This window comes from Xanthobacter cornucopiae (genome assembly GCF_043195065.2).
In the GTDB taxonomy this organism is placed as follows: domain Bacteria; phylum Pseudomonadota; class Alphaproteobacteria; order Rhizobiales; family Xanthobacteraceae; genus Xanthobacter.
Window position 1 is genome coordinate 1,943,289 of the sequence record NZ_CM195531.1, and the last position, 55,822, is coordinate 1,999,110.

Here is a 55,822-nt window from a genome sequence, read left to right on the forward strand (position 1 = left end):
CAGGTCCGGAAATGATGCGCAGGTGGTCAACGCCCCGGGCCCGATACGCCGGCTGCGCCGATGCGTCGGGGAGCGCGCCGGTGCCGTTTTCCCGCCTCCGGCGGCTCGGCCTGCCCTCGACATCCCGCCTTCGCGGCACCCTGGCCGCCCCGCTGCTGGCCGGCGCTGTCTTGCTCGCCGCCGCGGCGGAACCGCCCGCCGCGCGGGCCGCGGATACAGCGGCATCGCCCGGGAATCCGCTGCGCACCTTGCCCGTCGAGACGCTGCGGGCCACCCGGGACCGCCCGCTTTTTTCCCCTTCCCGCCGGCCGGCCGCGCCCCCCACCCCCCTTGCCGCGGCACCCGAGCAGCCGGAGCCGGAGCCGGCGCCGGCTTCCGCGCCAGCGCCCCCTCGCCTGCGCCTGGCGGGCACCATGACCGGCACCGCCGGCGGTTATGCCATTTTCGTCGACCTGGACACCCAGGCGCCGGTCAGCCTCGCCGCCGGCCAGGCCCGCGGCGGCTGGGTGCTGCAGGCGGTCACCGCCCGCGACGCGACCCTCGGCCGCGGCGACGATACCGTGGTGATCGAATTGCCCGCCCTCCCCTCCGCCGGCCCGGCACCGACCCGGCGCCCCGCCCCCGAGGCGCCGCCCGCATCGAGCCGCCCGCCAGCGCCGGCGCCAACCCGCGCGGCCCACGTGGTTGTGCCCCGGCGGCCGGCGCACACGCCGCTGGACGACTATCGGGACCATTGAACGCGCCGGGGACGGCGTCATTCAGCGGTCATGGACCGTGGGGAAAGTGCGGCCGCCGTCCCTTGAACCTTCGACCGCGCGGGCGCCATCGTGAGCCAGATCATCGGTTTGTTTCCCACGCCGATCATGCGCGTGGAGCAGCTTCTCACCCCCACCGAGGCGGACGCCCTGGCGATGGAGATGGGAGACGAGGCGGGGCTGGCCAATGCCTATTCGGACCGGCTCTCCCACACGCCGGTGGCCACCGTGGCCGCGCGCGAAAGCTTCGCCCGGCTCGGCACGCGGGTGGGCCCCAAGGTGAGGGAATTCGGCGAAGTCCTGTTCGGCGAGGCGCTCACCTGGCAGATCAAGGAAATCTGGGTGAACGTGCTGGAACAGGGCGGCCACCAGGCCATCCATACCCATGCCAACAGCTTCATTTCCGGCGTGGTCTACCTGACGCCGGCGCACCCGTCCGCCAACCTCGTGTTTCACAAGGCCATCGGCGGCTCGGGCTTCATCTTCGGCAACAGCAATTCGAACGCCCGCGTCAACGCCTTCAACGGCGGCAAATGGGCGATGCCGCAGACCAATGCCGGCGATCTCGTGCTGTTCCCGAGCTACCTGCTGCACGAAGTGCCGCGGAACCAGGGTGAGCGGCGCATCTCCATCGCCTTCAACGCCATTCCCGAGCGGCTCGACAATTTCGGCTACGCCATCCGCTTTTCCTGACCCGCGGTCCCCAGCCGGGCGCGGGCCGCCGCGCGATGGAAGGAACAAGAGCCATGTCCACCCCCCTCCGTCTTCCCGCCGTGGCGCTGGGCCTGCTGGCGCTTTCGGCCGGTGGTGCGCAAGCGCAGTGCGCCTTCGACCAGTCGTCGCCCAATGCCAACGATCAGCTCCGGGTCGCCGAGCCGGCGGTCAGCATCGACTTCATGCTGGAATTCGACCTCCAGCAGGTGCGGGTCGTGGATGCCCAGGCGGTGGAGTGGCCCACCGACTGGACACCGGCCGCCAAGGAGGTGCGCCGCACCCGCTTCCGCATCACCAAGCCGCTTCCGCCCGGCAAGTATCTGATAGAATGGAACGGCTATCTGAAGCGCCACCAGCATGCCGATGGCGGTTCCATTCCGTTCACGGTGCTGGCTCAGGACGGGGCGCCGCCCGCGGGACCGGCGCCAGAGCCGCGCGCAGATCTCGTGCCTCGCTCCGGCCCGGATTCGCCCTATCGAGCGCTTCTAGGAGCCGGCGCGCCGCCAGCGGATCGCTGACCGCAAGGTGCCGCGCCATGGCCAGCACCGGCTGGTAGGCGGCTTCGAAATCGGGGCTCACCCGCACCAGCTCCACCAGGCGCGGCGCCAGGGTGCCGATGACATCGCGCGGCCCGCGGGCCGCGAGCGCCTCAACCCCTGTCGCCAGATAGCCGTCGCGCGCCCGCCAATAGGCCGCGAGGCGCGCGCGCGCCGCCGCATCGGTGGCGGCGAGCACGTCGGCAGGGTCGGGATGCAGGGCGCTCACCAGCGCCAGCAGGCGCTCGGCCGGCGTATCGGCCATGGCATAGGCGGTGCGCGGCGCCTCGGCGGTGACGAACGGGCGGTCGTCGGTGTTGAGCGGGCCGGGCCCGGCGAAGCGGCGCAGGTCGCCGGCGCCGGCCAGGTACAGGCCGAACAGGGCGAGCGTGTCCTTCAGGTCGAGGGCGGCGAGGCGGCGGGCCAGGACCCGATCCGTGACCCGCCGCGCCAGCCAGTCCGCGGGATAGGGATCGGGCGCCAGCCGGCCCACCAGCGCCACCAGAGGCGTTTCGACGCTGAACTGGGCGAGATAGGCGCTCGCGTCGGGAAACACATCGAGAAAGGTGCGCACGATCACCTTCAGTGTGTCGAGATCGAGCTGGTGCAGAGGCAGCCACTGGCAGAACACACCACCGGCGGCCAGACGGGCGCGGATGGCGGCGAAATGCTCGCGCGCATAAAGGGCGCCGGAGCCGTCCACCGAGGGATGGTACAAATCGGCGACGATCACGTCGTAACGCGCGCCGGCCGCGCGCACGAAGCGCCGGGCGTCCGCCACATGGACCCTCGGCCCGCCGGCGCCCTCGGGGCGTGACGATGGCGCGAACAGGGGGAAGGTCTCCACCACCTCCGGCACCAGCTCCACCCCGTCCACCTCCAGCCCGGGATGATCGCCGGCCGCCGCGAGCGTGGCGCCAGTGCCGAGGCCGAGGAACAGCGCCCGCCGCGGGTCCGGATGCAGCAGCAGCGGAATATGCGCCTGGCGATGGTCCGAGCGCTGGGACGCGGTGCCGCCCATGCGGAAATGCGCGTTCACCTGAAGATGCAGGTCGCCGCCACTGTTGCGCACCACGCTCACCGCCGCCATCACCCCGTCGCGATGCCACGCCAGCTCGCCACCGGGCGGCACCCGCGCGAACCGCAGCGAGGCCGGCGCCGCCACCAGCGCCACCGCGCCGAGCGCCACCCCCACCGCCGCCAGCCGCGCCGGCCGGCGGAGGTCGGGCAGCGCCAGGAGATAGCCCAGCACCAGCACCGCGAAGGCAAGCTTGGCGCCCACCAGGGGCAGCAGCAGCGGTCCGAACAGGGCCGGCGCCAGCGCCGCGCCCAGGGTATTGGCCGCCAGTGCCCCGGCCACCCCGCCGGTGCGATCGCTCGCGCGCTGGGCGAGCTCCGTGAACAACGCCCCCATGGCCAGGGTGGGGGGCAGGAAGGCGACCAGGGCGACGCCCAATTCCGCGCCCATCCGCCCCGCCACGCTCGCCGGCAGCAGCCCGCGCAGCTGCACCAGCAGGCCATCGGCGAAGCCCAGCAGCCCGGCGCCGGCGGCGCAGGCCAGCGCCGTGACCGCCACCAGCGCGCTCGCCCGCCCGGGCTGGCGCCCTGGTCCCGGCGCCCAGCGCGTCCATGCGGCCGCCCCCAGCGCCGTGCCGGTGAGATAGGCCGCCAGCAGCAGCGCGAAGGTGTAGATGGTGTTTTCCAGGATCTGGCTCAGCACCCGGATGGTGAGCACCTCATAGCCGATGCCGAGCAGGCCGGTGGCGAACAGCGGCACCGACAGGCGCCAGACCACCGCCCGCCCCGGCGCGGCAGGCCGCGCCCGCGGTGTCGCCAGCACCGCCATCAGCCCGGCGCAGGCCAGGTTCACTGCGGCGCAGACCACCAGGGTGCGCGACAGGCCGAAAGCGGGGATGATGAGGAAGGCGGTCGCCAGCGTGCCGGCCACGGCGCCGGCCGTGTTCGCGGCATAGACCGCCCCCACCGCCCGCCCTTCCGCCAGATGCGGCGCCAGCACGGCTTCAAGGGCCGGAAGGGTCGCCCCCATGGCGAGGGTCGCCGGCAGCAGCACCAGGAGCGGCAGCGCAAAGGCCACCAGCCATTGCCAGCCGGCGGAGGCATCCACCGGCACCAGCGCCGGCACCGCCGCGCCCACCAGCGGCGCGAGCCCGATCAACGCCAGCGCCCACAGGCCGATGACCAGTTCCAGGCCCGCATACCACAGCGCCGGCCGCCGGCTCGCTGCGGTGGCGCGGCCCAGCAGCAGGCTGCCCAGCGCCAGGCCCGCGAACACGGCGCAGACCACGCCGAGCACCGCGACAATCTCATGGCCCAGCGACACCGCCAGCATCCGCGCCCAGACGATCTCATAGCCCAGCCCGGCGAACCCCGACAGGGCGGCCACCGCGGTGAGGGCGGCGATGCGGCGCCCGCTGGCGACGGACGAGGGGGCGCGGGGCGCGACGGCATCGGACATGGCAGGACCTTGGCAGCGCGCGACACCGCGAGGCGCCGGACGGCGGATGAAACGCAGCGCGCGGCGCCATGACGGCGCCGCGCGCATCAGCTCGCGCAGGGCGAGGAAGGGGACCGGCGCGATCCGGCGCCGGCCGCTGCCATCACTTGTTCTTCAGGGCCACCGCCATGGCGCCGTTGGTCTCCACGAGGAGCTTCGGCTGGTCGGCGACGCGGATGAAGATGGGGTTGGTGTAGAACCACAGGTCCGACCACGCGGCCACGTCGTAGCTGGAGATCTTCTGGCCGTCGCGCACCACCATGTGCGCGGGGCAGGCCGCTTCCTTGCAGGGCACGAACGGGCCCTTCTGCGCGGCGTTTTCCGGGTCCCAGTCGTTCAGCGGGTTGCCGCGGGCGTCGGTCTCGGCCGGCGTGGAGGGCGGCAGGTTGCTGCCGCGCACGCGCACGTACATGTTCTTCTGCACGTTCGGGATGGTGACGACCATGGTGCGCTTCTGGCCGTTCGCCTTCCAGGTGGTGGGGCTGAACGACGCCAGGATGCCAGCCGTGCTGTTGGTGGCGCTGGTATATTTGGCGCTGGTCGGGGCCACCACGCCGCTCACCTCGCCGCGGATGAAGTCCACATGGCGCAGGGTCGGCTTGTTCAGGGGCTCCTTGACGCCGATCTGCAGCAGCGAGGGATTGTTGAACCGGTAGGGCGAGTTGTTGGCGTCGGTGGGCTGGGTGACCTCCAGGGTGAGGCGCACCGAGCGGCCGCGCGGCACCACCAAGGTCTGGCCCATCTTGGCGCTGCCCGACGCGGTGGAGCCGATCACCTCGGCCTTGTAGCTCAGCTCGCCGGCGATGAGATCGCCCATCACCGAGAAGGTGTTGCCGGCGCGCACCGCATCGACCACCACCTGCGGGCGCAGCGCGGCGCTGCGCGAGGGGCGCGGAATATAGAGCTTCTGGAACTCGCCCGGATAGAAGTCGTTGGTGGTGCTGCGCTCATAGATGGAGAAGGCGCCGCGGTTGTGCCAATCCGAGCTGCCGAAGAAGAACCAGTTGCGGCCCTCGCCCAGCAGCGCGTCCCACAGGCCGCCGATCTTGGCGGCGTAGATGCCGGTCCCACCGAAGGTGGTCACGCCCACCGAATCGCAGCCCTCGCCGCAGAAGTCGGCGCGATACTCGCCGCGATTGTTGCTGGCCTGGTGACCGGGCTGGCTCTCGAAGCCCACCGCGACCGTCGGGCCGGCATTGTTGAAATTGCGGAAGTGCTCGATATTGAAGCCGCGGTTGTTGTCGGCGTTGAACACGCCGGCGCGTTCCACGTGGGCCGGCACGTAATAGCTGTCGAGCGGATAGTACTTCTGCAGCCACTGGACGCTGGGGACGGCCTTCTGCTGGTGGTTGATGATGCTGGAGCCGGGGCCGGAGACGGTCGCCACCTTGTCGGTCCAGTTGTGCCGCGGCGCGCCGCCGGAGGTGTCGGCGTCGGAGCGGTCGAAGCGATACTCGAACTCGGCCACGGCGCTGGCGTCGCCGGTGTTGCCGCCGAAGTTCTGCGGCTTCTGGTTGCCGATGACGGTCATGGAGGTGTGCTCGTGGCCCGGCACGTTGGTCTCGATGCCGGCATAGAGCATGGGCTTGTTGAGCTGCTTGGCGAGGCGCGTCAGCTCGGGATAGATGATCTCCTCCGCGCTCTGCCAGCGCCACATGGCGCGGTGGCCCTGGGCGGTGACCACGTCGCCCTTCACGGCGGTGACGGGCTTCTCGTCCCAGAACTTGCCCTTGCCGGTCACCGAGCCGTCGCCCTCGGGATCGTCGATGCGGCAGTCGCGCGGGCTGGAGCCGCCGTGGTCGGCGGCGCCGAGCCACTCGAGCCCGAAATTCTGCACCGACTTCTTGACCATGGTTTCCACCGACGAGCGCCCGTCGGAGCACGGCGTGTGATTGTGGAAGTCGCCCGCCATGTAGCTGTCGGCGAACGCCGGCGCCGAAGGCACCACGGCCACGCCGCCGGCCACCACGAGGGCCGAGGCGCCGGCGATCAGATGATGCGTGAGCATCCCGCTCTTCATATTCCAACCCCTGTCTAGAACTACGGATGGAAGGACTCCGCTGGCGGCTCTCCTAGCGTCGTTCTGTGACCCCCTCCTGAAGCTTCCATGACGGAGGAGAAGGTAAGCCGCGCAACCATCTCCGCGCCGCGCGGGCGGGGCCGCCGCGGGCCCGGAGGGGTGGATGCGAGGGCCGGCTGTCATCATCGCGACACCGGCCGCCCGGTAGGTGATGCGCTTCGCGCCGCCACAGGGAGCGCCCGCCGGCGGTCCTGCGACTTCGGAGTGGGGAATCAACGTGACGTCATCGACGCCGGAACCGGCCGCGCCTGCGGTCGTCGGGGACGGGCAGCCCGCCGGCGGTGGACCGCGTGGCCCTGCGCCACGGCGCTGGTCCGCCGGGCTGCGGCGCCTGCTGCGGGAGCCGCTGCTTCAGTTCATGGCCATGGGCGGGCTCATCTTCGCCGCCCATGCGGCGGTGACGCCGGCGGTGCCAAAGGAACGGCTCATCGAACTGACGCCGCAGGTGCGCGGCACCATCGTCGACACCTTCAAGGCCGCCCACGAGGGCCGCGAGCCGAGCACCGACGAGCTCAACAAGCTCATCGACGTGTGGCTGCTCAACGAAATCACCTTCCGCGAAGCCCTGGCCCAGGGCCTCGACAAGGGCGACGAGATGATCCGCGACCGCGTCACCCACAAGATGCGCCTGCTCATCTTCAGCGGCGTCGAGGTGAACGAGCCCACCGCCGCCGACCTCGCCGCCTGGTACGAGAAGCGCCGCGCCGACTACGACATCCCCGACCTCGTCAGCTTCATCGACGTGGCCTTTTCCGGCCCCGATGCGGAAGCCGAGAGCCGTGCCGTGCTGGAGCAGATTCGCGCCGGCACCGAGCCGGAAGAGGTGCAGATGCGCGCCAACATCTTCGCACAGCGGCCCCGCCCCTCCCTGGAGCCGTCCTTCGGCACCGATTTCGTCACCCAGCTGGTGGCCCTGAAGCCGGATGAATGGCGGGTGCTGCAGGCCACGGACGGCTGGCATGTGGTGCGCCTCGACACGTTCGAGCCCGGCCACGCCGTTCCCCTCGACGAGGTGGGCGCGCAGGTGGCCCAGGCCTGGAAGGACGAGCGCCGCCGCATCCTGGCCATCGCCGCCACCCGCGACCTGGGCAAGGCCTATGTGATCCGGCGCGACGCGCCGCCCGCCGCGCCATGAGCCGGCCAACCACCCCGACGACGACGCGGCGCACCCGCCCCGCCGGCGGCGCCATCGCGCTCCGCCTGCTGGCGGCGGTGCTGGCGCTGCTGGGCGCGGTGCTGGCAGGCGCCGGGGCAGCGCGCGCCCATGAGGCCACCATGGCCGTCATCACCCTGCGGGAGATCGGCGCCGGCCGCTATATCGGCCAATGGACCATGCCGCCGGCCGACCCCCGCCTGCAGCCCATTTTCCCGCCCCATTGCCGCTGGACCCCGCCGGAGCTCGACTGTAGCGCGCGCGGCCTGGTCGGCCAGCTCAGCTTCATGGGCCTCGGCAGCAAGCAGTCGGTCGCCACCATCCGCGTCGTGCCGCGCGAGGGGCCGCTGGAAGCCTATACGGTGAGCGTAGCCAACCCCACCGCCACTGCCGCGCGCGACCCCGGCACCGACCTTGCGGTGTGGCGCGAGCTGGCTGAAACCTATGTCAACCTCGGCATCGACCACATCCTGCGCGGCATCGACCACCTGCTGTTCGTGCTCGGCCTCATCTGGCTGGTGAAGGGCGGCTGGCGGCTGGTGAAGACCATCACCGCCTTCACCGTCGGCCACTCGCTCTCCCTCGCCGCCGCGACGTTCGGCTGGGTGGGCGTGCCGGAACGGCCGCTCAACGCGGCCATTGCCCTGTCCATCGTCTTCCTCGGCGTCGAGATCGTGAAGCTGCAGCGCGGCGAGCCGGGCCTCACCGCACGCTATCCCTGGAGCGTGGCATTCGCGTTCGGCCTGCTGCACGGGCTCGGCTTTGCCACCGCGCTCACCGCCCTCGGCATTCCGCAGGCCACCCTGCCCATTGCCCTGCTGTTCTTCAACGTGGGCGTGGAGATCGGCCAGCTGGCCTTCGTGATGCTGGTGCTGGCCCTGCTGTGGGCCCATCGCCAGGCGCAGGCGATGTTGCCGCGCTGGGGCGCGGCGGTGCCCGCCTATGCCATCGGCGGCCTTGCTTCCTATTGGTTCCTGCTTCGCATCTGACCTCACCCCGATCGCCTGGGATTGATCCTGCCATGACCCGCTCCCACCGCGCCTCCACCCTGCTCCTGGCGGCACTGTTCGCCAGCCTGCCGCTGGCCCCCGCCCTCGCCCATACCGGCAGCGGCGTGGCGGTGGGCCTTGTCAGCGGCTTCCTGCATCCCCTCACGGGGCCAGACCATCTCATCGCCATGGTCGCGGTGGGCCTGTGGGGCGCGCAACTCGGCGCTCCCGCCATCTGGGTGCTGCCGGTGACGTTTCCGCTGGTGATGGCGGTGGGCGGGGTGCTGGGGCTGATGGGCGTGGACATTCCGTATGTCGAGCCCATCATCGCCTTCTCGGGCCTCGCGCTTGGCGCCATGGTGGCGCTGGCGGCCCGCCCGCCGCTGTGGGTGGCGGCACTGCTGGTGGGCCTGTTCGCGGTGTTCCACGGCTACGCCCACGGCCGCGAGCTGCCGGACGCAGCGGACGCGGTGGCCTTCGCCCTGGGCTTCGTGGTGGCCACCGGCCTGCTGCATCTCACCGGCATCCTGCTCGGCGTGCTGGTGCGCTGGGAATCGGGAGCGCGGGCGGTGCGGGCCTGCGGCGCCGCCATCGGCTGCCTCGGCCTCTATTTCCTGCTCAGCTCGGTCGGCATCGTGGAATGACGAATCGCCTTCGCCCTGCCAGCCGGCTGGCGACCGCCGCGATCGCGGTCGTCGCCAGCCCGCCCCTGGCGCACGCCCACCTGGTGACGACCCGGCTGGGCGACTTCTACGGCGGCGCCCTGCATCCGCTCACCGACCTGCAGCAGCTGCTGCCCTGGATCGCCCTCGCCGCGCTCGCGGCGTTCCAAGGCGCACGGTACGCGCGCTGGGTCATCCTGGTGTTCCCGCTGGCGCTGGCGGTGGGCGGCGCGGCATCGCTGCTCATCCCTCCGCCGCTGCCGTTCGCATCGGTGCTGGGGCTGGCGCTGGTGGCGGGAACGGGGCTGGGGGTGGCCGCCGCCGCGCGGCTGCCGCTGCCGGCGCTGCTGAGCCTCGCCACCGTGACCGGCCTGCTACATGGCTACGAGAACGGAGCGGCCATGGCCGCGAGCACAGACCCGATGCTGTTTCTCACCGGCATCCTGGCCACCGGATACGTGGCCGTCACCCTGATGACGGGCGCCGCGCTGGCATTCCTCAGCGGCGTTGGCGGCTGGCGGCCCATCGCCCTGCGGGCCGGCGGCAGCTGGGTGGCGGCGGTTGGCATCATGGTGCTCGGCCTGCATCTGGTGGCGCCCGGCGCCAGCTGAGTCGCCGCCCCGGCCCACCGGCCGGCTCTTCGCCCGCCGCCCTCGCCCGCCGCCCTCTCCCGTCCGCGGCCCGCGCCCCGGCTCGCCCGGCGGCGGGCGGCGTTGTGCCCCCGCGGCATCGGGTGCGCGGCGGGCGTGGCTGCAGGCAAAAAACAACCCCGGACCAGCCGGGGTTGGTGAAGTTGGCACTCGCGTAAAGCCGGTGGCTGCGCGAGTCGGCGCTTCTCAAAAGCGATAGTTGATGCCGACCTTGAGCAACTGCAGGCTCTGGTCCACGGTGGCGACATAAGGATTGATGAAAGTGGCGGGCGCGAAGTTGAAGCGCGCTTCGTTGCTGCCCAGATCGACGTAATTGTACTCGATCTTCGCCGACCAGTTGTTGGTGACGGCGTATTCGACGCCCGCGCCCACGGTCCAGCCCCAGCGGGTGGAATTGGCATCGGCCGCATAATTGAAGGCCGGCGCGAGCAGGTCGGTGTTGCCGGCGCTGTGGGAGACGCTGGCCCAGGCGGCGCCGCCCTTGCCATAAACGAGCACGCGGTCGAAGGCGACGCCCAGGCGGCCGGTGATGGTGCCCAGCGCGTCGATCTTGGAGTGGCAGGCGTCGTTGCTCTGGATGCAGCTGTTAGCCACGCCGTTGAAATAGGCGCCGGAGCCGGAGATGTCGGCCCACGCCGCGTCGGCTTCCACACCGATAACGATGGAATTGATCTGATAATTGTAGCCGATCTGGCCACCGACCAGGGCGCCGTCAAGGCTATACTCGGCATCGACCGCGCTGATGGTGGTCGGGTTCAGGGGATCGCGGGAATTGCTGAAGTCATTCTTGGCCCAGCCATAGCCGGCCTGGGCGCCGATGTAGAAGCCGGTCCAGCTGAAGGCGGGCGCGGCGACGGGCGCCTTGGTGACGGTCTTGGCGGCAAGATCGGCCGCCTGTGCGGCGGTCCCGGCCAGCGTGGCGGCGAGTAGACTCGTCAGAAGCAGAGAACGGCGCATGAAATCCCCCGGCCCGATGGATGCATCGATACCGGCTACATAGCCTATCCTTCCGTCATGAACTGTCTCTCATCGGCCACAGATTGGACCACCAATACTGTCACAATACATTCAATATCGCGCACTCGCCTGTGAAGAGCAATGTTATGCGGCTATTCAAGCGACACCCCGACCCGGGCGGTCGATTCCGGCGGCACGGCGCTGACCGCACCGCCGGACCGAACCCCGCCGTCGCCCGGGAGCGGGCCGGCTCGCGACGCGAGTATTTGGGATCGGGGTGAACCTCGTGTAGGTATGTACCCCGGCACCAGGGAAGGGCAACGCGAATGGCGGGATTTCAGGTGAGCTGGCGCGGTTTACGATTCGACCTCGACTGGGGGCAGGTGGCCTCGGAAACCGAGAACGAGCTGCGCATCCTCCAGCCGGACGGCGGTGCCTGGATCATCAAGGACGTGCCCGGCCACGGCCTGCGCGTGGTCTATCACGCCGCCCCCTTCGACCCGCTGATGGGCCTGGCCCCTGAACCCTGGCGCCCCTCCCGCCGCCCCGCGCCGGACGACACCCCGGACCCATCGCAGGCCTAGAGCGTTTTCGAGCGAAGCGGATACCGGTTCGCGTGAAGAAAACGCGTCAATACAGACTTCTGGAGCGATTTCCGTGAGCCAAGGCGAGCGGAAATCGCTCCAGAGCCCATGTCAAGAGCCACGCCACAAAACCAGCACTGTATTATTGTCTATCCTGCAGAACAGAAGGATGGATTGAACTAAAATATGGAATATCTATTTATTATTTGCCTGGACTGGATGGGAATATCCCCCTTTCAAGCAGTACCGGCATCAAGTGGCTTTTTTTGAGAAAAACATAGACTGGATGGCGCATGTCTGAACATGGCGTAGGAATCTGTGTGCAAAGCACTTTGTGCATCACGCCTCTCAAGCCTTTCATCACGGGCAAGGCGGTCACCCCGAACACCCTCACCGGACAGCTCATCGCAAATGAGATGTACCAGTGGATCCGAGATACGGTAGACATTCCTGGCGCGACCTCGGCAACGTATGACCTGACGAGCGAGGATATCGGACACCTGATCCGAGTTCGCATGCACTTTACAGATGCGGACAATAATTTTCACACGGTGACATCCAAACCCGTCGGGCCGATCCAGGGGGGTGGAGCAACGTTTGTCAATTCCGGAGCTTTCGCGGTCAATGCGGGAGGCGCGGCGCTGGATGTGCCCATGCCGTCCAGCATCACTCCCGGCAATCTGCTGTTTGTCTGGATGAGCGCCAACGCGACACGAACCGCGAATCCAGTCGCGGGCTGGACCTTTCTCAACGCTTCGACAATCCCGGACAACATCATTGCATACCGCATCGCCGACGGAAGTGAAGGCGCATCGGTAACCTTCACCTACTCTGGCAACAGCGGCCTGTTCGGCCAGGCGATTCAGTTCTCCGGTGTAAATACGACGACGCCGCTGGGCGCGCACAACACCGTTACCGGAACCGGGACCACCGCCTCCAATAGCGGTCTTACGACGAGCAGTGCGCGCGGTCTCGTGCTGGGCCTCACCATCACAAACAGCGACCAAGTCATCCCCGCCGCGTCTGGATGGACGCCAATCGAAGGTGGGGTCACCAATGGGTCGACGCCGTATGGACATGGCGCGAGAACGGTAACGAAATTCGTATCGCCTGCAGGAGCAACGGGTCCGCTTTCCGTTCCAATCTCCTCCATCTCCTGGCGCGTGAGTCTGTACGAGATTATCTCGCGCACGGATTGATGCGTAGCGGAGCAAATGGGCTGGCCGCGCCCGACTCCAGGGTCCTCGGCCCCTCGCCATTCATGCTCTTGCCGTCGCCCCGGTCGCTGACCGATGCCAGGCGGATCGCTCAGGTCCCGCGCAGGCTTGACCACGGGCCCATGAGCCTGGCTCATGGGCCCGTGGCATCTGCCGTTCGCCGCGAAGTCACGGTCCAGAAGCCAAGACCTCCCCGGGGCCACCACGTGCACAGGCCTGCGGCTGAAGAAAAGTCCGGCGGCGCGACTGGAGGAAAGGCGTGGGCCCCCGCCCGGCCCCCGCGTGCGTTCCCTCTCCCGGGCACGCGCCAGGCGCGGTCCCCCGGAGAGACGCTCGGAACGCGCTTCCTGCGACAGCCGCGCCGCCGGCACCGGGACCGGCGGTAAGCCCGCCGGCCCGCGTGCTCGCGTGCCCGTCAGCCCACCATGCTGAGGCCGCCGGAAACCGACAGCACCTGCCCGGTCACATAGGCCGCCGCATCGGAGGCGAAGAAGGTGATGGCGCCGGGCAGGTCCTCCGGCTCGCCGATGCGGCCGAGGGGAATGGACCGGCGAAAGGCCTCGGTGAGCTTCTCGGCATTGCCGGCGCCCTTCTTGTAATCCTCGAACAGGGCGGTCTGGGTGGGGCCCGGGCACACCACGTTGAAGGTGATGCCATCGCGGGCATGCTCGCGCGCCAGGGTCTTGGTGAGCGCCACCAGCCCGGCCTTGCAGGCAGCATAAACGGCTTCGCCGCTGGAGCCCACCCGCGCGGCGTCTGAGGCGATGTTCACCACCCGCCCGGCCTTGCGCGCCACCATCAGCGGCAGCACCACATGGTGCATGTGCAGGGCGCCGACGAGATTGATGTCGATGAGGCGCTGCCAATCCTCGGGCGCGGTCTTCAGGAACGGCTTGAACACGTCCCACCCGGCATTGTTCACCAACACGTCGATGGGGCCGAGCTCGGCCTCGGCGGCACTCACCGCCTGTTCCACGCCGGGGCGGTCGGTGATATCGCAGGCATAGGCGCGCGCCGCGCCGGCGGCGGCGATCTCCTCCACCGTGCGTGCGGCGGCGGCCAGATCGCGGTCGAACACCGCCACCCGGCCGCCCAGCGCCGCGAACCGGCGGGCGGTGGCGCCGCCGATGCCGCCGCCGCCGCCGGTGACGATGATGGTCTTGCCGGTGAAGGTCTTGCCGGTGAAGGTCTTGTCTGGGAAGTCGGTCACGTCGCAGTCTCGCTGATCAGGGATGGAAGGAACCTTCCGCCGCCGGGAGGGGGCGCAAGGAGGTCATTGATTATATCAATATATTGATATATTTAGAGTCGAAGCGCCTCGACCGGCAGGAGAAGTCCCCCCATGTCCCCGCCCGCATCATCGTCCGGCGGTTCCGTCCGACGCGAGCCCTCTTCCGAGGCCGAGCGCTTCGAGGTGGCGAACCGCCTGTTCTTTCGCCTCTACCAGTGCTCGAACCTCCTGCATAAGAACGGCACGCGCCACATGGGCGATTTCGGCGCCACCACTCAGCAATGGGCGGTGCTGGGGGCCCTGGCGCGGCCGCTGGTGCAGGCCAAGGGCATGAGCGTGAAGGACCTCATCGAGTTTCTCCTGCTCAGCCGGCAGAACCTCACCGCCGTGCTCGACCGCCTGGAGGCGCGGGCCTGGGTGGAGCGGGTGAAGGACCCCGACGACGGCCGCAGCCGCCTCATCCGCCTGACCGCCGAAGGCACCCGCACCTGGGAGGCCATGCGCGACCCCATCGAGGCCTTCTACAATCAGGCCCTCTCCCCCCTCACCGAGGCCGAGCAGGTGCTGATGGTGCAATTGCTGGACCGGCTGAAGGGCGGGCTCAACGGGGTGTGACCGGGCGGCGCTCCCCGTCGTCGCCGCCCGGTCCCGCCGTGTGAACCTTTCGGCTTCACGGCAAGGGGCGGCGGTTTCAGCCTTTCGGCTTCAGGGTGTGCCGCCGGAAATCGGGCTTGCGCTTCTCGCGGAAGGCGACGCCCCCTTCCTTGGATTCATCGGTATCGTAATAGAGGCTGAGCGCCGCCATCCCGAGCGAGGAGATGCCGCGAATGCTCTCGGTATCGGCATTGAACGAGCGCTTGGCCAAGGCGATGGCGGTGGGGCTGCGCTCCAGCAGCTCGGCGCACCAGCGGTCCACCTCGGCGTCCAGCTCCGCGTGCGGCACCACCGCGTTCACAAGCCCCATGGCCAGCGCTTCGTCCGCCGTGTAGCGCTTGTTGAGATACCAGATCTCGCGCGCCTTCTTCTCGCCGACGATGCGGGCGAGATAAGCCGTGCCGAAGCCGGGGTCCACCGAGCCCACCTTCGGCCCCACCTGGCCGAGCTGCGCTTTATCGGAGGCGATGGTGAGGTCGCAGATGGTGGCGAGCACGTTGCCGCCGCCGATGGCGAAGCCGTTCACCCGGGCGATCACCGGCTTAGGCACGTCGCGGATGAGGCTCTGCAGTTCGTCGATGGGCAGGCCGATGGTGCCGCGCCCGTCGTACTGGCCGTCGTGGGCGCTCTGGTCGCCACCGGTGCAGAAGGCCTTGTCGCCGGCGCCGGTGAGCACGATCACGCCGATGGACCGGTCCCAGCCCGCCGTCTGGAAGGCGTGGATGAGCTCCTCCACGGTCTGGCCGCGGAACGCATTGTACTTGTCGGCGCGGTTGATGGTGATGCGGGCCACGCCCGCCGGGCGCACCTCATAGAGAATGTCTTCGTACGTCATCGCGTTTCTCCCGGAATTTTCAAGACGACTGGCGTCATGGCCGGCCCACCGGGCCATGCAGGCGCCAACCGCGCCTTCATTCACCGCTCCGCGCCATCTCGCGCAGGCGGAATTTCTGGATCTTGCCGGATGGCGTCTGCGGCAGCGCGTCCACCACCTGGAGCCGCTCGGGAATATACTGCATGGCCATCTTCTGCGACTTCAGATAGGCCACCATGTCCTCGAAGGTCAGGCTCTGCCCCTGGCGCGGCATCACGAAGGCGCAGGCGCGCTCGCCAAGGCGCGGGTCCGGGTAGCCGACGATGGCCACCGCCGCCACGGCGGGGTGCTTGAACAGGATGTTCTCCACCTCCACCACCGGGATGTTCTCGCCGCCGCGGATGATGATGTCCTTGGAGCGCCCGGCGATGCGGATGTAGCCGTCGCCGTCCATGCGGGCGATGTCGCCGGTGTCGAACCAGCCGCCCTCGTCCACGTGGGCGAGGCCCGGCCGCTTCAGGTAGCCCACGAAGTTCGAGCAGCCGCGCACCTGCAGCATGCCTTCCTCGCCCGCCGCGAGCACGTTGCCGGAGAGGTCCACCACGCGCACCTCCATGCCGGGCAGCGGACACCCGTCGGTGCCGGTCACCTTCTCCTCGGGGTCCTCCACGCGGGCGGTGGTGACGGCGCCATTCTCGGACATGCCCCAGGCGGAGATGATGGCGGCGCCGAGCGCCTCGCGCGCCTTCGCCACCAGCGGTCGCGGAATGGGCGCGCCGGCGGAGACGAAGATCCTGAGGGAGGGGGTCCTGGTGCCGGTGGCGAGGCAATGATCGGCGAGATCGTTGAGGAACGGCGTCGCGCCCATGGTGAAGGTGGCGCCCTCCCCGGTAATCTGCCGCGCCATGACCTCGGCGGCGAAGATGTCCTGCAGCACCGCCGTGGCGCCCAGCAGCAACGGCAGCACCAGGCCGTACATGAAGCCCAGCTGGTGGGCCATGGGCGAGGGCATGTGGATGACGTCGCCCGCCCCCAGATGCAGCCGCCGGGCGAACGGCACCAGGTTCGACAGCATGGTGTTGGAGGTGTGGGTGACCCCCTTGGGCTCGCCGGTGGTGCCGGAGGTGTAGAGCAGCTCGATCACCGCATCGGGCGACAGGCGACGCGCCGCCAGATCGGCACGCTCCGCCTCGGTGATGTCCGAGGCGAGCAGCGTGTCGAAGGCCTCGGGGCCGCCCCCATCCACCACCGCCACGTGGGCGAGGCGCGGCAGGTCCGGCCGCACGGCGGCGGCGAGCGCCGCGTGATCCACGTTGCGAAAGCGCGCGGGGACCACGAACACCTTGGTCTCGGCGAGACCCAGCATGAAGGCGAGCTCCCGCTCGCGGAAGATCACCATCAGCGGATTGGAAATGGCGCCCAGCTTCAGGCAGGCGAGGTGCAGCGCCGTGAACTGCCACCAATTGGGCAATTGGAACGACACCACGTCCCCCTCCCCCACTCCGCGGCGGGCAAGGCCCACGGCGAGGCGGTCGGAGAGCGCGTCCAGCGCGCCATAGGTCAGGCGCACGGTGTCGCCGGCCTCGGCGCGGGTGGCGACCAGGGCCGGCTTGTCCGGCGTTGCCGCCACATGGCGGCGGAAATGGTCGAGCAGCGTCTCGTCGCGCCACAGGCCGGCCGCGGTCATGGCGGCCCGGCGCGTCGCCGGCAACAGATCGAAGCTCATGGCAGCGTCCTCATGGCAACGTCCTCATGGCAGCTTCCTTCCGGGTTGATTTGCTCGAACGCGGCTTGACGCCGTCTGGTCCTCAGGCCGCGACCGACTTGAGCGCCTCGCGGGCGATGATGAGCTTCATGATCTGCGCCGTGCCGTCGCCAATCTGCAGGCCGAGCACGTCGCGCAGGCGCTGCTCAAACGGCAGCTCGGTGGAATAGCCGGCATGGCCATGCAGCAGCAGGCAGGTCTGCACCACCTCGAAGGCGAGCTTGGGCGCCCACCATTTGCACATGGCGGCCTCCTTGGTGTGGAGCACGCCGGCATCCTTGGCCGCCAGGGTCCGGTAGCAGAGCAGCCGCGCCGCCTCCACCATGGTCTCGGCCTCGGCCAGCGGGAAGGTCACGCCCTGGTTGTCGGCCAGCGGCCGGCCGAAAGCCTTGCGCCCGCTGACATAGGCCCAGGTCTCGGCCAGCGAGATCCGGGCCACGGCGAGGCATTGCAGGCCGATGAGGGCGCGGGAGAAGTCGAACCCCTGCATCACCTGCACGAAGCCGGAGCCCTCGCCCCCCAGCCGGTGGGAGGCCGGCACCCGCACGCGGTCGAAGAAGATGGAGCCGCGGCCGATGGCATGCTCGCCGAGATCGTTGAAACGGGTGCGGCTGATGCCGGGCAGGCCCATGTCCACCAGGAAGGCGGAAACGCCGTGGGCGCGCTGCGCGGCGGTGCCGGTGCGGGCGAACACCACCGCCAGGTCGGCCTGATCGGCCATGGAGATGGAGGTCTTCTCGCCATCGAGCACATAGTCGTCGCCATCGCGCGATGCCTTCAGCGCCAGCGCCGCCGCGTCCGATCCCCCCTGCGGCTCGGTGAGGGCCAGGGCGATGAGCGACTCCCCGGCCACCACCCGCGGCAGCACCACCCGCGCGATGTCCGGCGCCGCGTGGCGGGCGACGATCGCGCCGCACAAGGACGACAGAAGCTGGATGTAGCCGACGTTGAAATCGCCCTCGGAGATGGCCTCCAGCACCACCCCCGCCGTCACGTGGTCGGCGCCAAGCCCGCCGTATTCGGCGGGAAACTCGACCCCGATGAGGCCGAGCGCACCCATCTGCCGGCGCAGCTCCAGCGGCACGCTGGCCGCCTTTTCGCGCTCCCGGTAGCCGGGCGCCAGGGCGGCGGCGGCGAACCGGCGCGTGGTTTCGCGAAAGCTGGCTTGATCGGCGGTCAGGCCGAAGGCTTCCGACAGGGCCGAATCCGATGTGGTCATGCGTCTCCCCGCGCTTCCGCTCGCCGCTCCGGCCCGGAGGCTTCCGGCGGGCGGCATATATAGCAATTCATTGCCATTAATTGGACGCTACTGCGCTCCCAAATTAATGTCAATACATTGCCATATAAGATACACCGTCTGCCCTGCATGGCGGATGGCGGCGCGCGATGGCACCGACCTTGTGACAGGCGGCATTATAGGATACCCCCCTACCCCATGGCACATACCCGCGACCCCAAGGACAACGCCGCCCTGCTGATGCGCGTGAAGCGCATCGCCGGGCAGATCGAGGCGATCGAGCGCGCCCTCTCCGCCGGCAGCGACTGCACCGACCTGCTGCACCAGGTGGCCGGCGTGCGCGGCGCCGTGAACGGGCTGATGGACGAGATCTTCGAGGCGCATCTCCAGGCGCACGTGGCGCGCCCGGGCCTCTCCGACGCGGAGCGGGCGCAGGGGGCGGACGAGCTCGCCACCGTGCTGCGCCGCTACGGCAAATAGCGGGCATCCCCCACCCATCGCGACGATCGAGGAACAGGCCATGTCCGAGGACACATCGATCCCAGCCCCGTCTCCGGCCGATGCCGGCCTTGTCGACGCGGGGGCGCACAGTCACGTCTTTCTCGGCGCGAACCACGAGCGGAACACGCGCCGCACCCTGTGGGTGGTCGTCCTCACCGGCGTGATGATGGCGGGCGAGATCGTCGCCGGCACCCTCACCGGGTCCATGGCGCTGCTCGCCGATGGATTCCACATGGCCACCCATGCCGGCGCCCTCGGGGTGACCGCCCTCGCCTATGTCTACGCCCGCCGTCACGCGGCCGATCCGCGCTTCTCCTTCGGCACCGGCAAGGTGGGCGACCTCGCCGGCTTCGCGTCGGCGCTGGTGCTGGGCCTGGTGGCGCTGGGCATCGCGCTGGAATCGATGGCGCGGCTGCTGGCCCCGGTGGAGGTGGCATTCGGCGATGCCATCGCGGTGGCGGTGCTCGGCCTCGGCGTCAATATCCTGAGCGCGCTGCTGCTGAGCGGCGGACATGCCCACGGGCACGGCGATCACGGGCACGGCCATCATGGACACGGCCATCATGGACACGGCCATCATGGACACGATCATCACGGGCACCACGGGCACCACGGGCACGACCATCGCCACGCGCACGGCACCGCCGGCCACGACGAGGACAACAACCTGCGCTCGGCCTATGTCCATGTGCTGGCGGATGCCCTGACCTCGGTGCTGGCGATCGTGGCGTTGATGGCGGGGCGCTATCTCGGCTGGGTCTGGTGCGATCCGCTCATGGGCATCGTCGGCGGCGTGGTGATCGCCCGCTGGTCGTGGAGCCTGCTGCGCGACACGGCATCCGTGCTGCTCGACACCACCGACACCCATGTGGCGCAGGACGTGCGCGAGGCGGTGGAAGGGCCCGGCGACGCCGTCATCCGCGACCTTCACGTCTGGCGCGTGGGACCGCAGGCGCGGGCCGCCATCATCAGCGTGAGCGGCTCGGCGGGCGATCCGGTGGACGCCGCCACCATCCGTCGCCGCCTCGCCCCGGTGGACGAGGTCGTGCACCTGACCGTGGAATGCCGCTGAACCACGGCCGGCGATCCGACGGAGCGCCCGAGACCAGGGCTACCCGCCCGCTTCCGCGCCACCCCCACCCCAAGGAATCGCCGCCGTGACGGGTGGACCAACGGTGGCAGGCGGCGCAGGGGGCCGCCGGCCACTTTCACTTTTCATCAATGTCGATTAATCTTATTCACATGACCCTTGACGTGTTCTGTTAACAGAACGATATTGCCTGTAAATCCAGGCTGCCTTGGCGCGGCCGAGCCGTGGGGCCAGCCGTGTCGATGTGTCGCCCAATCCCGTGATCCGCCTGTCAGCCGCAGCGCTCGATGCGGGGTTGACCTCCATCGCGCGCCGGCGGGCCTCCCCTTCCAGACCTGTGGCCGCACGTCATGTCGAGCTCCCATCCCCATCGAACACCATTCGATCTGACGAACGCGCCGAGCCTCCCACCCTGGAGCCTCCCGTGAACGCCCCCGTTTCCGTCGACCCCTCGGTTCCGACCGCCGCGTCGGCGCCGGTCATCGTCTTCGACAAGGTGGAGAAGACCTATGCCGCCCGGCGCGGCCAGGCCCCCGTCACCGCCCTCTCCGACATCTCGCTCGCGGTGCCGGAAGGGGTCATCGTCGGCGTCATCGGCCGCTCGGGCGCCGGCAAGTCCACCCTGATCCGCCTGGTCAACGGGCTGGAGAAGCCCTCCTCGGGCCGGGTGGTGGTGGACGGCACCGATGTCGCCGCATTGCCGGAACAGGCGCTGCGCGCCGAGCGCCGCTCCATCGGCATGATCTTCCAGCATTTCAACCTGCTGGCCCGCCGCACCGCCTATGACAACGTGGCCCTGCCGCTGGAGATCGCCGGCCTTGGCAAGGGCCAGATCAAGGCCCGGGTGGAGCCGCTGCTGGAGCTGGTGGGCCTCGCCGACAAGCGCGACCGCTATCCGGCCGAGCTGTCCGGCGGGCAGAAGCAGCGTGTGGGCATCGCCCGCGCGCTCGCCACCAATCCACGCGTGCTGCTTTCCGACGAAGCCACCTCCGCCCTCGACCCGGAGACCACCAACCAGATCCTCGCCCTGCTGCGCAAGGTGAATGCCGAGCTGAAGCTGACCGTGCTGCTCATCACCCACGAGATGGCGGTCATCAAGGCGGTGGCCGACCGGGTGGCGGTCATCGACGGCGGCCGCATCGTCGAGGAGGGCACCACCTACGACGTGTTCGCCCAGCCCCGCCATCCCACCACCCGCGCCTTCCTCGCCGCCCTCACCGGCGCCAGCCTGCCGCCCTATGTGGCCGACCGGCTGAAGCCCGCGCCCGGCCCCGGCCGCGACGCACTCATCCGCATCGTCTTCACCGGCAGCCATGCGACCGACCCGGTGTTGTCGCAGGTGGCGCGCCAGCTCGGCGTCGATATCAACATCATCCAGGCCCAGGTGGACGAGATCGCCGGCCAGCCGTTCGGCGTCATCGTCATCTCGGTGCCGGGCGACGGCGCCACCATCGCCGCCGTCGCCGACACGGTGAAGCGGCTGAAGCTCAGCTGCGAGGTGCTCGGCTATGTTTGATTTCACCTTCGGCCTGCTGTCGCCCGCCATTGTCGACCTCATCATCGACGCCACCTACCAGACCCTCTACATGGTGGCCGCCTCCGGCCTGCTGGGCACGGCCATCGGCCTGCCGCTGGGCGTGTTCCTGGCCACCAGCCGCGCCGGCGAGCTGTTCGCCGCGCCGTGGGCGAACCACATCCTGGGCCTGGTGGTGAATGCCGCGCGGTCCACCCCCTTCATCATCCTGGTGGTGGCCATCATCCCGTTCACGCGGCTGGTGGCCGGCACCTCCATCGGCACCAACGCCGCCATCGTGCCGCTGACCGTGGCGGCGGCCCCGTTCATCGCCCGGCTCATCGAGGCCTCCATCCGCGAGGTGGACCAGGGCCTGGTGGAAGCCGCCCGCGCCATGGGCGCCAGCCCGCTGCAGATCGTCGCCAAGGTGCTGTTGCCGGAGGCGCTGCCCTCCATCACCCTCGCCCTCACCCTCGCGGTAGTGTCGCTGCTCGGCTATTCGGCCATGGTGGGCGCGGTGGGCGGGGGCGGCCTCGGCGACCTCGGCATCCGCTTCGGCTACCAGCGCTTCATGCCGGAGGTGATGGCCACCGTGGTGATCGTGCTGATCGTGCTGGTGCAGGGCGTGCAGACCCTGGGCGACGGCCTCGCCCGCCGGCTCGACAAGCGCCACCGGGGCTGACGAGCGCCCCTCCCCTCTCGCCCCCGCCGTGCGCGGGTGCGCCAGACATCGGCTCCGGCCGCCCCTCACCGTGATGGAAAGACACCCATGACGCTCACCTCCACTTTCGCCTCCCTCAGCCTTGCCGCGGCACTGACGCTGACGGGCCTTGCCACCGGCGCCGCCCGTGCCGAGGCGGTCAAGGTCGCCGTCACCCCCGGCCCCCATGCGCAGATCCTGGAGGCGGTGAAGCCCATCGCCGCCAAGAAGGGGCTCGACATCTCAATTGTCGAATTCTCCGACTATGTGGTGCCGAACGCCGCGCTGGCCTCCGGTGAAATCCAGGCCAACTCGTTCCAGCACAAGCCCTATCTCGACGCCCAGATCGCCGATCGCGGCTACAAGATCAGCCCGGTGGGCTTTACCGTGAACTTCCCCATCGGCGTCTATTCCAAGAAGTACAAGAGCTTCGACGACATCCCCGCCGGCGCCTCCATCGCCATTCCCAACGATCCCACCAACGGCGGCCGGGTGCTGCTGCTGCTCGCCGACAAGGGCTTCATCAAGCTGCGTCCGGACGCCGGCGTGAAGGCCTCGGTGGTGGACATCGTGGAGAACCCGAAGAAGTTCAAGTTCGTGGAGATCGACGCCGCCCAGCTGCCGCGCTCCCTGCCGGACGTGGACGCCGCCGGCATCAACACCAATTATGCCAAGGAAGCCGGTCTCGACCCGGTGAAGGACCCGATCCTGCGCGAGGAGCCCAAGGGCCCCTACGTGAATGTCATCGCCGTGCGCACCGAGGACAAGGACAAGCCCTGGGTGAAGACCCTGGTGGAAAGCTACCAGTCGCCGGAGGTGAAGACCTTCATCCTCGAAACCTTCAAGGGCGCCGTTCTCCCGAGCTGGTGAGCCCGCGCGCCCGCCGGGTGCCTCCCGTTCCTCCCGGTGTCCCGGCCCTGGCCGGGGCGGCGGACCCCACTGGGCGCGGACCTTCGCGGGTCCCGCGCCCTTTTTCTTGGGCCCTCCGCCACGCGCGGCCGGGCCCCGCCGCATCGGGACAAGGCGTGGATCGCGCCCGGGCACATCGCCTCTCCCCGCGGACCGCATGCGGCGGCACGCGGCTCCGATCCAGGCTCGCCCCGAAAGCGCCGCCACAGATCGGCCGGCCCCTCCTAGCCGCGCCGCTGCGCGACGATGAACAGGCGCGGGAAGGCGAGCAGCACCCTGCCGTCGACCTGCTCCGGATAGGGGGCCAGCAGCCGCTGGCGGTATTCCTCCAGGAACTGCGCCTTCTCGTCCCCCTCCAGCGGGTCGATGAAGGGCCGCAGCCCGGTTCCCTTCACCCACTCCACGATGGCCGGCGCCCCGTCGAGGGCGTGGTTGTAGATGGTGTGCCAAATGTCCACCCGCGCCGCGCCCGGAATCAGCAGATCATAATAGCGCCCAGGCGGCGGCAGCACCGTGCGCGCGCCCACCGCGCCCGCCAGCTTCTCCGCCCACGGCCCGGTCATGGCCGTCTCGCGCATGGCGACGTGTGAGGGCTCGTCCAGGTTGTCCGGCATCTGCACCGCCAGCACCCCGCCGGGCGCGAGCAGAGACAGCAGGCGCGGAAACAGCGCCGCATGGTCCGGCACCCATTGCAGCACCGCATTGGCGAAGATGAGATCGGCCGGACGGGGCAAGGTGAAAGTCGCGGCGTCCGCCAGCTCGAACCGCGCCTGGGGCAAGCGCTTGCGCGCGGCGTCCAGCATGGCCGGCGAGCTGTCGAGGCCCAGCAGCTCGGCCTGCGGGAAGCGCGCCGCAATGAGTTCCGTGGAGTTGCCCGGCCCACAGCCCAGATCCACCGCCAGGGCGGCGCGATCAAGGGGAACCTGAGCCAGCAGATCGCGGGCCGGACGGGTGCGCTCGTCCTCGAACTTCAGATATTGGCGGGCGTTCCAATCGGCCATCCCCGAACCTCCTTGAGCGGGCAGCCCGATACAATAGCACCAGCCGGCAAAGAAACGCGCGCGCCCTTGCTTGGCCCGCTGGCAAAGAAACGCCGGGCCCGTTGCCAAGACCCGCCGGCGGGAGTAGAGACGACCCTACATCAAGAGTTGGGGCGACGCCCAACACCAACCTGCCGATCCGGGCAAGGTGGTACTCTCCGACCAGAGAGGATGTGGCCGAGCCGGCAACCGAACGGATCAAGCCACGCGCGTCGTTCCCGATAAGCCGAGGACGACGCCATGCCCATCAAGATCCCCGATCTGCTGCCCGCCCGCCGCACGCTGGAAGCGGAAGGGGTGATGGTGATGAGCGAAGGCGATGCCATTCGCCAGGACATCCGCCCCCTGCGCATCGGCCTCCTGAACCTGATGCCCGACAAGATCACCACCGAGGTGCAGATCGCCCGCCTGCTGGGCACCACGCCGCTGCAGGTGGAATTGACCCTGGTGCGCATCACCGACCACGTCTCGCGCAACACGCCCGAGGACCACATGGCGGCCTTCTACCGGCCGTGGGCCGAGGTGCGGCACGAGCGCTTCGACGGCTTCGTCATCACCGGCGCGCCGGTGGAACACCTGCCATTCCAACAGGTCAGCTATTGGGACGAACTGGCGCAGGTGCTGGACTGGACGCAGACCCACGTTCACCGCACCCTGACCATCTGCTGGGCGGCGCTGGCCGCAGCTTACCATTTCCACGGACTACCGAAGCACAACCTGAAACAGAAGAGCTTCGGCCTCTACCGGCACCGCGCCCTTGCCCCATCCTCGGCTTTCCTGCGCGGCTTCGCGGATTCGTTCGATGTCCCCGTCTCCCGCTGGGCGGAGGCGCGGGCCGACGACATCCCCCCCGGGCGTGGCCTCGCCGTGCTGGCCGAAAGCCCTCAGACCGGTCTCTGCCTGCTGGACGACCCCCGCCATCGGGCACTGCACATGTTCAATCATCTGGAGTACGATACCAACACCTTGGCGTCGGAATACTTCCGCGACGCGGCGAAGGATCCCGAGACACGTCTTCCGGCCCATTATTTTCCCGGCGACGACCCGAGCGAGCCTCCGGAAAACCGGTGGCGCGGCCATGCGCATCTCCTGTTCGCCAACTGGATCAATGAGATGTACCAGACCACGCCGTTCGAGCTGGGCCAGATCGGTCACGCCCTTGCCGCTGAATGACCGCCCCGCCAGGAGCATGCGTGAAACCCGGCGCCCGCCCCTGCCCTCCCGGCAGCGGGCGCCCGAGGGCCCGCTCATGGCGTCAGAAGTATACATTGACAAGGATCGCCGGCCAACCTAGAGTTTTTACGGTAGCCTAGTAACCGCCCATTCCGCGAAGCTGTTATCGAATGACAATCAGGTTGGAGCATGCGCCGTAGGACCCAACTCCGCCATGGATGACAGCAACGTTTTAGATGAAGTGCCGCTGCAGCGCGCCAGCGAGCCGTCTCAATATTGGGTGTGGCAACTCAACAAGAACTGCGAATTCAGTTTTTCGTCCTCGGCGAGCACGAGCATCCTGGGCATGACGCCTGAGGAAATCATCGGGCGGCCCTATTTCTCGCTGCTCCCGGATGCCGGCTCCCCCGATTTCGAGCGCGCCTTCCGGGCCGCTGTCGCCGACGGCCGGTCCATCGAGAACCTCGTCTACAAGACGCTGCATGCCAACGGAACGGTCCGGGTGCTTGAAGTCAGCGGGGCCCCGGTGCGCCGCGACGACGGCGCACCGGACGGTTTTTTCGGCGTCAGCACCGACATCACCGGGGAAACCGGCACCGACAAGAATCTGCTGGACGCGCAGACCATCTACAAGGAAGCGCCCGTCGCGCTGTGCGTGGTCAACCGCGATGGCCGCTACACCCGCGTCAACGGCCAGTTCGCGCGCGCGGCCGGACTGCCGCCGGAGCGGATCATCGGCTTGCCCGTGTCCGAGCTCTCGCTGGAAGCCGCGCAGAACTTCGAGAGCAACATCAACGTGTTCGACCTCGGCGGCGAGGTGCCGGAGCACGAGCTGAGGTGGCGCGGACGCTCATTTCGCGTCGCCATGGAGCCGGTGCGCGGCCCGGGCGGAGACATCGTCGGCGGCAGCATGGCCCTGATGGACATCACCGACTACGACAAGGCGATCCGCGGCCTGACCTCGGCCAACCGGCGCTTCCAGATCCTGGCGGAGCGCGACTACCTGACCGGCCTGTTCAACCGCCGGCAGTTCGAGAAGATCTTCCGGACCGAGCTGGCGGCGGCGCGGCGCGAGCACGTGCCGCTGTCGCTGCTCATCGTCGATGTGGACCAGTTCAAGTGCTTCAATGACCATTATGGCCACACCTCGGGCGACAACAGCCTGCGCGAAGTGGCGCGGGCGCTTGGCAGCGCCTGTTCCCGTCCCCGGGACGCGGTGTGCCGCTATGGTGGCGAGGAATTCGTCGTCGTCCTTCCGGGCACCGACCCTTCCGGCGCTTGGGTGGTGGCGGAGCGGGCCCGGCGAGCGGTGCTGAGCCTCTGTCTGCCCCATGAGAAAAGCGACCTGGGCCGGCTGAGCGTCAGCATCGGCGGCGCCACCCTGACGCAGATTCCCAAGATCAGCGATCTCACCAATTACCGTCAGGCGCTGCTCAAGACCGCTGATACCGCCCTTTACGAAGCCAAGCAGGCCGGCCGCAACGCCGTGCGCATCGCCCGCCCGCCCATCGGCACATGAAGCCGGCCCTGACCGGGCCGGCGCGCCGGCGGCGAACCGCCGACGCGGATACTCACCGCGAGAACTTCTTGTACTGGATCCGCTTGGGAATGAGCGAGTCCGTGCCCAGGCGGCGCTTCTTGTCGTCCTCGTAATCGGCGAAATTGCCCTCGAACCACTCCACGTGGCTGTCGCCCTCGAAGGCCAGCATGTGGGTGGCGACGCGGTCCAGGAAGAAGCGATCATGGGAGATGATGACGGCGCAGCCGGCATAATCTTCCAGCGCCTCTTCCAGGGCGCGCAGGGTTTCCACGTCGAGGTCGTTGGTGGGCTCGTCGAGCAGCAGCACGTTGCCGCCGCGCTGCAGCACCTTGGCGAGGTGAACGCGGTTGCGTTCACCGCCGGAGAGCATGCCGACCTTCTTCTGCTGGTCGCCGCCCTTGAAGTTGAAGGCCGCGCAATAGGCGCGCGAGGGAATCTCCTTCTTGCCCACGTAGATGATCTCGTTGCCGTCGGAGATTTCCTCCCACACGGTCTTCTTGTCATCCAGCGCGTCGCGGCTCTGGTCCACGTAGCCGAGCTTCACCGATTCGCCGATGGAGATGGTGCCGCCATCGGGCTTGTCCTGCCCGGTGATCATGCGGAACAGCGTGGTCTTGCCGGCGCCGTTCGGGCCGATGACACCGACGATGCCGCCCGGCGGCAGCTTGAACGACAGGTCGTCGATCAGCAGCTTGTCGCCGAACGCCTTGTTGAGGTGATCGAAGGCGATGACGTTCTGCCCCAGCCGCTCGGCGACGGGGATGACGATCTGGGTCGCCGAGGGCTGGCGCTCGGACGCCCGCTGCACCAGGTCTTCGTAGCGCTGGATACGCGCCTTGTTCTTGGCCTGGCGGGCCTTGGGCGAGGCGCCGATCCACTCCTGCTCGCGCGCCAGGGCCCGCTGGCGGGCCTCGTCCTCGCGGCCCTCCTGCTGCAGGCGCTTCTGCTTCTGACCGAGCCAGGAGGAATAATTGCCCTCGTAGGGAATGCCCCGGCCGCGATCCAGCTCCAGGATCCAGCCGGTCACATTGTCGAGGAAGTAGCGGTCGTGGGTGACGATGAGGATGGCGCCGGGATACGTGCGCAGGTGCCCTTCAAGCCAGTTCACCGTCTCGGCGTCGAGGTGGTTGGTGGGCTCGTCGAGCAGGAGAAGCTCCGGCTGCTCCAGCAGCAGGCGGCACAGGGCCACGCGGCGGCGCTCACCGCCGGAAAGCCGGGTGACCTCCCAGTCGTCGGGCGGGCAGCCGAGCGCGTTCATCGCCTGCTCCACCTTCGAATCGAGATCCCACAGGCCCTGGGCCTCGATCTCGTCCTGAAGGCGGGTCATCTCGTCCGCCGTCTCCTCCGAATAATTCATGGCGAGCTCATTATAGCGCTCCATGATGGCCTTCTGCTTGGCCACGCCATCCTCGACGTTCTGGCGCACGGTCTTGTTGGGATCGAGCGGCGGCTCCTGGGGCAGGTAGCCCACGCGCACGCCGTCGGCCGGGCGGGCCTCACCGGAATAGTCCTTGTCGATGCCGGCCATGATGCGCAGCAGCGTCGACTTGCCGGCGCCGTTGGCGCCGAGCACGCCGATCTTGGCGTCCGGATAGAAGGAGAGCTGCACATTATCCAGGACCTTCTTGCCGCCCGGATAGGTCTTGGTGAGACCGTGCATGTGATAGGCATACTGGTAGGGGGCCATAAGCCGCCAGCTCCGTGTGGGGGGTCGCGAAAGTTGGCGTTGTTCTAGCCGCGCGACCGGGATGCGGCAAGCCGCGCTGTAGGCTCCATCAAGGCCCCTCCTCCGTGCGCCGCCGCGCCCGCCTCGATACGCGCCGGGAGACGCCCCCCTCGAGCAGCTGCGGAGCATCACCGCCGCCAGTCCCCCCGGATCCCCGCCGACCCCCATCCCGCCCTCCATCCGCTAGAGCGTGGCCCCATAAATTTGCGATTGGGCAGAAGGCGTGATTCAAGCTCCCGATTGGGGGAGGACAGAATGCGACGCCACGCGCTGACCGACGAGGAGTGGGCGATCGTTGCGCCGTTACTGCCGAACAAGGTGCGGGGGCGTCGCGCGGGGGGATGATCGTCGGGTGATCAACGGCATCCTGTGGCGGTTTCGCACTGGGGCACCTTGGGGGGATGTGCCGGAGCGCTATGGTCCACGTACAACCCTATACAACCGTTTCGTGCGCTGGCGTGCCGCCGGGGTTTGGGACCGGCTGCTGGAAGCGGTCTCGACGGCCTATGACGGCGACATCGTCATGATTGATAGCTCCTGCGTGCGGGTGCACCAGCAGGGTGCCGCGATAAAAAGGGGGACCTAAGCGGCGACGATGATCGTTGCATGGGACGCTCCCGGGGCGGACTGACCACCAAGATCCATGCCCTGGTCGACGCCGAAGGTCGGCCGATCCACCTCACGCTGACCGCCGGACAGGCCGGCGATGCTCCCGTGGGGCGCGAGCTTTTGGCCCACGTCCCACCGGGAGGCATCCTTCTCGCCGACAAGGCCTATGACGCCGACGCTATCCGCGCCGAGACGGCACAGCGCGGCGCCTTTGCCAATGTGCCGCCGCGCACGATCGCAAGCGCACCTTCGCCTTCAACCCGTGGCTCTACCGCCAGAGGAACCAAGTCGAGCGCTTCTTCAACCGTATCAAGCAGATGCGCGGTCTCGCCACACGCTAAGACCGACGCCCGGACAACTTCCTGGCAGCCCTCAAACTCGCAGCCGCACGCATCTGGATCAAAGCCTTATGAGTCCGCTCCCTAGGACAGCAATGCTTTCCGCAGACGCGTGGCCGACATAGGCGCAGCGGCGGTGATCCCATCCATGAGCCGCAAGGGCAATTGCTGGGGCAATGCACCCATGGAGAGCGTCTTCCAGACCCTGAAAACCGCGCGGGTCCATCATCGTCTCTATGCCACCAGGGCCGAGGCGAGACGAGACGAGACGAGACGAGACGAGACGAGACGAGACGAGACGAGACATGTTCGGGTACATTGAGGGCTTCTACAATCTCCGCTGCCTGCATTCGGCCCTCGGCGACATCAGCCCTTCCAAAATGGAACGAAGAGCGGCTTAACCCCGTCCACTTTTCGGGGAAAGATCAGCACAAACGGGAAGCAAGACTCACACCAAGCGCCCTCCGGCAAACCTCGGGTGGTTCAAAATGCCCATCCGTGAGTTTCCAAACGGGCTTTCAGACGGCATCACTTCGCGCCCGCGTGGCGCCATCGACCCAAGAAATCAGATTTCTCCTATATATTTCAGAATGATAAAGTGGAACGGCAGAGCAACAATCCACAGGCTGGAAAGCCTCGCGCCTCACAAGCGTTGCATTCTTCTGCAGCTGCTGGCATATAAACGCACCGCCAGCGACGGAACGACCTCGCGGCGAGATGGATGCGGGTGTAGCTCAGGGGTAGAGCACAACCTTGCCAAGGTTGGGGTCGTGGGTTCGAATCCCATCGCCCGCTCCAAATTTTCCCAATAAAATCAGATAGTTAGCAAGCGCCCTTCGGGGCGTTTTCTGCTTCCAAAGCTCCACGCTGCGGGCGTTGGAAGCGGAACGGAAGCACCTGCATGAAAGTCGCCGGATAGCATGGCGCGCTGACGGCGCCCTTCCTGCGCCTCTGCCAGACGCAATGCCAAGTCGAAAACGCCGGCAAATGGCCTCTGCGTCACCTGCCCTGTAGTCCCAGAACGCCCGGTGCTCTCAGGCATAGATTCGTCTGGATCTGTGGCCCATCCGAGATCAGGCGGTCAGCGAGGCGGATCTGCCAACCAATGACATCATCTGCCGGTCGTTCGGGAAGCGACGGCGGGGAAGGCTCCGCTCGACGTGACGCATCTCTAGGCACCTCACCGTGCCGATAAGAGTGAGAGGCCGGATGGGATTTCCGTGACGGGTTGAGGGCCGAGAGAGAGTCTTCCGGCGCCCGTCATGGAGGTTGTTCCCCATGAACATGCAGGTTCTGGATGCCGGTCGCGACGTCAGTGGCGGCTACAAGGTGGATGTCACGCGCGGCGAACGGGTCGGCCGCGTGTCGTCGGAGTGGTTCGCGAGGCCGGACGACGAACGGTTCCTGTCGCTGGGCGAGTTGGCCGCGATGGTGCGGGGCCGGGCCGATCACAGCCGGTCGCGCCTGGTGGAGACGTCCCGCATCCATGTGGAGGCGAGCCGCTCCAATGCCGAGCGGCTGGCGCTGATCCTGCCAGGCGCGGACGCGCCCGTCGAGCCGAACCATTGGTCCTTCGGCCAGCTCGCGGCCCAGACCGGGGCGCCGGCCGCCTATCTGCGCCAGCTTCCCGCCGCGCTGGCCGGTATCAATCTGCAATATGGCCTGACCGCGCACCGCGCCGAGCAGATCAAGACGTTTGAGACCGCCAATGGCCGCGTCGAGTTGCGCGCTGTCACCGGCCCGGACTATGGCCGCATCTATGATCACGAACTGGTCGAGGCGGTGCAGCGCATTGCGGGGAACGGCACCGGCGACACGCGCTGGAAGGTGCCGGGCGTGCTCGACTGGTCGACGGGCATCTACAATCCGCGTGTCGACATCACCAAGGATACGACGACGCTCTATGCCTCCGACCGCGACGTCTTCCTGTTCCTGGTCGACGATCTGAACCCGATCGAGGCCGGGCGTTTGCCCGACGGCTCGCCAGACCTCTATTTCCGGGGCTTCTATTGCTGGAACTCGGAGGTGGGCGCCAAGACGCTCGGCATCGCGAGCTTCTATCTGCGTGCCGTGTGCCAGAACCGCAATCTCTGGGGCGTGGAGGATTTCCAGGAGATCACCATCCGCCACTCCAAATACGCCGCCTCGCGCTTTGCGCACGAGGCAGCGCCGGCACTCACCCGCTTCGCCAATTCCTCGCCCATGCCCTTCGTCAACGGCATCAAGGCCGCACGGGAGAAGATCGTCGCGCGCACCGACGAGGACCGCAGCGACTTCCTGCGCAACCGGGGCTTCTCCAAGGCCGAGACCGCCAAGATCATCGACACGGTGCTGGCCGAGGAAGGGCGCAAGCCCGAGAGCATCTTCGACTTCGTGCAGGGCATCACCGCGGTCGCACGCGACAAGCCGCACCAGGATGCGCGGCTCGACCTCGAGGGCCGGGCCAAGAAGCTGCTCGATCGAGCGGCCTGACTGCCGGAAAGCCGGAGATGCGGACACCCGTGTCTCCGGCTTTGCGGCTTTGCGCTTGTGCGGATCTGCGGTTCTGCGGCGTCGCCCTGTAGAGTAGGGATGAAGCGCCTTGCCCCGTTACTGGGGCAGGTTTCTTCATCCCCCTCTCCGAACCGGACGTGCAAGTTTCCCGGCATCCGGCTCTCCATGCGTGGCGATTGCCACGGGTGGCCCTCACAATAGGGCGAGGGTGTTGGTCGCCTCCCAGAACTTGTTGGCTCCGTTCAGGAACCACTCATCCGGGGTGGCGTTCCATCCGTTCGGTATACGTATGCCCCGGTCCGGGAAGCGTTTCTGGTGAGCCTCGGTAAACAGAGCGACTTGCCGTTTGCCGTGTTGCCAGCGTTTTCGCTTCCCGCTCCTCGATTGCGCATATTGGCGGAACAGCTCCGCCCACGTTGTTTTATCGTGTTTCCTGCGCAACCAAAGAGTAATGCGCTGATCCAGCCACCAATCGAGTTTGCCAAACTCCTTCCACGCCCGTGAGGCATATCGGTAGTAGTTTCGCCACCCGATGATCATTGGATTGATGGTGCCTATGAGATCGGCGAGAGTCCGGCCGGTTGGCGTTTTCCTCACCTTGCCCTTGATCTTGTCGCGCAACAATTGCAGCTTGCTCTTCGGGATGAAGAGATTGCCGACGTGCCGGCCCGTTGCGGGCGACCGTTGCTGTACGACTCGATAGCCGAGAAAGTCGAAGCCTTCTCGGACATCGGTGATGCGGGTCTTTTCCATCGACAACTCCATACGCAATTCCTCTTTGAGGAACTGCGCCAGCGCGTGACGCTCCTCTTCGGCCTCCTGCCGGGTTCCTTGCACGAGGACGACAAAATCGTCCGCGTAGCGCACCATGTAGAAGGTTGGACGGCCAAGCTTGCGATCCCAGCTGTGGCGACCGCTTACTTTGCTTACTCCCTCCCTTGGGTCAGGAATCCAGCGTTTATATCGCTCGTCGATAGCCGACAGATAGATATTGGCCAACAACGGCGAGATGACGCCCCCTTGCGGGGTTCCCGTCACCGGATGTCGAAGATTGCCCTCGATCATGATGTCCGCCTTCAGGAATGCGAGTACGAGCCGCAGGACCTTGGGGTCCCGAATGCGACGACGTACCCGCTCCATGAGCACGTGATGATCGATGGCGTCGAAGCAGCCCTTGATGTCCCCCTCGATCACATAGCGGGTCCAGGATGGACCAGTGGATGAAGGATGCAGGCGTTGTTGAATTCGCGCCAATGCATCATGAGTGCTTCGACCGGGCCGGAAGCCATACGAGATGGGATAGAAATCCGCCTCGAATATGGGCTCCAGCACCATTTTGAGCGCCATTTGAACCAGTCGATCCTTCAGCGTGGGGATGCCCAATGGCCTGAACTTTCCCGGCTTTCCCGGCTTCGGAATAAGCCTCTGCCGGACAGGTTGTGGCCGGTAAGTTTCTTGCCGTAGGTCTTGCCGGATTTCCTCCAGAAAACCCGTGGCGCCGTTGGCACGCTTTTGGATCGTGTCCCGCGTCACGCCGTCCGTGCCGGGTGTCCTGCTGCCCGCGTTGCGGGCGAGCCTTTCCCAGGCGTGAGACAGCGTCCTGCGGTCGCATACGAAGTTGAACAGATCCGCGAACCTCTTCTCGGGGTCCGTGGAACTCCACCGATACAGCTTGCGCTGCATGTCGAGAATGAACTCGGTATTCACCGTGTCCGACAAGTGTCGATCTCCTGCCTGCAAATTGTATCCACTGCCTGCCTTCGCCATGTGGACGGCTTTCCCGTCCTCGAACTACTACACAGGCTCCGTCCCTGCTCCGCGTGTTCGCCGGTCGATTCGACCATCCGTTCCCCGAGTGGTTCGGAAACACGGGCAGGTTCCCAAGTTCCACCGCCGTCCTTTGTCCGCTTTAGGAGCCGACTGTTCCCCGTGTGGATTCAGACCTCCGAGCCTTGCAGGCTTTCCCGGCGGCTGGCGTTTGAGTGATCAAACGCCCCTGGCGCGCACCTCTAAACAACGCGCCGGCGCTCCACAGGTCTTGCGACCGCTCCACCCACTTCCGAGTTGGTGGAGACCCTCTTGACGGGGAGTCAGCCATCGGTTCGGTTTCCCTCTCCATGGCGGTCTCGCTTGCCGGGCCGCGTCGGGATCGGAAGTCCCCTCGCGCCCGGCTTCAACGGGTTCTACTGATTTATGGCTTGTCGGAATCACCCGGCTCACCTCACCCGCTTGCTTCTCGCCCCACGCTGCACCGTGTGGCGGTCGGGGTCTTACACCCCGAAGGACTAATCGGTAGTTTTGACCGATCTGGTTTCTCCTTTTATTCCAGTTGGTTACAGACTTGGCGTACCCAGAGTGAGAGGGCGGCGCTGCGCTTCGTGACGGGTTGGAGGCCGAGAGAGAGGCTCTTGGCCGCCCGTCGCGGAGGTGCCTTCCATGGCGACCAATGTTCAGAAGATCACGCTCTCGCCCTCGCGTGACATCCCCTTCAACAAGCTCCTGCTCAGCCAGTCGAACGTCCGGCGCATCAAGGCCGGGGTCTCAATCGAGGAATTGGCCGAGGACATCGCCCGCCGGGGCCTGCTGCAGGGCCTCAGCGTTCGCCCTGTCGTTGACGACACCGGCGTCGAGACCGGCATGTTCGAGATCCCGGCTGGTGGACGGCGCTATCGGGCGCTGGAATTGCTGGTGAAGCAGAAGCGCCTCGCCAAGACCGCGCCAGTGCCCTGCGTCATCCGGGAGGGCGGTATCGCCGAGGAGGATTCCCTCGCCGAGAACGTCCAGCGCGCGCCGCTGCACCCGCTCGACCAGTTCCGCGCCTTCCTCGCCCTTCGCGAGAAGGGCCAGTCGGAAGAAGAAATCGCCGCCACCTTCTTCGTCTCCGTCGGCGTGGTGAAGCAGCGCCTCAAGCTCGCCTCGGTCTCGCCGGTACTGCTGGAGGTCTATGCCGAGGATGGCATGACGCTCGACCAGCTCATGGCTTTCACCGTGTCCGGCGACCATGCGCGCCAGGAGCAGGTCTTCGAGCGTCTGAAGACCTCCTATGACAAGCAGCCCTATGCCATCCGCCGCATGCTGACCGAGGGGGCGGTCCGCGCGTGTGACAAGCGCGCCCAGTTCATCGGCCTTGAGGCCTATGTTGAGGCCGGCGGCACCATCCTGCGCGACCTGTTTCAGGGTGACGATGGCGGCTGGCTGCAGGATGTCGCGCTGGTCGACCGGCTGGTGGCCGAGAAGCTGAAGGCAGAGGCCGACGCTGTCGCTACCGAGGGATGGAAGTGGGTCGAGATGGCCCCGGACTTCGCCTATGGCCACACCTATGGCCTGCGCCAGCTGCGCGGTGAGACCATCCTGCTCACCGCCGAAGAAGAAGCCGGCCGCGACGCCCTGCAGGCAGAACATGATCGCCTGTCTGCGGAGTACGCCGAAGCGGATGAACTGCCGGACGAGGTTGATGCGCGGCTCGGCGAGATCGAGGCGGCGATTGAAGCCTTCGAGGCGCGTCCGATCACCTTCGATCCGCAGGACGTGGCGCGCGCCGGCGCCTTCGTCAGTATCGCCCATGACGGCACGGTGCGCATCGAGCGCGGTTATGTCCGGCCCGAGGACGAACTACTGGTCGAGCCCGAAGCGGTGGTGGAAGACGCCGGGCCTCATCATGTCGCGGCTGCGGCCATGCATACCGGCGAGGCCTTCATGGCAGATGCGCCGATGCCCGAACCCGAGGAGGACGAAGGGCTGTCTGCGCTCTCGGACCGGCTGATGACCGAGCTGACCTCGCATCGCACGCTCGGCCTGCGCCAGGCGCTGGGCGAGCGGCCCGATGTCGCCTTCCTCGCCGCCCTGCATGCCCTGACGCTGAAGAGCTTCTATCGCTACGGCTCGGATAGCTGCCTCGAACTCGACCTGAAGAGCATCGCCTTCAGCGCGCAGGCGCCGGGGCTGAATGACAGTGCCTCGGCCGCGGCGATCCACGCCCGACATGAAGGCTGGGCCAAGGTCTTGCCGAAGGACTCGGCCGATCTGTGGCGGGCGCTGCAGGACTGGGACAGCGACAGCCGCTCCGGCCTGTTCGCCCATGTGGTGAGCCTGTCGGTGAACGCCGTCCATGAAGCCTGGAACCGGCGCCCGCGCGCGCTCAACCATGCCGATCAGCTCGCCCGGGCCGTTGACCTCGATATGGCGGCAGCCGGGTGGAAGCCGACCATGGACAACTTCCTCGGCCGGGTCACTAAGGCCCGCATTCTGCAGGCGGTGAGCGAGGCGAAGGGACCGCGTGCGGCGGAGCGCATCGCGCACCTGAAGAAGGGCGACATGGCCCGCGAGGCCGAAACGCTGCTGGCTGATACCGGCTGGCTCCCGGAACCGCTGCGCGGAGCCGAACCCGCCGTTGGCGAAGACACGGCGGCGCAGGACGGCACAACGGCCATGGGCGAAGACGAGAGTCTTGAGGATACTGAAGACACCACGGACATCCCCCCTGCCGTGGCGGCGGAGTAAGCCTCAACACGATCCTGAACCTCGGCCCGCCGGCTCTGTCGGCGGGCCTTTGCTTTTGAAAAGCTCGCCATGTCTGGGATTGCTCACGATCTGTCGCGCCGGCTCGCCGATCGGGCCGAAACCGTCTGCCGTCACTATCTCTCCAACGGACGCCGCGAGGGCCGCTACTGGCTCGTCGGCGATATCAGAAACACGCCCGGTCGCTCGCTCTTCGTCCGGCTCCAGGCATCTGCGAAGGGCCCGGCGGGCAAATGGACCGATGCCGCCACCGGCGAACATGGCGATCTTCTCGACGTCATCCGGGGATCGCTGGGGCTCCTCGACTTCGCTGACGTTGCCGAGGAAGCGTGCGCCTTTCTCAACCTGCCGCATCACGAACCGGAGCCCGCAGCACCACGTCGCCGCGTCGTTCCCGCTCCATCAGGGTCCGTCGAAGCGGCACGCCGACTGTTCGCCATGTCACAGCCCCTCGCCGGGACCCTTGCAGAGACGTATTTGCGCCGACGCGGCATTACGTATCTGCACGGAACCGGAAACCTGCGTTTTCACCCGTGCTGCTACTACAAGCCTGACGACGGCCCGACGGAGGCGTGGCCCGCGATGATCGCGGCAGTCACCGATCTCACCGGCAGGATCACCGGCGTACACCGCACCTGGCTCGCGCCCGACGGCTCGGACAAGGCTCCGATCGACACGCCGCGTAAGGCGATGGGTGATCTGCTTGGGTCGGCCGTCCGCATCGGCCGGCCCGACAGCGTGATGGCGGCGGGCGAAGGCATCGAGACGATGCTGTCGATCCGGCAGGTTCTGCCGAGCATGGCGATGGCGCCCGCGCTCTCGGCCGCGCATCTGGCCGCCATCCTGTTCCCACTGCGGCTGCGACGACTCTACATCGTTCGCGACAACGATCCTGCCGGTGACGCCGCGCGGGACACGTTGATCGAACGGGCGAACGCCGAGGGCATCGAGGCCATTCCATTGTCGCCAGCACTTGGGGACTTCAACGAGGATCTCCAGCTGCTGGGTATGGATGCGCTCCGGGCGTGCGTTCGGTTGCAACTCGCCCCGGAAGACGTCTTGCGCTTCACGAGCCTGCCCCAATAGCCGGAACGGGCTGAACCGCGAGACGTGGCTGCCATACCCGCAAGGATGCGTCAGCCCACTGAAAAGGACCGCGCCTTGCGCCTTCGAGAGGGCGATCGGCCGCCAGCCGGGCCGGATCGGCAATGGCTGCCGCCGACGATTTTCCGGCGCGGCCTTCGGGCCGCTTTCCATCGCGAGGCAAAATCGCCGGCTTGTCGCCATCCTCCGCTGCGCTGCGGCCCTCTCGCTTCGCTCCGGGTGCAGGTCCGTCCCGCCCGACGGCTTCGTCGCCATGAAGGCCGCCACGGCAAGCGGTCCACACCGACGGAGCATCCCATGAGCGCGCATGACGACCACGAGCCCCACCACGTCTCATCCCCAACCGACCACCTGATCCAGGAATTGCAGCTCCACGGCCACCGTCCTCCCGAGGATGAGCGCGACCAGCGCCCGCCACCGAAAGACCGCCTCATCGAAGGCGCCATCGCCGACATCTTCGATGCCCTGGTCGCCACGATCACCGACACCAGCCTCGATGCCGACCTCCCTGATCTCCTCTGGTCGACCGTCAACATGTTCCACCGCGCCGTGGACCGGATCGAACAGAAGCTCGACGACAATGAGCAGGCCCAGAAGCAGCTTCAGCGCGAACAGGACGGCTCGGAGGTGAAGTCACTGGAGCTCGAGCGCCTGATCGACATCGGCATGAACCTGATCGGCCGGCGCGACGGCATGGAAACCTTCCGCGAGGCCGCCGCCGACCGCTACCGTATCGCCACCGGCTCTCCCTGGACGCCACGGGCCGGATCACGGGTCAACCATCGCCACCTCACCGCATCGCTGATCGATAGCCGGGATTTCCTGTCGGCCAGGAGGCGCGCCGATACCGAAGTGCTCGTGCCCGCCGGCACGAAGATCGCCTTCTCTGGCGGCGACACCGCCGAACACAGGCAGATCTGGACCAAGCTAGATCAGATCCACGCCAAGTACCCGGACATGGTGCTGCTGCATGGCGGCTCGCCCAAGGGCGCCGAAAAGATCGCGTCCCTCTGGGCCGACAGCCGCAAGGTGCCGCAGGTGGCCTTCAAGCCCGACTGGACAAAGCACGCCAAGGCGGCGCCGTTCAAGCGCAACGACCAGATGCTGAACGTGGTGCCGATCGGGGTCGTGATCTTCCCCGGCACTGGCATTCAGGACAATCTGGCCGACAAGGCCCGCAAGATGGGCATTCCGGTCTATCGCTTCGGCTCCGGCGGCGCATAAGCGCCGCCACAACCCTGCATCTTGAATGTGATGGCAATTCCTCTATTTTGCTATCAACGCTATCAGCCTTACTGGAGGCGCCATCATGCCCGCAGTGACGATCCGGAATCTCTCGGAGGCGACGCACCGCGCCCTCAAGGTGCGCGCGGCCCAGCATGGCCGCAGCACCGAAGCCGAGATGCGCGACATCCTTGAGACCGCCGTTCGCCCTGACACGCGCCTCCGGCTCGGGACGGCCCTCGCGGAGCGCAGCCGCCGCCTCGGCTTGACCAATGAGGACATCGACGCCCTCAGCCCGGCGCGCAACAGGACGCCTGCTGAGCCCATGAGCTTCGAATGATCCTTCTCGACACCAACGTCATATCGGAGGCGATGAAGCCCGCGCCCGACGACACCGTCCGGGCGTGGCTCGACGAGCAGGCGGCCGAGACGCTCTATCTCTCCAGCGTCACCATCGCCGAACGACTGTATGGCATCGGTGCGCTGCCCACTGGCAAGCGCAAAGACCGGCTCACGGAGGCCCTGGACGCGGTGATGGAGCTGTTCGCCGACCGTGTCCTGCCGTTCGATATCGCTGCCGCACGACACTATGCCGACCTCGCCGTGAAGGCGCGTGCGGCCGGCAAGGGCTTTCCGACGCCCGACGGCTATATCGCCGCAATCGCAGCCTCCCGGGGCTTCACTGTGGCCACGCGCGATACCAGCGCGTTCGACGCCGCCGGTGTGGCGGTCATCAATCCGTGGAACGTGGAACGCTGACGACCTGCCACAGTCAGCACGTGTTGAACCTGACAACGCTGCGGAAGCGACCTGCGCGGCAACCCGCCATCACGGTCTCCTGACCGGACGACCATCCCCGCTTCACGACGCTGATCCTTGGGTCCAGCCGATGGCCTGGCGCCATCAACCCATGAAGGGTCGGACTACGCTGCGCGTGCCGCCGCTCCGGCTGCGCCTCACGCGGTGATTGCGGCCACCGGCCGGCCCTTTCGGGCGCCTGTCAGCGGGGGATGGACCTCCGCTCGCGCAGGAGCCAGGTCGATGTCCGCCCAGATCGCTCACGCCTTCGCCTTCAGCCTCGCCACCACCCTGATGGCCACCGTCGTCATCTTCCGCGCCGGCGACGGCACGCTCTCCGTCGCCCCGGCTGCCGAATATGACGGCGACGAAGCCGCCATCGTCCGCGAAATCGACCCCTTCCCATCATGAGCAGGCGAACAGGCGGCTGTGAATGGTGGCCGGTCGCCTCCACACCGAGACTGCTGCCAACTCTGCCCATCGTGCCGGTGTGACTGAGGTGGTGAGGCGCATCGATCTGATTTTATGGAGCCGCCCCCATGATCTTCATCGGCATTCTCCTCAGCATGGCGACGATCGCATTCCTCTGTTGGCTGCTCTTCACGCTGGCTGTATTGGCGTTGCCGCTGTTTGCGGGCATCACGGCGGGCACATGGGCCTATGACACCGGCGGCAGATGGCTCGGCGCTATGCTTGTCGGCTTTGCTGCCGCAGCCCTGACCTTCGGGCTGGGCCGGTTCCTGCTCACCACCGTCCGCCCGATCTGGTCCCGTCTGCTCATCGCCGCCGCATTCGTCGTCCCGGCCGCGGTGGCGGGCTTCCACGCCACCCATGGCATCGTGAAGCACACCATGCCCTTGCAGACGTGGCAGATGGTGTTTTCGATCCTCGGAGCCGGCGTGGTTGGCATTGTCGCCTTCGTGCGCATCACCGGAAGGAAGGCGTTCGGCCTTTCTGACGGGCACAGCTCCCCTCCCTGACGCCGCGATAGCCGTTCGGCGCACCAGACAGCGAATGACATAGCGTCCGCGTCAACCGGCTAGGCCGGGAGGGAGCGGAAGTCCAGAGCGTCCGTTTCGCCATGCTGTACGGCAAGGCTGGTGCGCGTGGAGGACGGCGGCCGCGTCGCAGCCGAAAGACCCCTCGGGGCGGAGCATTCGCGACGTTGGCGGGACGAGGAATGCGCAGCTTGGCCAAGCTCGGGGTATCGTCCGCCGATGCTGGCTGATCGGGTCTCGATATCCGGCGCGAGGCCACACCTCTCCGTCATCCATCCGCCCGTGCCCGCTCCAGACGGCCTCTTCAATGGCCTGATCTGGCCGAAGGACGGCTGCGCCTCGAGCGCCTATGCCACAACGGCTGGGCCCGACTTTCCTCCCCTGCCAACGCCCACCCCGCGCGCTGCGCGGGACCCCGGATCGCCGTCATTCCTCGCGAAGCAACAAAGTCGCGCCCGCGCCGTCCTCCGCTGCGCTGCGGTCGCAATCCTCACCCCATCGCGCCAGCGCGACGGGGACCCTGAGGCGATGTGGCGTCGCTCGCCTTCGGCCTCCCGATCGCCATCGAGGCCGCAATGGTGCGGGCTCAGAAGACAGGACGGAGACGGAACATGGCCACCATCGGCACCTTCAAGAAGACCGGCACCAACGAGTTCACCGGCGACATCGTGACCCTCGGCGTGCAGGCCCGGGGCGTGCGCATCATCCCCGACACCCGCGCCACCGGCGAGAACGCCCCCAGCCATCGGGTGCTGGTCGGCCGCGCCGAGATCGGGGCCGCCTGGTCCAAGCGCTCCACCGAGGGCCGCGACTATCTGGGCCTCAAGCTCGACGATCCGAGCTTCAACGCAGCCATCTACGCCAACCTCTTCGATGACGAGGACGGCGAGAATTTCTCCCTCATCTGGTCCCGCCCCAATGGGCGCCGCGGCGACTGACGCACGGGCTGCGCCCCGGCCGACAAGGCCGGGGACGCACTCCATCGGCAGGCGCCGAATAGCGCCAGCTAACCCTATTTCTCCTCCGAGAGATCGGTCTCGGTCGGGCCTGTCGGCCGACGCAGGAGCAGGTCGGAGGCCTCAACGCCGAGAACCGAGGCGAGCCGGTCCACCACATCGATGCTGGCGTTGTAAACGCACCGCTCGAGCGAACTGATATAGGTGCGATCAATGTCCGCGAGGTGCGCAAGCTCCTCCTGCGACAGCCCCTTGGCCAGCCGCAAGGCCTTCAGATTGCGCGCGAACACCTCTCGGATCTCCATGGCCGAGAGAGCAGTCGCTTGATGAGTATTTCACCACGGAGTATTCTCTACATCTTGATAGCAGTTTCTGTGGTGATCGATGGAGCTGCGGATCCGGGAAAGCGTTCGGCTTTCTGATCACGTGTGATAGATTAATCGCAAGCTGTGTATCGTCCGCCCTCGGGTAAGCGAAACAAGAAACAGCAACCTTCGGGGGATGGACGTGGCAAAGGCGTTGGAGGATAAGGCGCCGTCCGGTCAGGAACTGACAGCCTATGACCGCATGCACATCAAGCTCTATATGCGCCTCCTCGACGCGACCGCTGACGGTGCGGACTGGCGAGAGATCGTGACCATCCTGTTCGGCATTGATCCGACACAGGAGCCTGATCGCGCTCGTGCCGTCCATGATAGCCACCTGGCGCGAGCCCGCTGGCTGGCCGAGTCCGGCTATCGCGATCTGCTGTCGCAACGCCTGAACTGAAGACGCTCCTCTCCACGTGTTGCGCGTGCCGCATCACCTGTTGCGCGAGAGGTGAGTTCTGCCCGGAAGTGCAATCTTCAATTGATGATCCCAACGGCATGCACCGTTTGGGAGTCGCTCATGAAGCCCGACACGTCACGCTGGCGAGACAGTCGAACCTACGACTATTTCGATGATCTCTCCGTGGAGGGATTGGCCTGGGAGTGCCTGAGGCGGGATGCGTCCTACCAGCAGGCCTATCGGGACCTTGTGGACGCCGAGAGAGCGGCTGCACCTCTCCCAGCCGAGTCCGAACATCTCTGGGGGTTGCGATGTCGCAGCGAAACCCTCGCTCCCGGCGACACTGCAGCCGGTCCACTGGTCCCCACGGATCAACCCGGCCGTCACCGTCCTCACCGAGCTTCCCGACCATCTGCTGAGCACGGGCACGGCATATCACGCTGCACCTGCCGACATACCTGATCATGTGGCGCCGCCGCACCTTCTGCTTCCCGGCGTTGAACCCGGCGCATCGATCGCAGCCCTGATCCCTTTTGACGACGATCTGCCCAGCCGCATCGAGGCGCTGAACCGCCTCTGGCAGGCGCAGCGTGGGAAACCCTTACCACCCGACACCCGTATGACCCGCCAGCAGCGCGGACGCCTGCGGCTGATGCTTCAAGCCTTCGACGGACGAAACCGGGGTGCCAGCTACCGTGCCATCGCGGAGGCCATCTTCGGCACAGAGCGTGTCGCGGCCGATCCCTGGAAGACGTCTCCCCTGCGCGACCGCGTCATCGGCCTTGTGGAAGGCGGCACCGGCCTGATCGCCGGCGGCTATCTGCGGCTGTTCCGTCATCGCCGCCGGGCGTGAGGGGTGGGGATTTTAGCACCCTAATCTTCCCCATCCCTCCCGACATTCCTCCTCCGCCACCGTGGTCACCGTCCGCCGCCGCACTCCGGCGGTTCTCGCCACGCCCACGGAGGCCCGCTCCATGCGACCCGATCTCGCCACCCTCCCGCCGCGCTACCTGCGCACCAAGGAAGCCGCCGAGTTTCTCAGCCTGTCGGCCCGCACGCTGGAAAAACACCGCACCTATGGCACCGGCCCCGCCTATCGCAAGCTCGGCGGGCGCGTCGTCTATTCCATCGACGACCTCCAGGCCTGGACTGAGCGCGGTGCGGTCACCTCGACCTCCGATCCGCGCGGCTCCGTCCTGCCGGCCAAGCGCCACGCGCTTGCCGCCGGTTCGTTCGCTGGCCGCGCCGCGCGCTGAACGCTTCCATGGCGGCGCGGCATCACAGCCTCTCGGAGCGCGGACAGCTGGATCTGTTCCGCGCCCTGCCGGGGGACTTCGCGCCACGAGATGCGCAGGATCTCATGGCCTATCCCTTCTTCTCCCTCTCCAAGACGCCGCGCGTCGCGCCGATCGATTTTCGGACCGGCAGCATCACCATCCGGGTCGAGGCCGTGCCTGACCACGGCATGGCGACGATCTGGGACGCCGACATTCTCATCTGGGCGGCAAGCCAGATCGTCGAGGCGCGCGACGCGGGGCTTCGCACCTCGCGCCTGATGGCGGCGACGCCCTATGAGATCCTCACCTTTGTCGGGCGCGGCACCTCCCTGCGGGATTATCAGCGCCTCAAGGCCGCGCTCGACCGTCTCCAGTCGACGACAGTGTCGACCACCATCCGCCAGCCGGCGGAGGGGCGCCGGCACCGCTTCTCCTGGATCAATGAATGGCAGGAGCGCACCGACCGCAACGGCCGGCCCGATGGTGTCGATCTCATCCTGCCGGACTGGTTCTACCGCGCCGTGCTCGATGACGCGCTCGTGCTCACCATCGACCGGGCCTATTTCGGGCTGACGGGCGGGCTCGAGCGCTGGCTCTACCGCCTTGTGCGAAAGCATGGCGGGCACCAGGACCACGGCTGGAGCTTCGACGTCGCTCACCTCCACGCCAAATCCGGCAGCCTCTCGCCCCTCAAGCACTTCGCCTATGACCTGCGCGCGATCGTCGGCCGCCAGGCGCTGCCCGGCTACCGGCTCGGCATGCGCCGCCAGACGGACGGTGCCGACCTCCTGTCCTTCGCCGAGATCGACGCTGCACGCCTTGCCCTGCCAACCCGCCGCCGTCTCGCGGCCATCCGATCTGGGGACAAGCTGTGAATCATCTCGTGCTATCGGGGACCAGCACCCTCGTGCCATCAGGGACCGGTTCCTCGTGCTATCGGGGACCAAAATCGACGATTCACCGTTCTGAATCAGAGACTTCTGCCGCCCCTAACTTCTCTAACCTGGATTCCTTCGGAATCCTTCTAACGGAACTACGCCATTCTACTGCGACGAGCGCGTCCCCGCTGAAGGTGCGGAGCGCGCCATGATCGCCGCGCTCCTCAACCAGAAAGGCGGGGTCGGCAAGACGACGCTGGCGCTGCATCTTGCCGGGCAATGGGCTCGGCAGGGACAGCGGATCACGCTGATCGACGCCGATCCGCAGGGCTCCAGCCTCGACTGGTCGCAGCAGCGCAGCCGCGAGGGCCTGCCACGGCTGTTCGGTGTCGTCGGGCTTGCACGCGATACGCTGCACCGGGAGGCGCCGGAGCTCGCGCGCGACGCCGATCACATCGTCATCGATGGACCGCCCCGCGTCGCCGGTCTGATGCGCTCGGCGTTGCTCGCCGCCGATCTGGTGCTGATCCCGGTGCAGCCCTCGCCCTTTGACGGCTGGGCGTCGGCCGAGATGCTGGCGCTGATCCGCGAGGCGCGGATCTACCGCCCGGAGATGGTGGTCCGGTTCGTCCTGAACCGCTGCGGCGCGCGCACCGTTCTCGCCCGCGAGACCGCGCGGACGCTGGCCGACCACGATCCTCCGGTGCTCGCCAGCACCATCGGTCAGCGCATCGCCTTTGCGGCGGCGGCGCAATCCGGGCGTCTCGTCTTTGAGCGCGACGATGCCGGGCCGGCCACGCGCGAGATCGCTGCGCTTTCCGCCGAGATCAATGGTCTCGACCTCGGGAGGCCCGCGCGATGAGCGAACGCCCGATCCGCCGCGACTTCGCCTCTCGGCCTGCTGATCCCGAGCACTGGATCAAGGCAGCAGATGTCGCGCCAGAGCACCGCCCCGGCGCCGCGTTCACCGCGCGCCTCACCATCGATGTGACGCCCGACCTGCGCGGGCGGATCAAGGTCGCCGCCTTCCGGCGTGGCGTCACCGTCGCCGAGATGCTGCGCGACCTCCTCGCGCGCGAATTCCCTCTTCAATCTGGAGATCTGCCATGAGCGCGGCGTTTGCGCCCCGTGCGGCAAGCACGGCATTCGCACCTGTTCCCCCGTCCGATGCCATGACCCATGTCGAGCTGACCCATATCGAGAAGCGCATCGAGAACTGGATCCGCTTCGGCCATCACGCGCATGAGCACCTATTGGATCGCCGCCGGCGCATCCTGTCTTTCCCTCCCGGCAGCATCTTCGCCTTTGTCCGGTGGGCGTCGAACGACTTCGGCACCGTGGCCTCCCGCCTCGACATCGTGCGCTGCGTGGCGCCAGGCGAGAGCTACCAGACGCTGCCCTTCGTGCGGCCCGGTGGCGAGATCCTGCTGCGGGTCGATGGCTGGCCGAAGGTCGAGAAAATTCTGCAGCACATCGACGCCATTGAGGCGATCGGCATCGATGGGGCAACCGTCGCCCCTGATCACTGGGGGCATGTCGCGCACCGCATCAGTGTAGGATTCGAGCCGCGCGCTTATAGCGTGGAGCGCCATCAGGCGTGGCTGAAGCGGCGAGAGTGCGGACAATGAACCGCGCCGCCTATGTGCTGATGACGATCGTCGCCAGCGTCGGTGCGGCCTTCGCCGCCACGGTGCCGACGTCGCTCAAGCTGGTCTGGAATGTCTCGGCGAGCGTCCCTGTCGGGCTCTACTCTGTCGAGCCGGCCAATCATCTCGAGATCACCGATCTGGTGGCGGTGATGCCACCGCCGCCGCTCGCTGCGTTCCTCATCGCACGTGGCTATATCGGCGAAGGCACGCCGCTGTTGAAGCGCGTGATGGGTCTGCCTGGGCAGGATGTCTGCCGCCTCCGTGACGCCATCACAGTTGATGGCGTGCCACTCGGCGAAGCGCTGCCGCGCGACCGCGTGGGCCGCGATCTGCCGGTCTGGCAGGGCTGCCGGCGTATTCCGCCTGGCGAACTGTTCCTGATGAACCCGGACGTTGGTGACAGTCTCGACGGACGGTATTTCGGGCCGATTTCAGACGGCACCGTCATCGGCCGTGCGATGCCACTCCTCACGGATGAAGCCGGCAACAGTGACTTCGTCTGGCGCGCGGCGGTGCGCTGACATGCGCCGCTCGGTGTTCTTCCTCGCATCCGGACTGCTGATCGGCGGCACATCGCTTGGCTCTGTCAACGCGCAGACCATGTCGCCGGCTGTGGCGTACGCCGTCACGTCCTACGCCGCCTTTATCGACGAAGCCGCGCAGCGCTTCGAGCTTCCAGCCGGCTGGATCCGTGCCGTGCTGCGGGCCGAGAGCGGCGGCGATCCGCGCGCCGTCTCACCCGCCGGGGCCATGGGTCTGATGCAGATCATGCCCGCGACCTGGGACGAGCTCCGCGTCCATCACGGTCTCGGCGCCGATGCGTTCGACCCGCGCGACAACATCCTCGCTGGCGCGGCCTATCTGCGCCAGCTCCATGACCGCTATGGCAGCATCCGCGCCATGCTCGCGGCCTACAATGCCGGGCCTGCGCGCTATGAGGCCTCGCTTGCCGGCAAGCCGCTGCCGCCGGAGACGCGCACTTACATCGCGGCCTTGGCGCCAATCATCGACAAAGAGTCTGCAGCCGGCGCCACCGAATTGGTGCAGCCAATGGCGCAAAGCTGGCACGAGGCTCCGCTATTCGCCGCGCCGCCCGCGCGCAGCAATCCAGCCGATGCCGCGCTCCTCGCGCCGCGATCGGGCGCGCTGTTCGTTGCACCTTTGCCATCGCGGAGGGCACCATGAGCAGGCGGGCCCGCTTTCGCGTGCTGTCGGGCTCTGGCGTTCCGTGCCGAGAAAGACGGCGCAGGACAGGAACCACGACCGCACGAGGGCAGGATAAAAGGGCGCACATTGCGCAGCGGTCGGGGTGTTGTTTCACCACGTGTTTTCCGCGCCCTCGGCACCTTGTGGAGCCGAACCTCAAGGTTTGCGCGTGCCGCAAATGGCGCCGCATCAACGATTTTCCGCACATTGCGAGGTTTCGCCATGAGCGATGAACGCGAGTTCCGCGTCCGTCCCGGCCGCATCCGCTCGACCCGCGCTCAGCAGGCGCGCCCCTTCGTCGCCCAGGCGCTTGCCGCGGCCCGGAAGGCCGGCGGCGGGGTCTCTCGCTCCGGCAAGATCGCTGTCGGCAACCGCTCACGCTTCGGCAGCGGGCAGGTCGCCAGCCTTCAGGCCAGCCGCCGGATCACGCCGCGCTCACGCGGCGCCGTGGTGAAGGCCCGCGTCGTCCGACACACCGCCCGTGCGGGCTCCCTCAGTCAGCACCTCACCTATCTTCGCCGCGAGGGGGTGACCCGCGACGGTGACAAGGCGAGGCTGTTCGGTCCCGAGAGCGAGAGCGTGGATGTCGACGCCTTCACCGAGCGCTGCCGCGAGGACCGTCACCATTTCCGCTTCATCATCTCGCCTGACGACGCGTTGGAGATGGAGGACCTGCGGGCCTTCACCCGTGACCTCACCCGGCAGATGGAAAAGGACCTCGGCACCGGGCTCGACTGGGTCTCCGTCGATCACTGGAACACCGAGCATCCCCATGTCCATCTGATCGTGCGCGGCCGCCGCGACGATGGCCAGGACCTCGTGATCTCCCGCGACTATATCAAGGAGGGCATGCGCGATCGCGCCCGTGACCTGATCACCCAGGAACTCGGCCCGCGCACCGACCTCGATATCCGCCGGAGTTTGGAACGTCAGATCGAGGCAGAGCGCTGGACCGAGCTCGATCGGCAACTCGTGCGCGAGACCCGCGAGAGCGGCATCATCGACATGGCGCCGGCTCCAGGCCGGCAGCCGGACGAACACCATGCGCTGAAGATTGGGCGCCTCCGAAAGCTCGAGGAGCTCGGCCTCGCCAAGGAGATCGGCAATGCCCAATGGGTGATGGAGCCGGAGGCAGAGGCCACCCTGCGGCAGCTTGGTGAGCGCGGCGATATCATCAAGCGCATGCACCGCGCCCTCACCGAACGCGGTATCGAGCGTGGCACGGCAAGCTATGTCCTCGCCGCCGAGAGCCTCGACGTGCCGGTCATCGGCCGACTGGTCGCGCGCGGTCTCGATGATGAACTCCACGGCTCCGCCTATGCCATCGTCGATGGCGTGGACGGGCGCTCCCATCACATCCGGCTGCCCGATCTCGATGCCGCTGGTGACGGCGCACCGGGCTCCATCGTCGAGCTGCGGACCTTCGATGATGCGCACGGCAAACGGCGCGTGGCGCTCGCCGTGCGCTCCGATCTCGATCTCGCCCATCAGGTCACGGCCACCGGTGCCACCTGGCTCGACCGGCAGGCCATTGCACGTGACCCCGTCGCTCTGTCGGACGGCGGCTTCGGCGCGGAGGTGAGCCAGGCACTTGACCGACGCGCCGAGCATCTCCTCCGCGAGGGGCTGGCCGAGCGGCAGGGACGGCGCGTCGTCTTCGCCCGCAACCTCATCGACACGCTCCGCCGCCGGGAACTGGAGGCCGTCGGCGAGAAGCTCGCCGCCGAGACCGGCCTGCCGTTCAACAAGGCCGGCACCGACGAGTATGTCGCCGGCACGTATCGCCAGCGCCTTGTGCTCGCGTCCGGTCGCTTCGCCATGCTCGATGACGGGCTCGGCTTCCAGCTCGTGCCCTGGTCGCCTTCGCTGGAGCGTCAGCTCGGCAAGCATGTCTCCGGCGTCGCCCGTGATGATGGTGGCGTCGACTGGAGTTTCGGTCGCAAGCGCGGCCTTGGCCTGTGACCCGCGAGAGGGATTATCACCATGTCGGCGACGAAAATCCTCTGGGGGCAGATCCTCACCGTGCTGCTGATCGTGCTGGCGGCGATCTGGGGCGCAACACAATATGTGGCCTGGAGCCTCGGCTTTCAGGCGCAGCTGGGCGCCCCGTGGTTCACGCTTCTCGGGCTGCCCGTCTACTACCCGCCGGCCTTCTTCTGGTGGTGGTACTTTTTCGACGCCTACGCGCCGGAGGTGTTCTTCCGCGGCGCACTGATCGCCGCCTCTGGCGGCTTCCTCTCCATCGCCGTCGCCATCGCCCTTTCGGTATGGCGGGCGCGCGAGGCGTCTAGGGTCGAGACATATGGTTCGGCGCGCTGGGCCGAAAGCGAGGAAGTCGGGGCAGCCGGGCTCCTCGGCACCGATGGCGTCGTCCTCGGCCGGTATGACCGGGACTATCTGCGCCATGACGGGCCCGAGCATGTGCTGTGCTTCGCGCCGACCCGCTCCGGCAAGGGCGTCGGCCTGGTTGTGCCCTCGCTACTGACCTGGCCGGGATCGGCCATCGTCCATGACATCAAGGGCGAGAACTGGCAGCGCACCGCCGGCTTCCGTGCCCGGCATGGACGCGTGCTGCTGTTCGATCCGACCAACGGCAAGTCCGCCGCCTATAATCCGCTGCTGGAGGTGCGTCGCGGCGAATGGGAAGTGCGTGACGTCCAGAACATCGCCGACATTCTCGTCGACCCCGAAGGCTCGCTGGAAAAGCGAAACCACTGGGAGAAAACCAGCCACGCGCTGCTTGTCGGTGCCATCCTCCACGTGCTCTATGCCGAAAAGGACAAGACGCTCGCCGGCGTCGCCGCCTTCCTGTCCGATCCAAAGCGGCCGATCGAGACCACGCTCGATGCGATGATGAAGACCGCCCATCTCGGCGAGGCGGGTCCTCATCCCGTCATCGCCAGCGCCGCCCGCGAATTGCTGAACAAATCCGACAATGAGCGCTCGGGCGTGCTCTCCACCGCCATGTCGTTCCTCGGCCTCTACCGCGACCCGGTGATTGCCGAGGTGACGCGGCGCTGCGACTGGCGCATCGCCGATATCGTCGGGGGCAAGGCACCCGCGACCCTCTACCTCGTGGTGCCGCCCTCCGACATCAACCGCACCAAGCCGCTGATCCGCCTCCTCCTCAACCAGATCGGTCGGCGGCTCACTGAGGATCTGCAGGCAAAGGCCGGACGCCATCGGCTGCTGCTTATGCTCGACGAGTTCCCCGCGCTCGGCCGGCTCGACTTCTTTGAATCGGCGCTCGCCTTCATGGCCGGCTATGGCCTGAAAGCCTTCCTCATCGCCCAGTCGCTGAACCAGATCGAGAAGGCGTACGGGCCGAACAACTCGATACTCGATAACTGCCATGTCCGGGTGAGCTTCGCGACCAACGACGAGCGCACCGCCAAGCGGGTATCCGATGCGCTGGGCACCGCCACCGAGATGAAGGCGATGAAGAACTATGCCGGCCATCGGCTATCGCCCTGGCTCGGTCATCTCATGGTGTCGCGTTCGGAAACCGCACGCCCGTTGCTCACCCCCGGCGAGGTCATGCAGTTGCCGCCCACGGACGAGATCGTCATGATCGCTGGCACCCCGCCGATCCGGGCAAAGAAGGCCCGCTACTATGAGGACGTGCGCTTCCGGGATCGACTCTTGCCGCCGCCAACGCCCTCTGGTGGCCCGACCGTCCAACACGATGACTGGACCGCGCTGCCGTTGCCCAGCCCGCAGGAGGGCACCCGCGGGGGAACCATGGACGAAGGTCGAGAGGATGATCCGACCGGGTCGGAGCACCGGCATCAGCCCGAACTCAACCGCGTGAAGCCGGTCGAGAAAATGCAGCCTATCGAGAATGAGTTCGAGTTTGACACGGATCGCGACGACGAGATGGAGGACGTCGCCACCCGAAACCGGCGCATGACTGGTCTGATGCAAGGCGTCGCCCGACAGGTCAGCCTCAATCCCAATGACGGCATGGAGCTGTGATTCGCCATGGCAGGTCGCACGAAGAAGGCGCAGATCTCCGTCTATCTCGAGCCCGACATCATGGACCTGTTGGCCCACTACGCCGTCCAGCGGAACCAATCCATGTCCCTGATCGCCCAGGCCGCGATCGCCTCCTTCCTGTCCCCCGACAGCGCCGAGCGCCAGGAAGCCGCTCTTGCCCGGCGCCTCGGCCAGATCGATCGCCGCCTCGCGCGGCTGGAGCGCGATCTCGGCATCTCGACCGAAGCCTTCGCCACCTTCATCCGCTTCTGGCTCGCCACCACCCCCGCGCTGCCCGAACCGGCCGCCCAGGCCGCCCGCGCCAAGCTCTCCGAGCGCTACACAGCCTACACCCGCGCGCTTGGCAGGCGCCTCGCCAAGGGGCCGCAGCTGCGGCAGGAGATCGGGGAGGATGTTTCTCAACTGGAGGGTGACGGAGGCCGCCGGTCGTGACGCATTCTCGGGCTTTGAGTACGTCTGCTTGTGACGAACGGACCGAGCCAAGTCGCCGAATGGGTCCGAAACCTCAGAGTTAAAACGGCCCGAAGCTGTTTGAACATGGAGGGGTTCATCGCGTACATCGGATCGCTCAGGGATTCAATGTGATGGCATCCGGCTTTAGGCTAGAAAGAACCGTGCCGAGCGCCGCGGTGTGGAGTGGTGCAGAGGAGTGCGTGACACGGTGTCCCCCGAAGGCCACATCCTCATCGTTGACGACGATGCCGAAATCCGGCGTCTCGCCGGCAAGTTCCTGCGCGAGCACGGGCACAAGGTCACGGCCGCGCAAGGCGCCCGCGAAATGCGGGAGGCAATGGCCGCAGGCACAGTGGACCTCGTCATTCTCGACATCATGCTACCGGGGGCGAGTGGGCTCGATCTGTGCCGGGACATCCGCCGCACCTCCAATGTGCCCATCATCATGCTGACCGCGCGCGGCAGCGATGTGGACCGGATCGTCGGCCTGGAGCTGGGTGCCGACGATTACCTGGCCAAGCCCTTCAACCCGCGCGAGCTGCTCGCCCGCATTCATGCGGTGCTGCGGCGGACCCGGCTGTCCGACCCCGCCTCTGCCAGCGGCGGCACCCGCCTGACATTTTCCGGCTGGACGCTCGACACCCGGCGGCGGGAGCTCACCAACCCGGAAGGCGCCATCGTCGATCTTTCCACCGGCGAATATGATCTGCTGCTGACCTTCCTGGAGCATCCCCAGCGCGTGCTCACGCGCGACCAGCTGATGGATGCCGCGAAGAACCGCATCGCCACCGGCTTCGACCGGGCGATCGACATCCAGGTGAGCCGGCTGCGCAGGAAGCTCGATTCGAGCGGCGGGCCGGAGATGGTCAAGACGGTGCGTGGGACCGGCTATTTCTTCGTCCCGGAGGTGGCGCGCTCATGATCCGCGCCATCGACAGCCTCGCTCTGCGGACCGCAGTCGTGGCCGTGCTCGGAATCGTCGTGGTCCATGTGCTGAGCCTGTGGACCTACGAACATGCCATGGAGCGCGAGCGCCATGCGGCACATGCCGCCCGCCTTGCCGACCAGGTCGTGGCGCTGCGCCGGTCACTCGCCGCCGCACCTGCGGAGCGTCGGGAGGAGGTGGCCCATGCCCTGTCGGGGGGCGCCATCGATGCCCATTGGGGCCGCGAGGCCATGGCCGCGACGGGGCCCCACGCCGACGAGGCCGCCCAACGCCTCGCCGCCGAGGTTCGCGCGCTCGCACCGGACCTTGCCGCAGCGGACATTCTGGTTGGCGCCGGGCCCGATCCGCACCTCAGCCTCGTGGCCGTGCGCCTGCCCGACGGGAGCTGGCTGAATGTGCGCCTGTTTGCCTCCGTGCCGCAGACCGCCGGGGGGCACGGCTCCCTGCTCTCCACCACGCTGATGGCCGCGGGGGTGCTGCTCCTGTCCCTCGCCATCGCCGCATGGCTCACGCGGCCTTTGCGGGCCATGGCGCGCACCGTCGCGGCCCTGCCGCCGGATGCGGCGCGCATTCACCTGCCCGAGACCGGACCGAAGGAGGTGAGGGAGCTGGCCCATGCCTTCAACGGCATGCAGGCGCGCATCGCTGGGTTGGTCGAGCGGCGCACCCAGGCCCTCGCGGCGGTCTCCCACGATCTGCGCACGCCCATGACGCGCCTGCGCTTCCGCCTCGAGGATGTGAGCGACCCGGCGCTGCGCGACGCCATCGCCGGGGATGTCGCGGAGATGGAGCAGATGGTCGAGGCCACGCTCTCCTACCTGCGCGGCGAGGCGAGCGAGGAGCCGGTGCGGCCGCTCGATCTCGTGGCTTTGGTGGAAACCATCGTGGACGACGCGCGGGACCGGGGCCTGCGGGCCAATCTTTCGGCGCCGCCGCGCCTCGTCGTCGCGGGACGGCTCGTCAGCCTGAAGCGGATGGTGGGCAATCTGGTGGAAAACGCGCTCGCCTATGGCGGCTCCGCGCATGTGTCCATTATGGACGAGGAAGCGGATGCCGTCCTGACGGTGCGGGACGAGGGACCGGGGATTCCAGAGGACCAACTCGCCGCCGTGCTTGAGCCCTTCGTGCGGCTTGAAGCCTCGCGCAGCCGCGCCACTGGAGGCGTCGGGCTCGGCCTCACCATCGCCAGCGCGGTGGCCGAGGCGCACGGTGGCACGCTGAGCCTAGCCAACGCCACCGGCGGTGGCCTCATCGCCACGGTGCGCCTGCCCAAGATCCAGGCTGAAACAAACTGATACAGAAGCGATACGCGGCGTGACGCGCCGCGCGCTATCGCTCTCCCGTACCGGAATCACCAGCGGACGGGTTGAGGCATGGGGCGCCATTTTCTGCGGAAAGCCGTCTTCGGCCTGTGCGGGCTTCTCGCCGGCCCGGCGCTGTTCGGCCCCGCTGTGGCCCACGAAGGCCACGACCACGGTGCGCCCCCACCGCCCCCTGTGACGACGCTCGCCCCCCGCGCCGAGGCGGCCTCCGCTGATTTCGAGCTGGTGGCGGTGCTGCGCGACGGCACCCTCACCATCCACCTCGACCGCTTCTCCGACAACGCCCCGGTGGAAGGCGCCACCATCGAGGTGGACACGCCCGAAGGATCGCGGACCGCGAAGTCCGCGGGGCCGGGCGCCTATGTGCTGCCGGGTCCCTTCGCTGATAGGCCGGGCGCGCACGACCTCGCCTTCACCGTTACGGCCGGCGACGCAGTGGACGTTCTTGCCGCCACCTTGACCATACCCGCCGCTCCGACATCGTCCGAGACGCAAGCGCCGGCGATGCTGGCGCAGCTCGGCGGGCTGCGAACCGACCTCCTCGCGGGCATTCTGGCGGGCCTCCTCATCGGCTTCCTGGCCGGGGCGCTGGTCATGTCCCGGCGTCGGGCGGGCGCGCTCCTCGTCCTCGGATTGCTCGGCGTCGCTCTGGCCGGTGCCCCGCAGGGGGCATGGGCGGCGGACACGCAGCCCCCCGCTCGGCAGCCCCCCGCCCGCGATGCCGCTCAGCGCCTTCCTGACGGCTCGGTGATCGTGCCCAAGCCGACCCAGCGCATCCTTGGCGTGCGCACCCTCGTGACCGCTGCCGGCACCTTTGCCGGCACTGTGGAACTACCCGGCCGCGTGGTGCCGGATGTTAATGCCAGCGGCCTCGTCCAGACAGCGGTGGGTGGACGCCTCGCCCCGCCGGAGGGGGGCTTCAAGCCGCTCGGCACGAAGGTCGCGGCTGGCGAGATCCTCGCCTATGTGCATCCGCCCATCGGCGCCTCCGACCTCAAGGATCTGGAGCAGCAGGGCTACGAGCTGGACCAGCAGATCGCCATCGTGAAGCGCCGTTACGAGCGGCTGTCCGCCATTCCCAATGCCGTCACCCGCCGCGAGGTGGAGGAAGCGGAAATCGAGCTGAAGGGTCTTCAGACCCGCCGCGCCAGACTGGAACGGGTGCAGCGCGAGCCGGAGGCCCTGCGCGCGCCGGTGTCGGGCGTCATTGCCGCCGCCGATGCGGTCGCGGGGCAGACGGCGGACCCGAATACGGTGGTGTTCCGCATCGTCGATCCCGGCCGACTGTGGGTGGAGGCGCTCGGCTTCTCGCCCGATGCCGGCCGGTCCGGTGCCACCGGACGCCTGCCCGACGGGCGCACCGTGGCCCTCGCCTTCGTGGGCGCGGGGATATCCGACCGGACCCAGGCGTTTCCCGTCCTGTTTTCCGTCGCCGCGGACACCGGGGAGCTGCGCCCCGGCCAGTTCCTGACGGTCTTCGCGGAGGCCGGCGCCCCGCGCACGGGCATCGCCATCCCCCGCTCGGCGGTGGTGCGTGGGGCGAACGGCCAGCCCATCGTCTATGAGCACGTCAGCGCAGAGCGC

52 protein-coding genes, 1 tRNA gene, 3 pseudogenes and 1 riboswitch (1 of these 57 running past the window's edge) are annotated in these 55,822 nt (G+C 67.6%); of the genes and pseudogenes, 45 read left to right on the forward strand and 11 right to left on the reverse strand.

The annotated features are described in order from the left end of the window. Positions 1-413: 413 nt before the first annotated feature. The 3 genes from V5F53_RS08640 to V5F53_RS08650 all read left to right on the forward strand — a co-directional run bounded on the left by V5F53_RS08640 (position 414) and on the right by V5F53_RS08650 (position 1,987). The gene (locus V5F53_RS08640) at positions 414-737 is read left to right on the forward strand and encodes a hypothetical protein (protein ID WP_393998612.1); all 324 of its coding nucleotides are present in this window, start codon (positions 414-416) and stop codon (positions 735-737) included. A 90-nt stretch (positions 738-827) separates the two neighbouring features. Further along, positions 828-1,448 (forward strand): TIGR02466 family protein, encoded by a 621-nt coding sequence (locus V5F53_RS08645; RefSeq protein ID WP_393998613.1) that lies wholly within the window; start codon positions 828-830, stop codon positions 1,446-1,448. A gap of 53 nt (positions 1,449-1,501) precedes the next feature. Then, entirely contained in the window at positions 1,502-1,987 is a 486-nt protein-coding gene (locus V5F53_RS08650; RefSeq protein ID WP_393998614.1) for a copper resistance CopC family protein, read from the forward strand. 607 nt (positions 1,988-2,594) lie between these two features. On the opposite strand, the pseudogene V5F53_RS08655 reads toward V5F53_RS08650, so the two are convergent. Both V5F53_RS08655 and V5F53_RS08660 read right to left on the reverse strand, forming a co-directional pair. Further along, a pseudogene (locus tag V5F53_RS08655) lies at positions 2,595-4,568 on the reverse strand (fused MFS/spermidine synthase); the annotation flags it as partial. Between the two features lie 55 nt (positions 4,569-4,623). Further along, positions 4,624-6,528: a CehA/McbA family metallohydrolase domain-containing protein gene (locus V5F53_RS08660; RefSeq protein ID WP_393998615.1), complete on the reverse strand. Its 1,905-nt coding sequence runs from the start codon at positions 6,526-6,528 to the stop codon at positions 4,624-4,626. A 289-nt stretch (positions 6,529-6,817) separates the two neighbouring features. Here V5F53_RS08660 and V5F53_RS08665 point away from each other — a divergent pair, with 289 nt between their 5' ends. From V5F53_RS08665 to V5F53_RS08680, 4 genes are read left to right on the forward strand one after another with little or no spacing between them, the layout of a single operon-like run. Next, positions 6,818-7,735 carry a peptidylprolyl isomerase gene (locus V5F53_RS08665; RefSeq protein ID WP_393998616.1) on the forward strand — a complete coding sequence of 306 codons (918 nt, stop codon included), beginning with the start codon at positions 6,818-6,820 and terminating at the stop codon, positions 7,733-7,735. Continuing rightward, complete coding sequence (locus V5F53_RS08670; protein ID WP_393998617.1) at positions 7,732-8,742, forward strand: HupE/UreJ family protein; 1,011 nt, start codon at positions 7,732-7,734, stop codon at positions 8,740-8,742. The genes V5F53_RS08665 and V5F53_RS08670 overlap by 4 nt, the downstream gene beginning before the upstream one ends. Before the next feature lie 32 nt (positions 8,743-8,774). Further along, positions 8,775-9,386, forward strand: a complete 612-nt coding sequence (locus V5F53_RS08675) for a HupE/UreJ family protein (protein ID WP_393998618.1) — start codon at positions 8,775-8,777, stop codon at positions 9,384-9,386. Further along, positions 9,383-10,015, forward strand: coding sequence for a HupE/UreJ family protein (locus V5F53_RS08680; RefSeq protein WP_393998619.1), 633 nt, complete (start codon positions 9,383-9,385; stop codon positions 10,013-10,015). The genes V5F53_RS08675 and V5F53_RS08680 overlap by 4 nt, the downstream gene beginning before the upstream one ends. A gap of 225 nt (positions 10,016-10,240) precedes the next feature. On the opposite strand, the gene V5F53_RS08685 is transcribed toward V5F53_RS08680, so the two are convergent. Then, complete coding sequence (locus V5F53_RS08685) at positions 10,241-11,011, reverse strand: outer membrane protein (protein WP_393998620.1); 771 nt, start codon at positions 11,009-11,011, stop codon at positions 10,241-10,243. 326 nt (positions 11,012-11,337) lie between these two features. On the opposite strand from V5F53_RS08685, the gene V5F53_RS08690 reads away from it, so the two are divergent. After that, positions 11,338-11,595, forward strand: a complete 258-nt coding sequence (locus tag V5F53_RS08690; protein ID WP_393998621.1) for a hypothetical protein — start codon at positions 11,338-11,340, stop codon at positions 11,593-11,595. A gap of 293 nt (positions 11,596-11,888) precedes the next feature. Beyond that, entirely contained in the window at positions 11,889-12,794 is a 906-nt protein-coding gene (locus V5F53_RS08695; protein ID WP_393998622.1) for a hypothetical protein, read from the forward strand. 433 nt (positions 12,795-13,227) lie between these two features. Here the strand turns inward: V5F53_RS08695 and V5F53_RS08700 are convergent, their stop codons facing one another. Next, a complete protein-coding gene (locus V5F53_RS08700) occupies positions 13,228-14,022 on the reverse strand; it encodes a glucose 1-dehydrogenase (RefSeq protein ID WP_393998623.1) in 795 nt (264 codons plus the stop codon). 132 nt (positions 14,023-14,154) lie between these two features. Between V5F53_RS08700 and V5F53_RS08705 the strand changes: the two genes are divergently transcribed. Next, positions 14,155-14,658 (forward strand): MarR family winged helix-turn-helix transcriptional regulator, encoded by a 504-nt coding sequence (locus V5F53_RS08705; protein WP_393998624.1) that lies wholly within the window; start codon positions 14,155-14,157, stop codon positions 14,656-14,658. A 76-nt stretch (positions 14,659-14,734) separates the two neighbouring features. Here V5F53_RS08705 and badI read toward each other — a convergent pair whose 3' ends face one another. The 3 genes from badI to aliB all read right to left on the reverse strand — a co-directional run bounded on the left by badI (position 14,735) and on the right by aliB (position 18,495). After that, the gene (gene badI, locus V5F53_RS08710) at positions 14,735-15,532 is read right to left on the reverse strand and encodes a 2-ketocyclohexanecarboxyl-CoA hydrolase (protein ID WP_393998625.1); all 798 of its coding nucleotides are present in this window, start codon (positions 15,530-15,532) and stop codon (positions 14,735-14,737) included. A gap of 76 nt (positions 15,533-15,608) precedes the next feature. Continuing rightward, a complete protein-coding gene (aliA, locus tag V5F53_RS08715) occupies positions 15,609-17,237 on the reverse strand; it encodes a cyclohexanecarboxylate-CoA ligase (protein ID WP_393998626.1) in 1,629 nt (542 codons plus the stop codon). Positions 17,238-17,319: 82 nt separating this feature from the next. Next, positions 17,320-18,495, reverse strand: a complete 1,176-nt coding sequence (gene aliB, locus V5F53_RS08720; RefSeq protein ID WP_393998627.1) for a cyclohexanecarboxyl-CoA dehydrogenase — start codon at positions 18,493-18,495, stop codon at positions 17,320-17,322. Positions 18,496-18,711: 216 nt separating this feature from the next. On the opposite strand from aliB, the gene V5F53_RS08725 reads away from it, so the two are divergent. The 5 genes from V5F53_RS08725 (at position 18,712) to V5F53_RS08745 (ending at position 23,187) form a co-directional block, all read left to right on the forward strand. Beyond that, positions 18,712-18,993, forward strand: a complete 282-nt coding sequence (locus V5F53_RS08725) for a metal/formaldehyde-sensitive transcriptional repressor (RefSeq protein ID WP_393998628.1) — start codon at positions 18,712-18,714, stop codon at positions 18,991-18,993. Positions 18,994-19,033: 40 nt separating this feature from the next. Then, positions 19,034-20,086, forward strand: coding sequence for a CDF family Co(II)/Ni(II) efflux transporter DmeF (gene dmeF / locus V5F53_RS08730; RefSeq protein WP_393998629.1), 1,053 nt, complete (start codon positions 19,034-19,036; stop codon positions 20,084-20,086). 442 nt (positions 20,087-20,528) lie between these two features. Further along, positions 20,529-21,620, forward strand: a complete 1,092-nt coding sequence (locus V5F53_RS08735; protein ID WP_393998630.1) for a methionine ABC transporter ATP-binding protein — start codon at positions 20,529-20,531, stop codon at positions 21,618-21,620. Continuing rightward, the gene (locus V5F53_RS08740; RefSeq protein WP_393998631.1) at positions 21,613-22,299 is read left to right on the forward strand and encodes a methionine ABC transporter permease; all 687 of its coding nucleotides are present in this window, start codon (positions 21,613-21,615) and stop codon (positions 22,297-22,299) included. The genes V5F53_RS08735 and V5F53_RS08740 overlap by 8 nt, the downstream gene beginning before the upstream one ends. Positions 22,300-22,386: 87 nt before the next feature. Further along, complete coding sequence (locus tag V5F53_RS08745; RefSeq protein WP_393998632.1) at positions 22,387-23,187, forward strand: MetQ/NlpA family ABC transporter substrate-binding protein; 801 nt, start codon at positions 22,387-22,389, stop codon at positions 23,185-23,187. 263 nt (positions 23,188-23,450) lie between these two features. Here the strand turns inward: V5F53_RS08745 and tam are convergent, their stop codons facing one another. Continuing rightward, a complete protein-coding gene (gene tam / locus V5F53_RS08750) occupies positions 23,451-24,227 on the reverse strand; it encodes a trans-aconitate 2-methyltransferase (RefSeq protein WP_393998633.1) in 777 nt (258 codons plus the stop codon). 132 nt (positions 24,228-24,359) lie between these two features. Continuing rightward, positions 24,360-24,469, forward strand: a riboswitch (SAM-I-IV-variant riboswitch). Between the two features lie 37 nt (positions 24,470-24,506). Here tam and V5F53_RS08755 point away from each other — a divergent pair. Then, a complete protein-coding gene (locus V5F53_RS08755) occupies positions 24,507-25,439 on the forward strand; it encodes a homoserine O-succinyltransferase (RefSeq protein WP_393998634.1) in 933 nt (310 codons plus the stop codon). A 214-nt stretch (positions 25,440-25,653) separates the two neighbouring features. After that, the gene (locus V5F53_RS08760) at positions 25,654-26,958 is read left to right on the forward strand and encodes a sensor domain-containing diguanylate cyclase (protein WP_393998635.1); all 1,305 of its coding nucleotides are present in this window, start codon (positions 25,654-25,656) and stop codon (positions 26,956-26,958) included. 52 nt (positions 26,959-27,010) lie between these two features. On the opposite strand, the gene ettA is transcribed toward V5F53_RS08760, so the two are convergent. Continuing rightward, the gene (gene ettA / locus V5F53_RS08765; protein ID WP_393998636.1) at positions 27,011-28,666 is read right to left on the reverse strand and encodes an energy-dependent translational throttle protein EttA; all 1,656 of its coding nucleotides are present in this window, start codon (positions 28,664-28,666) and stop codon (positions 27,011-27,013) included. A gap of 294 nt (positions 28,667-28,960) precedes the next feature. On the opposite strand from ettA, the pseudogene V5F53_RS08770 reads away from it, so the two are divergent. The 4 genes and pseudogenes from V5F53_RS08770 to V5F53_RS08785 all read left to right on the forward strand — a co-directional run bounded on the left by V5F53_RS08770 (position 28,961) and on the right by V5F53_RS08785 (position 32,124). Next, positions 28,961-29,727 (forward strand): annotated as a pseudogene (locus tag V5F53_RS08770) (IS5 family transposase). Positions 29,728-29,791: 64 nt separating this feature from the next. Further along, positions 29,792-30,053: pseudogene (locus tag V5F53_RS08775) on the forward strand (hypothetical protein); the annotation flags it as partial. Positions 30,054-30,375: 322 nt separating this feature from the next. After that, a tRNA-Gly gene (locus V5F53_RS08780) sits at positions 30,376-30,450 on the forward strand. A gap of 480 nt (positions 30,451-30,930) precedes the next feature. Then, complete coding sequence (locus V5F53_RS08785) at positions 30,931-32,124, forward strand: DUF932 domain-containing protein (RefSeq protein WP_332116748.1); 1,194 nt, start codon at positions 30,931-30,933, stop codon at positions 32,122-32,124. A gap of 213 nt (positions 32,125-32,337) precedes the next feature. On the opposite strand, the gene ltrA is transcribed toward V5F53_RS08785, so the two are convergent. Next, on the reverse strand, positions 32,338-33,864 hold the full coding sequence (ltrA, locus tag V5F53_RS08790) for a group II intron reverse transcriptase/maturase (RefSeq protein ID WP_393998844.1): 1,527 nt from the start codon (positions 33,862-33,864) through the stop codon (positions 32,338-32,340). A gap of 717 nt (positions 33,865-34,581) precedes the next feature. Here ltrA and V5F53_RS08795 point away from each other — a divergent pair. The 8 genes from V5F53_RS08795 to V5F53_RS08830 all read left to right on the forward strand — a co-directional run bounded on the left by V5F53_RS08795 (position 34,582) and on the right by V5F53_RS08830 (position 41,725). Continuing rightward, positions 34,582-36,645 (forward strand): ParB/RepB/Spo0J family partition protein, encoded by a 2,064-nt coding sequence (locus V5F53_RS08795; protein WP_332116749.1) that lies wholly within the window; start codon positions 34,582-34,584, stop codon positions 36,643-36,645. 69 nt (positions 36,646-36,714) lie between these two features. After that, entirely contained in the window at positions 36,715-37,749 is a 1,035-nt protein-coding gene (locus tag V5F53_RS08800) for a DUF7146 domain-containing protein (protein WP_332116751.1), read from the forward strand. A 315-nt stretch (positions 37,750-38,064) separates the two neighbouring features. Then, positions 38,065-38,991 carry a DUF2493 domain-containing protein gene (locus V5F53_RS08805; RefSeq protein ID WP_393998279.1) on the forward strand — a complete coding sequence of 309 codons (927 nt, stop codon included), beginning with the start codon at positions 38,065-38,067 and terminating at the stop codon, positions 38,989-38,991. 85 nt (positions 38,992-39,076) lie between these two features. Continuing rightward, the gene (locus V5F53_RS08810) at positions 39,077-39,331 is read left to right on the forward strand and encodes a FitA-like ribbon-helix-helix domain-containing protein (protein ID WP_393998263.1); all 255 of its coding nucleotides are present in this window, start codon (positions 39,077-39,079) and stop codon (positions 39,329-39,331) included. Next, a complete protein-coding gene (locus V5F53_RS08815) occupies positions 39,328-39,750 on the forward strand; it encodes a type II toxin-antitoxin system VapC family toxin (protein WP_393998264.1) in 423 nt (140 codons plus the stop codon). Before V5F53_RS08810 ends, V5F53_RS08815 begins: the two co-directional genes overlap by 4 nt. A 282-nt stretch (positions 39,751-40,032) precedes the next feature. Beyond that, on the forward strand, positions 40,033-40,200 hold the full coding sequence (locus V5F53_RS08820; protein ID WP_183187646.1) for a hypothetical protein: 168 nt from the start codon (positions 40,033-40,035) through the stop codon (positions 40,198-40,200). A gap of 128 nt (positions 40,201-40,328) precedes the next feature. Beyond that, positions 40,329-40,769, forward strand: coding sequence for a hypothetical protein (locus V5F53_RS08825; protein WP_332119895.1), 441 nt, complete (start codon positions 40,329-40,331; stop codon positions 40,767-40,769). Between the two features lie 629 nt (positions 40,770-41,398). Next, on the forward strand, positions 41,399-41,725 hold the full coding sequence (locus V5F53_RS08830; RefSeq protein ID WP_332119894.1) for a DUF736 domain-containing protein: 327 nt from the start codon (positions 41,399-41,401) through the stop codon (positions 41,723-41,725). A gap of 74 nt (positions 41,726-41,799) precedes the next feature. Here V5F53_RS08830 and V5F53_RS08835 read toward each other — a convergent pair whose 3' ends face one another. Then, positions 41,800-42,048 (reverse strand): helix-turn-helix domain-containing protein, encoded by a 249-nt coding sequence (locus tag V5F53_RS08835; protein ID WP_393998265.1) that lies wholly within the window; start codon positions 42,046-42,048, stop codon positions 41,800-41,802. 196 nt (positions 42,049-42,244) lie between these two features. On the opposite strand from V5F53_RS08835, the gene V5F53_RS08840 reads away from it, so the two are divergent. From V5F53_RS08840 to V5F53_RS08915, 16 genes are all read left to right on the forward strand, one after another. Further along, on the forward strand, positions 42,245-42,511 hold the full coding sequence (locus V5F53_RS08840; RefSeq protein WP_332122726.1) for a DNA -binding domain-containing protein: 267 nt from the start codon (positions 42,245-42,247) through the stop codon (positions 42,509-42,511). A gap of 120 nt (positions 42,512-42,631) precedes the next feature. Then, complete coding sequence (locus tag V5F53_RS08845) at positions 42,632-42,973, forward strand: transcriptional regulator domain-containing protein (protein WP_332122727.1); 342 nt, start codon at positions 42,632-42,634, stop codon at positions 42,971-42,973. Next, positions 42,924-43,364, forward strand: a complete 441-nt coding sequence (locus tag V5F53_RS08850) for a DUF2285 domain-containing protein (protein WP_393998280.1) — start codon at positions 42,924-42,926, stop codon at positions 43,362-43,364. Before V5F53_RS08845 ends, V5F53_RS08850 begins: the two co-directional genes overlap by 50 nt. A 121-nt stretch (positions 43,365-43,485) precedes the next feature. Then, positions 43,486-43,767: a helix-turn-helix transcriptional regulator gene (locus V5F53_RS08855; protein ID WP_214008348.1), complete on the forward strand. Its 282-nt coding sequence runs from the start codon at positions 43,486-43,488 to the stop codon at positions 43,765-43,767. A gap of 8 nt (positions 43,768-43,775) precedes the next feature. Next, positions 43,776-44,663 (forward strand): replication initiator protein A, encoded by an 888-nt coding sequence (locus V5F53_RS08860; RefSeq protein WP_393998266.1) that lies wholly within the window; start codon positions 43,776-43,778, stop codon positions 44,661-44,663. A 211-nt stretch (positions 44,664-44,874) separates the two neighbouring features. Beyond that, a complete protein-coding gene (gene parA / locus V5F53_RS08865) occupies positions 44,875-45,528 on the forward strand; it encodes a ParA family partition ATPase (protein WP_332119858.1) in 654 nt (217 codons plus the stop codon). Then, positions 45,525-45,776 (forward strand): ribbon-helix-helix protein, encoded by a 252-nt coding sequence (locus tag V5F53_RS08870; protein WP_332119857.1) that lies wholly within the window; start codon positions 45,525-45,527, stop codon positions 45,774-45,776. The genes parA and V5F53_RS08870 overlap by 4 nt, the downstream gene beginning before the upstream one ends. Beyond that, entirely contained in the window at positions 45,773-46,294 is a 522-nt protein-coding gene (locus V5F53_RS08875; protein WP_332119856.1) for a DUF2840 domain-containing protein, read from the forward strand. Before V5F53_RS08870 ends, V5F53_RS08875 begins: the two co-directional genes overlap by 4 nt. Then, positions 46,291-46,836 carry a conjugative transfer signal peptidase TraF gene (traF, locus tag V5F53_RS08880; protein ID WP_332119855.1) on the forward strand — a complete coding sequence of 182 codons (546 nt, stop codon included), beginning with the start codon at positions 46,291-46,293 and terminating at the stop codon, positions 46,834-46,836. Before V5F53_RS08875 ends, traF begins: the two co-directional genes overlap by 4 nt. Before the next feature lies 1 nt (position 46,837). Further along, entirely contained in the window at positions 46,838-47,500 is a 663-nt protein-coding gene (locus V5F53_RS08885; RefSeq protein WP_332119854.1) for a lytic transglycosylase domain-containing protein, read from the forward strand. 243 nt (positions 47,501-47,743) lie between these two features. After that, complete coding sequence (locus tag V5F53_RS08890; protein WP_393998281.1) at positions 47,744-49,483, forward strand: relaxase/mobilization nuclease domain-containing protein; 1,740 nt, start codon at positions 47,744-47,746, stop codon at positions 49,481-49,483. Between the two features lie 21 nt (positions 49,484-49,504). Continuing rightward, the gene (locus tag V5F53_RS08895; RefSeq protein ID WP_393998267.1) at positions 49,505-51,496 is read left to right on the forward strand and encodes a conjugal transfer protein TraG; all 1,992 of its coding nucleotides are present in this window, start codon (positions 49,505-49,507) and stop codon (positions 51,494-51,496) included. Between the two features lie 6 nt (positions 51,497-51,502). Then, positions 51,503-51,949 carry a CopG family transcriptional regulator gene (locus V5F53_RS08900; protein ID WP_332119766.1) on the forward strand — a complete coding sequence of 149 codons (447 nt, stop codon included), beginning with the start codon at positions 51,503-51,505 and terminating at the stop codon, positions 51,947-51,949. Positions 51,950-52,166: 217 nt separating this feature from the next. Further along, positions 52,167-52,892, forward strand: a complete 726-nt coding sequence (locus V5F53_RS08905) for a response regulator (RefSeq protein ID WP_332119767.1) — start codon at positions 52,167-52,169, stop codon at positions 52,890-52,892. Continuing rightward, on the forward strand, positions 52,889-54,211 hold the full coding sequence (locus V5F53_RS08910; RefSeq protein WP_332119768.1) for an ATP-binding protein: 1,323 nt from the start codon (positions 52,889-52,891) through the stop codon (positions 54,209-54,211). Before V5F53_RS08905 ends, V5F53_RS08910 begins: the two co-directional genes overlap by 4 nt. Positions 54,212-54,289: 78 nt before the next feature. Continuing rightward, a protein-coding gene (locus tag V5F53_RS08915) for an efflux RND transporter periplasmic adaptor subunit (protein WP_332119769.1) crosses the window boundary here: on the forward strand, positions 54,290-55,822 show its 5' portion. Its footprint extends 123 nt past the window's final position; only the first 1,533 of its 1,656 coding nucleotides appear in the window; it begins with the start codon at positions 54,290-54,292; the stop codon falls past the right edge of the window.

Excerpts from the sequence above, each read along its gene's own strand:
- V5F53_RS08640 (WP_393998612.1), top strand. The coding sequence starts at position 414 with ATGACCGGCACCGCCGGCGGTTATGCCATTTTCGTCGACCTGGACACC.
- V5F53_RS08650 (WP_393998614.1), top strand. The coding sequence starts at position 1,502 with ATGTCCACCCCCCTCCGTCTTCCCGCCGTGGCGCTGGGCCTGCTGGCG.
- V5F53_RS08660 (WP_393998615.1), bottom strand. The coding sequence starts at position 6,528 with ATGCTCACGCATCATCTGATCGCCGGCGCCTCGGCCCTCGTGGTGGCC.
- V5F53_RS08670 (WP_393998617.1), top strand. The coding sequence starts at position 7,732 with ATGAGCCGGCCAACCACCCCGACGACGACGCGGCGCACCCGCCCCGCC.
- V5F53_RS08675 (WP_393998618.1), top strand. The coding sequence starts at position 8,775 with ATGACCCGCTCCCACCGCGCCTCCACCCTGCTCCTGGCGGCACTGTTC.
- V5F53_RS08680 (WP_393998619.1), top strand. The coding sequence starts at position 9,383 with ATGACGAATCGCCTTCGCCCTGCCAGCCGGCTGGCGACCGCCGCGATC.
- V5F53_RS08685 (WP_393998620.1), bottom strand. The coding sequence starts at position 11,011 with ATGCGCCGTTCTCTGCTTCTGACGAGTCTACTCGCCGCCACGCTGGCC.
- V5F53_RS08690 (WP_393998621.1), top strand. The coding sequence starts at position 11,338 with ATGGCGGGATTTCAGGTGAGCTGGCGCGGTTTACGATTCGACCTCGAC.
- V5F53_RS08695 (WP_393998622.1), top strand. The coding sequence starts at position 11,889 with ATGTCTGAACATGGCGTAGGAATCTGTGTGCAAAGCACTTTGTGCATC.
- V5F53_RS08705 (WP_393998624.1), top strand. The coding sequence starts at position 14,155 with ATGTCCCCGCCCGCATCATCGTCCGGCGGTTCCGTCCGACGCGAGCCC.
- badI (WP_393998625.1), bottom strand. The coding sequence starts at position 15,532 with ATGACGTACGAAGACATTCTCTATGAGGTGCGCCCGGCGGGCGTGGCC.
- aliA (WP_393998626.1), bottom strand. The coding sequence starts at position 17,237 with ATGAGCTTCGATCTGTTGCCGGCGACGCGCCGGGCCGCCATGACCGCG.
- aliB (WP_393998627.1), bottom strand. The coding sequence starts at position 18,495 with ATGACCACATCGGATTCGGCCCTGTCGGAAGCCTTCGGCCTGACCGCC.
- V5F53_RS08725 (WP_393998628.1), top strand. The coding sequence starts at position 18,712 with ATGGCACATACCCGCGACCCCAAGGACAACGCCGCCCTGCTGATGCGC.
- dmeF (WP_393998629.1), top strand. The coding sequence starts at position 19,034 with ATGTCCGAGGACACATCGATCCCAGCCCCGTCTCCGGCCGATGCCGGC.
- V5F53_RS08740 (WP_393998631.1), top strand. The coding sequence starts at position 21,613 with ATGTTTGATTTCACCTTCGGCCTGCTGTCGCCCGCCATTGTCGACCTC.
- V5F53_RS08745 (WP_393998632.1), top strand. The coding sequence starts at position 22,387 with ATGACGCTCACCTCCACTTTCGCCTCCCTCAGCCTTGCCGCGGCACTG.
- tam (WP_393998633.1), bottom strand. The coding sequence starts at position 24,227 with ATGGCCGATTGGAACGCCCGCCAATATCTGAAGTTCGAGGACGAGCGC.
- V5F53_RS08755 (WP_393998634.1), top strand. The coding sequence starts at position 24,507 with ATGCCCATCAAGATCCCCGATCTGCTGCCCGCCCGCCGCACGCTGGAA.
- V5F53_RS08760 (WP_393998635.1), top strand. The coding sequence starts at position 25,654 with ATGGATGACAGCAACGTTTTAGATGAAGTGCCGCTGCAGCGCGCCAGC.
- ettA (WP_393998636.1), bottom strand. The coding sequence starts at position 28,666 with ATGGCCCCCTACCAGTATGCCTATCACATGCACGGTCTCACCAAGACC.
- V5F53_RS08785 (WP_332116748.1), top strand. The coding sequence starts at position 30,931 with ATGAACATGCAGGTTCTGGATGCCGGTCGCGACGTCAGTGGCGGCTAC.
- V5F53_RS08795 (WP_332116749.1), top strand. The coding sequence starts at position 34,582 with ATGGCGACCAATGTTCAGAAGATCACGCTCTCGCCCTCGCGTGACATC.
- V5F53_RS08800 (WP_332116751.1), top strand. The coding sequence starts at position 36,715 with ATGTCTGGGATTGCTCACGATCTGTCGCGCCGGCTCGCCGATCGGGCC.
- V5F53_RS08805 (WP_393998279.1), top strand. The coding sequence starts at position 38,065 with ATGAGCGCGCATGACGACCACGAGCCCCACCACGTCTCATCCCCAACC.
- V5F53_RS08810 (WP_393998263.1), top strand. The coding sequence starts at position 39,077 with ATGCCCGCAGTGACGATCCGGAATCTCTCGGAGGCGACGCACCGCGCC.
- V5F53_RS08815 (WP_393998264.1), top strand. The coding sequence starts at position 39,328 with ATGATCCTTCTCGACACCAACGTCATATCGGAGGCGATGAAGCCCGCG.
- V5F53_RS08820 (WP_183187646.1), top strand. The coding sequence starts at position 40,033 with ATGTCCGCCCAGATCGCTCACGCCTTCGCCTTCAGCCTCGCCACCACC.
- V5F53_RS08825 (WP_332119895.1), top strand. The coding sequence starts at position 40,329 with ATGATCTTCATCGGCATTCTCCTCAGCATGGCGACGATCGCATTCCTC.
- V5F53_RS08830 (WP_332119894.1), top strand. The coding sequence starts at position 41,399 with ATGGCCACCATCGGCACCTTCAAGAAGACCGGCACCAACGAGTTCACC.
- V5F53_RS08835 (WP_393998265.1), bottom strand. The coding sequence starts at position 42,048 with ATGGAGATCCGAGAGGTGTTCGCGCGCAATCTGAAGGCCTTGCGGCTG.
- V5F53_RS08840 (WP_332122726.1), top strand. The coding sequence starts at position 42,245 with ATGGACGTGGCAAAGGCGTTGGAGGATAAGGCGCCGTCCGGTCAGGAA.
- V5F53_RS08845 (WP_332122727.1), top strand. The coding sequence starts at position 42,632 with ATGAAGCCCGACACGTCACGCTGGCGAGACAGTCGAACCTACGACTAT.
- V5F53_RS08855 (WP_214008348.1), top strand. The coding sequence starts at position 43,486 with ATGCGACCCGATCTCGCCACCCTCCCGCCGCGCTACCTGCGCACCAAG.
- V5F53_RS08860 (WP_393998266.1), top strand. The coding sequence starts at position 43,776 with ATGGCGGCGCGGCATCACAGCCTCTCGGAGCGCGGACAGCTGGATCTG.
- parA (WP_332119858.1), top strand. The coding sequence starts at position 44,875 with ATGATCGCCGCGCTCCTCAACCAGAAAGGCGGGGTCGGCAAGACGACG.
- V5F53_RS08870 (WP_332119857.1), top strand. The coding sequence starts at position 45,525 with ATGAGCGAACGCCCGATCCGCCGCGACTTCGCCTCTCGGCCTGCTGAT.
- V5F53_RS08875 (WP_332119856.1), top strand. The coding sequence starts at position 45,773 with ATGAGCGCGGCGTTTGCGCCCCGTGCGGCAAGCACGGCATTCGCACCT.
- traF (WP_332119855.1), top strand. The coding sequence starts at position 46,291 with ATGAACCGCGCCGCCTATGTGCTGATGACGATCGTCGCCAGCGTCGGT.
- V5F53_RS08885 (WP_332119854.1), top strand. The coding sequence starts at position 46,838 with ATGCGCCGCTCGGTGTTCTTCCTCGCATCCGGACTGCTGATCGGCGGC.
- V5F53_RS08890 (WP_393998281.1), top strand. The coding sequence starts at position 47,744 with ATGAGCGATGAACGCGAGTTCCGCGTCCGTCCCGGCCGCATCCGCTCG.
- V5F53_RS08895 (WP_393998267.1), top strand. The coding sequence starts at position 49,505 with ATGTCGGCGACGAAAATCCTCTGGGGGCAGATCCTCACCGTGCTGCTG.
- V5F53_RS08900 (WP_332119766.1), top strand. The coding sequence starts at position 51,503 with ATGGCAGGTCGCACGAAGAAGGCGCAGATCTCCGTCTATCTCGAGCCC.
- V5F53_RS08910 (WP_332119768.1), top strand. The coding sequence starts at position 52,889 with ATGATCCGCGCCATCGACAGCCTCGCTCTGCGGACCGCAGTCGTGGCC.